Below are 56,325 nucleotides of genomic sequence, written 5' to 3'. Positions count from 1 at the left end.
TATCCAAGTAGAACGAAGGCAACTCTGGGAATCGCGGATTGACGCTTTTCGGGCGAGCGGCCAGAAAGCAGCGGAATGGTGTGCCGAGAATCAAATCAATCGACGCCAACTATATAATTGGATGCGGAGGTTGGACAGCAAGCGGCCTACAAAGAACTCTCCGTCATGGGTGAGGGTCAAGGTTGATCAACAACCGCAAGAAGCTTCGCCGTCCGTGCTAATCAAAATCGGTTCCGCTACGATCGAAGTCAAATCAGGGTACGACGCCTCCCTGTTAGCCGATGTCGTCCGGACGCTACAGACCATATGCTAAATGATGTCAGCGTGGATCGGGTGTATCTAGCTTGCGGCAGTACCGACTTGCGTAAATCGATCGACGGTCTAGCCATCCTTGTTAAGGAGGGCTTCGATCAAGACCCGTTTTCGCCGGCCCTCTTTGTCTTTTGCAATCGCGAGCGAGATAAAGTAAAGATTCTTTATTGGGACCATAACGGATTCTGGCTCTACTATCGCCGATTGGAACGCGGACGGTTTCAATGGCCGACGGAGACGACGGCATCCACAATGACCGTTACCCGTCGCGAATTGCGATGGTTGCTCGACGGCCTCTCCCTCGAACAACGCAAAGCGCACCCGGCGGTTGCAGCTCGGACCGTTATTTGAAACGTTCAGGATATCGCCATCGTATGTTCGGGCACCCCGCAGGAATCGAGGGGCTCTTTGTTGAAATCTACAGTTATGGAAACACAAGCGGCAAATACCCAACTCACAATAGAAGAGCTGCAAAAACAAAATGCAAAGCTAGAGCAGCAGAACGCGGAACTGACCGCAAAGCTTAACTGGCTGGAACAGCAGTTCCGCCTGAGTCAGCAAAAGCGGTTCGGATCGTCCAGCGAACAAACCCACCCGGATCAGCTCCAGTTGTTTAACGAGACGGAAGCTGCGGCTGATCCCTCTAAAGCTGAGCCAACGGTAGAGACGATCGCATACAAGCGCAAGAAGCAAAGCGGTCAGCGGGAAGCCTTGCTTGAAAACTTGCCGACCGAGATCATCGAATACCATCTGCCCAAGGAAGAGCAAGTTTGTTCGTGCGGACACGAATTGCATGCGATGAGTACGGAAGTCCGCCGGGAACTGAAAATCATCCCTGCGCAAGTGAAAGTGGTTGAGCACAAACGCTTCGTGTATAGCTGTCGGCGCTGTGAGCAAGAGGAAATCCGTACGCCCATCGTAACGGCACCGATGCCACAGCCGGTGCAGCCGGGAAGCCTTGCCTCCCCTTCGATTCTCGGATACATCATGAGCCAAAAATATGTGGAGAGCATGCCGCTGTATCGCCAGGAGCAGCAGTTTGCGCGCCTTGGGGTTCTACTTTCTCGGCAGACAATGGCGAACTGGATGCTTCAAGGCGCTCATACGTGGCTTGAACTGCTGTATCGCCGGATGCATGAGCATCTGTTGCAACAGCCGATTTTGCATGCCGATGAGACGTCGTTTCAGGTGCTGCAGGAACCGGGTCGCAAAGCGGACGCCAAATCGTACCTGTGGTTGTACCGCACCGGAGCGAGCGGTCCGCCGATCATTCTCTATGAATACCAACCGTCCCGTGCAGGTGAACACCCGAAGGTGTTCCTCGCCGGATTCAACGGTTATCTGCAAGTAGACGGATACTCCGGATACCATAAGGTAACCGATGTGACCTTGGTCGGATGCTGGGCTCACGCTCGGCGAAAGTTCGACGAGGCGCTCAAGGCGCTTCCCGATTCGAAGCGGTCGGCTGCGGTCGCTGCCCGAGAAGGGTTGGAGTTTTGCAACCGTCTCTTCGCGGTAGAGCGCGAACTGAAAGAAGCGTCACCTGATGAACGTCACAAGGTCCGTACGGAGCAAAGTCGCCCCATTCTGGATGCTTTTTTGGCATGGCTGCAAACGCAGCAATCCCGCGCCCTGCCCAAGAGCGTCCTTGGCGAAGCGGTGAAGTATTGCCTCAATCAGTGGGATAAATTAAGTGCGTTTCTCCAAGACGGGCGGCTGGAGCTCGACAACAACCGCGGGGAACGGTCGATCAAACCGTTCGTCATCGGTCGAAAGAATTGGTTGTTTGCCAACACGCCTCGTGGCGCGCAGGCAAGTGCGATCATATACAGCATCTTGGAGACAGCCAAGGAAAACCAACTGCATCCCGCGAATTACCTGACATATCTGTTCGAGAGGCTGCCTAACCTTGCAGACCCTAAGGATTCAGAGGCTTTGGACAAGCTGTTGCCCTGGTCTCCGGCAATTCCACTGACTTGCCGCGTGTTCAACAAGAAATCTACCTAATTCTAAATTAGCCCTCATCTTATTAAAAGGTGGGGGCTATTTGACGCTTACATTTCTCCTATTTGAATGGCTATCAATTTATAATTCAATCCCTATCCTCCAGTTATATGCGCCGGGGCGCATATTTCATTGTTTTTGTTTTCACTTACCAGTTCTGACGCGTATCATGAATTCTGACCTAAACATCCTTACTTTATTTAAGCGTTTCTGTATCAAGTGGAATAAAGCCATATCTACCTACGCTAGGATCTTTAGTAAAATGTATATAATTTATTTTTGATTGAACATTTCTATTGGGTTCAACGTTTTCTAAAATGATGATTTGATAATCACCTTTTATTGTAGATAAATTATTGAAGAACGCTTGTTTCATGTCCAAAGGAATGTCATCGCTTTCTTCCAGAAAAATGTTTTCTCTGCTTTTTCTTTATAAGTAGTCAATGGTGAGTCCAGAATTACCATGCCCGGGTGTTTCAGTCCCAGTTTTCTAGTATATTTCATCAATCCAATTGTAAATGCTGCATTCAATATTGCCCGATAGCCCTTACCGTGATTTTTTCTCTTTTTTCCAGAAACAACTAGATCATGCGTTTCATGATCAAAAGATACACTTGTTAAATCGGGATAATTCCAATTCTCTAACAAGGTTTTAATCTCATTAGAAAAGTCCTTGTAGATTTCTTCACTTATTTCGTTAACATACTGAATTTTTACATTTTTCTTGCTCAACTCGTGCATAATATCCCGCTGAGTTATCTGATATTCAAGTATTCGTTTTTCATTTATCTCAATTTCATGAAAAAGCTTTTTTGTATTAAGCAAAAACTTTAGATGTTCCATCGCAATAACAGAAATAGGTTTTAGTTCTTTTTGAATGAATTGATCGATCTGAGCTATTTTCTGATTTAGTTCTCTAGCTGATGCCCTCTTTTCTTCCAGCTCACTTTTCAATGTACTAACCGTATCATTTAGATCAAGCAATTGACTTCTCAATTTGTCGCTCTCTTCTTCACACGCTATTTGAAGATTTTCTACTTGTATAGCATGGTTGTGTTCAAGAAAATTAAATGCTTCTTGATTAATCGTATTGTTACATATAGGACAGTTTGAATCATAAAGTTGTGATATAAAATGATCGCCTTCAATAATAAATTGTAGTCGATCCAAATCAGATAAATAGCTTTTCTTTAGCAAATCAAATCTTCCTACCAATTCTTCAAGCATTAATATTCGAGATTTGATTTCTTGCTCTTCTTCCCAAATTCTCTTCCTTTCCTCCATGTTTTCGTTTATTATTTTACTATTATCAGCAATTCGTTCAGACACTTGCTCAATTTGTAAATCTAGATTGTTTGAGTCAAGATCAATTACTAGTTCTTTCTTCTCTTCTATTTCTTTTCTTAACTTTTGAATTAAATTATTTATAATCTCTAATTTAGCTTCTAGTCGTGTCTTATATATTTTCGGGTCTTCTAATTCTGGACCTCCACTGTCGTCAACACCTGTAAGCACCGCTTTAAATGCTGATAGTTCAGCTGTTTTATTAGTGGGGATTCCTGATAATATTGGAGAAATTTCCGAAATTATTTTCTCTTCATTTATCATGATCATTCTTACGAAATTTCTGAAGGAAAAAGCAACCTTTTCTCCACGTTGGTTCTTTCGCAACTTCATGGATTCAATATTGTTAAATGAAAGCAAAAAGGTTGAAATGTTGTTATCGTCTTTTGGATCATGTGATCCCTTCAAATCAATAAAATCTTGCAATGGAGTGATTTCATCAATTTTGCAGTCATAAACTTGTATTTTAGGCTCGCCAATATCTCGCTTAAGCGTTTTTGTTTCTCCTAAATAGCTCTCGATCTCAAGATAAATTGTAGAGTATCCCATACTCTCATCAATTTCTTTTGGCTCATCGGAACTGCCGAACACATAATTAATACACTGAAAAATATATGATTTGCCAGTGTCGGATGCACCTGAAATTACATTGAGCCCTTTTCTAAAAATAACACTTGCATTTATTTTATTTCTGCCTGTAAGCCTTAACTCAGTTATATAAAAACCCTCTGCAGCCATTATTTATCTCCCCTAACTAATGACTCTCTAGTAAACTCTCCACCCCAACGATCAATATGATCCATCATAAATTCTTTCAATTCTTCATCAGAATAACTAGAAAATCTCTCCAATAAAACTTTACTCATTGCTCTCAGTTGAGACATATATTTTGATTCAAAGTGATTAAGAAATACCTCGCAGTACGGAGGGGTTTTGTACAGGATTCCATTGTGTCCATATTCAACTTCAACCAATTTTTTTCTTAGCATTAAAAGCAAACCTTGATTCACTAAATCTCTTTTTATCAGTATCTCACCTGATCTATAGGGTGTTGCAGGATGCAAACTTTCATAATTAGAGTCAATATCACCGTAATGAACCAGAAGATAGTCTAGATATATAATTCTTTGTAAATCAATTGCTTTACCTTCCAATTCATTCAATATTACCAAGCATCGAAGTCCAACTTCTAATGGAGTATTGAATAAATAGGTCTCTCTACTAAGAATAGAATTATTCATTTTTTCACCCATATAAGCTTATCTTTATTTGCCAATTGATGACAAATCCCACTTCTGTCACTGCCATCAACATACTTTATTAATACATTGCTTGTAATCGCTAGTCTTCTTGCTTCTTTAATTGTTTCTTTCACACAAACAAATCCATCAGGATGATCATCTTCAACTACATCAATAACACCTCTGTAAATTTCTTCCTGAAGTTTTTCAAATGGCTCATCATAGGGAAGTTCGTCTCTAGCAAACCTTCTTAAAGACTCGGCTTTGTAAAAGTCCTCTCTCTGTCTATTAAAATGTTGGAACAATTTAGGTTCAAAACCGAAATCAGTGCTTGACGAATTGATCGAAGGCTAAATATGGAAAAACATCTGCTAATCCTGTATTGTTGTAAGTCCTACCCAACAACAAAGAGGAATAAACAGATGCAAACTCAGTATATCAATGAAATGCTCGACTTACCAGAGCTGAAAATTAAACAAATTCTGTCCATCGATGCCGATGAACTTCACATAGAAGCTCTACCCGTGGACGCCAAGCAATGCTGTCCATGCTGTAAGTCCATTGAACATGTCGTCCGCAAGGGAAGAAATGAACCGCGGATCGTCCGGCATCTTTCCGTATTCGAAAAGCAAACCTACCTGCACGTGCCGTCGATTCGGATGTATTGTACGCGCTGTGAAGCCGGATTTGTGTGGGCGTACGAATTTGTCGGTCCCAAGCAGCGCTACAGCCGACTCTTTCGCTCCCAGACGGTCGAACAAGCGCTGGGGTCCACGGCCGCGCATAGCGCCCGGATGCAGCAAACACCGGCCAGTACCGTACAGCGCATGCATAACGAGGCGGTGCCAGTGGAGTGCGAGCGGATCTACGAACGTGTCTGGGAAGAAGCGCAAGAAACGTCCGGATTGGTTCTGGGGATCGACGACTTTGCCATCAAGAAAGGCCATACGTATAACACCGGCATTCACAACCTCAAAGGCGAGACGATGCTGGACTTGCTGCCCGGTCGAAAGCTGGAGGAACTGCGGGCGTATTCGCAAGAGCATCCTGGCTTCCTGCTGTTGAACCCGAAGGCGGTGGTCATGGATTTAGCTCAGGCGTATCACACGTGGATTCGCGAGTGTTTTCCAAAAGCGATTCGCATTGCCGATCGTTTTCATGTTCACGGTTACGTCATCGAAAGCGTGCAGGCGGTTCGGAAAACCGTGCAGAACACCCTGTCGCCACGGGCGAAGGCTTATCTGAAAGCGAACCATCGGTTGCTCAATCCGCCAGCGGAGTCGCTTGATGAAAAAAGCCGCGAACGTTTGGAAACGCTGCTCCATTACTCCCCTCTACTGCGCGGCGTGTGGGAATGGAAAGAAGCATTTACGACGTGGTACAACTGCTCGCCGAATCTTGCCATTGCCCAATTGGGATTTGAGCGTTGGTGTGAGCAGGGCGATCGGATTGATCACCCCGCCGTCCAAAGCACCCTGAAGACCATGCGCAACTGGAAAGAGGAGATCGTTAACTACCATCAATGCCGCTGGACAAATGCGACTGTAGAAGGCCGCCACAATCGCATCAAAGCCTTTCAGCGCCGCCACTACTTTACACGAAATCGCAGTCGCTATAAGGCTGGCATTCTGATCGAATGCAACCGACATCGGATGTTCGGCTAATTGTCAAGCACTGATTTTGAGATTGAGCCACAATTTATCATATTGTTTTAATTTTTCGATATCATGTATACTTTCGCCTATATGATCTGAATAAGCTTCATACAATTGGGATACATATCTAACTTCGTCAGGTTGAATGCTATTCTTTGGTTTTTCTGGTTGAGGTCTTTGTTTGTTCAATCCTCCACCAAATCTGTATTTATAAAAATGTGTCGTACTATACTGATCAATAAGCTTTTGCGGAGGACAATGAGTTATTATTGAAAAATCGAATTGTTCTACATAACTCAGTAATTCTCCTGTTAATTCTATTTCAGAAACCCCTGTTATCTTCTTTTTACATTTATCGTTCCATGCTAAGATTAATCCTTCCTTTAAACGAATAGGATTTTCGATTAACTCAGCTAGAGAATTTCCTATGCCGCATGAAGATATAAAGTAATACTTCCTCGGAACTGAATATGCGTTAATGAATGTGTAATAACATAGCTTTCCTAATTCCAACCAAATATCGCCTGGATATAAAGGATGATCGTAATGTTTACATTGATAATTATCCCATTCACCATTTTTGTCATCTTGCAATAAAGCAACAATATCTCTGCCTTTGTCACCTGCTGACCCACAACGATAAACTAATGCGTACTGTGCATTTAAATATCCATCTACCCATTCACATATCATATCTTCAAATTGATCCGCAGAAAAAGTTCGCAATCGATCTATAGGAGGAATAGGCACACCAAATAAAATATCGTAATTATCAGGAATTTTTGGCTTTCTTATTTCTATCAAATCTTCTACCAAATGGCCCATGGTGTCACCTGCTTATAATAAAAGATTCTGATTTAATGCTTCTACATTTTCCTTGAATTTCCTCCTATTTACGATATGTCATGAGTAAATATACCTATTTTCAATGAGGAATAATGATCAGGGGCTGGCATGAATGAGTTTATTCGCGTGAAATAAGAACCACCTCCTACTAGCCCCTGCACTAAATAAATTGTTTGTTAAACTAGCCGATCCCGATACAAATGCCGCATCGGCGATGATTTTGTGTGCTTCTCTCTCATTTCCGGCCTCCACAGGTTCACGTATTTTTTAACCATGTCCTGGGACGTGTGACCAAGGATGTCCTGCAGGCTGTACGGATCTCCGTCATGCATGATGTACATTTTGGCGAAGGTGTGCCGCAAGGTATGCGGACTGACCCGCACGTTGGTGATACCGGCGTCTTTCCCATACTGGCGCAGAGCTTCCTGGAACGACCGGACGCCGAGCGGTCGGCCATCAAGTGTAACAAAAAAGTGTTGCGATTTCACATCGCCCCTTGCCTTGATGTATCGGATCAAAATTTTGCGCACCTCATCGCAAAACGGAATGTCGCGCGGCTTTTTGCTTTTTCCGATTACGCCGAGTATCTGGCTTTCCTTCACGTCGACCTGGCTCATTTTCAGCTTAGTCATTTCCCCGATACGCAGGCCCGTATCGAGAATCAAGGACAGCATGGTATAATCCCGGAAACCTGTGAACGTATTCTGGTCCGGCTGTTTTAGCAAAGCGACGACCTGCTCCTCTGTAAAAGATGGAATAGTCGGGTGATGGCCTTTCCTTGTTTTCAGGTGTGCCGCCGGGTTGTCCGGGATCCATCCTTCCTCATGAAGAAATAAAAAGAAGCGCTTGATCGCCTTGATTCGATTGTTGATGGTGTTGAGCTTGTAGCCTTTTTTCTCAACCATGGTCATAATAAACTTGTTACGCAGGAAATCTGTCGTAACGTCATAAACACCTGCCTCAATCTCCTGTTCCTGCAAGATTCGGCGGTAGCATTCCAGGCTGTTTTGTTCGAACTTCACTGTATGATCGCTTGATGTTTCCGCTCGGCGGGCCTGGATAAACAATTTTACGGCTTCTTCCCAAGTCAACCGGTAACCGGCCCCGGAAAACGCGCCGGAATCGTACAGTTCATTGCTGCGCCGTTTGTGTGCAGTGTCGTTTTGCCGAAACATCCGTATTACATTTCCGCCCATGGCTCATCCCTCCGTCCGTTTTGGTTATTTTCCTGATTGATTTGCTTATCGCACATTTCGTAAAAAGAAGCTGGAATTTTTGTGTTTGAAACAGTCCATGAATACCTTCCATTCTTCTTCATGGTTCATGTGAATTTCAACGATGCCGGACCGTTGCTTGTGGTTCCATCTTTTTTCAACAATCCGACCACCGCTGTTTGCCACTTCCCATACATACGTATCCAAATCCCCTTCATGGTTGCATTCGACGAAAACAAGGGTCTTCACCATCGATATCGCCTCCCCGATTGGACAATGGAAAGCATTAAGCGTATGCCTCATCTTTGTTAATGAAGGATCTTTTCAGTAATCTCGAAAACAACGAATTCTGCCGGCGCTTTTTCGATGCCATATGCCTGCTTCATTCGTTCCGATGCCCGTTGCCGCGCCAGTGCTTCTACTTTCGATCGGTCTGACGTGAAAACCGTAATCCGAATCCGGTAACCGTCCGCTACTAACCCACATTCAAACTGCCGGTCCACCTGATCATCCCTTTCCATCCGATTTGTTCCTGCAAGAAAGACACAAGTCCTGTCCTTTGTATACCTGATCAAAAATCCCCGGTTCGACTCTAATCGTTTTCCCGCAACGACTGCATGTGAAAGAATAACGGTTCAACACAACTCGCCTCCTGTGCCGTGAAACAATAAAACCGCCCCAGCGGGACGGCTTTCGTTTACACGTTTGAACATATTTGTTTTTGAACAATTATCGATTCAGTGAAAGTATAGTTTGGCCGATTTCCGATGTCACAAGCTACCCATCATCATCGTGCCACTGCTTATATTGTGCCACGACTTCCTTGATCTTTGATTGGGTGTAAACCAAATCGACGTGCAGCAGGAAGCGCTGTTTCCAAATAATGTTCCGCTTCCTTCTTCGCTTGCGCGACCGTTAAGTGATTAAAACTGGCATGCTTTCATCCCTCAAAAGAACTTCAGACCCTTGTTAACGAATTCGCAGAGGTGAAGATATTCCGGAGTCTGAACTCGATCGGGCTTTCCACCAACAACACCAGTCGAAGATTGCCCTTAGCTTCCATCCAAAACACCGGCTCTTTCAAATAATACTGCGGACGATAAACCCATGCCGGGCACTCCAAATTGTAATCGTTGCACAGCTTTTCTGCCATACCCGCCAAAAAAGGCAGGATATGGAGAGCCAGGTTCGGATAAAAGGCAGGTTCCTGTTCCACCATTTGTTTTCTTTTCTCATTGTCGCTGCGATAAAATTCATCCAAAAAATTACCGGTATGAATTTCGAAGCTTCCTGCATTCTGACTGGTCAGATGCGCGATATCACGCAACTCCATAATTACCCCATCCTTTTATAATCCGTTGCCGAAAAGTTCTTCCAGCACATACTGCGATCTCGGCGGCATCCGATTTTGCGGATAAAATTTCTCAAGTACTGCCAGCGCCTCGTTCATCGTCCGGATGCCCAAGTACCTCGCCAAAAATTGAATGTCCTCCCGATCCTTGCTTTCAAACCCTCGCGCGGCCAAACATTTCATGGCAAACATATACTCCGCTGTAGCCGCGTAGATCGCCAGATTGGACATACGCTTAAACAACCGGACGTCATGATTGCGGGAGACGTATCCCTTGACTGCGGGATTCAACCAATCCGGCTCCAGATTGTATTCGTCCGCAATATTTTTGATAATGGTATACATTTCACTTGTCGGCGCAAATACGGCGTCTATATCTTTGGTGACTTCCCGGCTATGGAATACAAGGCACATGACCGCGCCTCCGAACAGGCACAGTTCCCCATGCAACCCTTTCTGTTTCAGTCTCTCGTTTACCACTTCCAAATAATTCATGATCGCCGACCTACTTAACAAAATGATCTTCTCCTTTCATTATAAGTCGATTGCACTTATTTCAAAAGCGAGAAACGGTTCCCGACATTTGCCGCACGTCGCGGCCAACGTTGCCCCTGTACGCGGCGCAGGTATTCATGTCGGGAAAAGATGCTGACCATGCAAAATGCCCGCCAATTGGCGGGCATTTTGCAAGAACAATTTGTATGTTTCCATTTGTTCAACCTCAGACATCTTACCTTAATCCTTTGAGGCCAGTTGAGATAACAATTCCAACCACCTGCCGAAGTCCGCTGTTTTGGACCAGATCGAAAAATATCCGCTTCGATCGCTGGCTGTGTTCCGTATCGCCTTGCTGTAAGGCTTTCTGCCAGCCAATCAGTTTTCGCCTCACTTCCAATGTCAGTTGTTCGGTCCGTTTTTGAAGCTTTGTCAACACCCTGAATCCCCACTTTTTAAGTGCAAAACCCATATGAGGTAAATCCCGATCATTGGGGTGGATCCGCATTACCGAACCTTTCATCGACAGGAATCTGGCGGATCAATTCATCTATACTGGCATACATGTGAAACCCGTCCAGAAACCCGCGTACGTACATCTCCTCTTTTTCTATGGACTCTTGAAAACTAAAACGGTCCTCCCATTCCACAAACTGGCGCTGCTGTTCTTCGGAGAACGTTTCCTTGAGCTGTTCAAACAACTCGGACACTTCTTTCCATGCCGTACTATGTCTTGGATGCATACGCATGCGCTGGCCGAGTACATCAATTCGTTTCCGGAAAGCCGCGATCAACCATGGAGGTACACCATCCACACCCATTTCTCCTTTCCTCGGAAGGTGTGTCGATCTTACCTCTGCTGCGCCCGGTGTAGCAAGTCGTTTTTCCCGATTACCGACTTCTTTTATCGCCGTGTTTCGAACGACCAGTCGACGCTCTTACCGTCAAAATGGCGTACCGTTTTCTCCACCACCGCGCGGATTCGGATGTTGTTCGGCGGGCCGCCGTCCCATCCCCGGTCGTAGTTGGCCAGATTACGGTTGAATCCGGCAGACCGATCCGGGTACACAGTCAGGCGGCTGATTCGCCCTTCGGCAATCCCGTATTTGGACGGTTCTGAAAATACTTGGGCCTGAACAAAATATCCGTCCACTTCACCTTCGAACAACCGGCCCATGAACCATGGACCCTTCTCTTGAAATGACATGTTCATCCCTCCCCAAATGAAAAGGACACGACCGTTTGTATCGATCCTGTCCCTCTTAATCGTAAGGCTGGTTTTCTTTGATGGTGCCGCACTTGTCGCACTTTACCGTGCACGAACGAGGATAATTCAGCCGTTCCATTCCGCTCAAATGCTTCGGATACTCCTCCACTTTGATGACCATAAAAATCCCGCCGCAGGTACATTTGAACACACCACTCACCTCCTCCTTTCTGTTTCAAGCTTCTCTGTCATTCCATCCGGAAATCTTGGCCATTCAACACCCCGCGCAATGCCCGTTCCAATTGCCTGTCCATGGCATCCATGATGGATTGCGGATTGTATCCTTTGTCCCTCGCAAAAGCTGCAAGATCCCGACGGAAATTTACATCTGAAACACAATGAGACACGACCAGCACGGTGATCCAATCCTTCGGCAAAGAAATTGGGTTCTTCATCGCCCGCCCCCATTTCTGGTCAATGTTTATTGGTAAAACTTCAAAGCCTGCATTTCTTTCATGGCTTTATTGCAGAGAAAAAATCCGCCAATAATTTCGGATTTCATCCAGTTCCCCGCTATGCCATAGACTTTTTCCGGCACGCGTTTCAAATTGCCATTGCCACTGGTTAAATCGATCACGGCGCACATAAACGGTAACCGGGTTGCCGTATTTATCTTTGGTATGCAATTGAACGACATTCTGACTGATTGGCATCGTTTCGATGAAGAATAGAAATTGGGACTGGCTCATCGAGTCACCTCCCCGTTCCCTTAAAAACACAATGGAGAAATCCGAATTAGATCCTTCTCAAGCTCACTCTACCCGATATGGAGTGAATCTTTCCGTCTTATCATTTTGCAAACAACGCTTCGGTAGCTACCAAACTCATTGACTACCCGGCGATCTTGTTTTTTTGGCTCGTTATTCGATTCCGATCGCCCGGCCAATGGGAACGCCGTTCATCATACCGTAAATGGCATCGCTGTCGGCGTTCGTGTAAAGGATCAAATGCCCTTCCACCTTCGCCATGTGCTGGGCGCCATTGGAGGAAAACGAGAGGGCAGCGTCCGGATACGCTTTTTGCACTTTTCGTTTGAAATGGTCATAGCTCATGCAACTGCTCCTTTCCGGGGTTTATCATTTCTTCTTGGGATACAGGAACGAGACACCTTCCTTGAGCTCCAAAACGCCTTTCTTTTTCATAAACGCCTCCAGGTCTCCTTCGTAGACCTGGATTGTCACGCCGTTTTGATCCCGGATGTAGTAAAACGTATCGCCAAAACCGTTCTTCTCTTTGGATATGACCTCCAGTGACGGCATCCATTCCCCCTCCTCCGTCAAGCCCGTTCCATAGCAAACAGGCGGCTGGACCGGACAAAAGCATCCGCCGCCGGACGGGATGTCGTACATGCGCATTCCTCCATAGACACGAAAAGAACCCCTGCGTACAGGAGTCCTTTTCGTGTAAAGTGATTAAGAGAAAAATAAACCCGAACTAATGCGTTCCACCCGTACCGAAGTCATCATACGAGGACAGGTTGGCATGGTAAAAAACGATATCGCCGTCCTTCAACTGGAACGTCACGCCGTACGGATCGGTGAAGCTGCGCTGGAATCCTTCCATCTGCCACTGGTTGTTCAGCGGTCCATGGATGTACTGCAAATGCGGGTTGTTCAAGTCCCGGTTGCGGATCGTCTCGATGTTAAAGTTGACGATGATAAACCCGTCGCGCATGAAAATGGGCGATTTGTCATCCAGCCGGTTCGTGCGCCCGTACTCAGCAAGGTTGAATCCTTTCGGCACGACATACGGCGCGGCGGGCAAGCTGTATTCTCCGTACCACTTCTGCACCGAAGCGTTGGCGCGCGCCGCATCGACGCCGGACGGCACATTCATGCTGCCTAAGAACGTCCGGAGCTGGGGCGGCAGCAGCATAATGTCATATCCTCCGACGTAGGTCGGTTTTTTGACGCCTTTCAGGTACTGGTCGATATACGCCTGCTTCGTGCCGGAACCGCCGTTCAAACTCCACAACGAGCTTGCCGTGTTGATCAGTTCCTGCTGCGGCACGTTTCTCAGCCGTGTATCCAGCGTAATATTGCGCCGCTCCACATCGTCGCTCGACCCGATCCGGATAAACTTCTCGTTCCCGGAGTGGTAGTAGAGATCAACTTCCTGCCGGTTCTTGCCTTTACTGTCCACAAAATAGAAGGTCGGAGTAATACGAATGCCGTCGCTCGAGCCGAACATATTCCCTTTCGTTTTGACGTCAAACTTGAAATGATACCCCGTTTTCACAGCCAAGTTTTTCTTTCCGTCTTCCGGGTGGCTGCCCTGCCGAACCGGCAGCACAAAGGGAGGCTGGTTGCCCCGCGCCGCGCCGTCAATTCCTTTCGTACCGACCCAATAGGCCTTTCCGGTAGGCGTGGCGCTGCCCTTTTGCGTCCGGAACACCGTTTCCCAATTGTAATCTGCGATGTCGGTGATGCGGAAATCATAGAGACGGCCAATGACCTCCACCGGAACAACCTGCGTGGCGACGTGATTGGCCACCTCCATATTGGCGTTCATCTGTGTGCCAAAAGAAGACGGCGGGCTGTTTTCCGCAAAGGTGCGGAACAGCACGTCATAGTTGCCTTCGTCGACCCATACCGGCAGGAAGAACGTCATTTGAGCCTGTCCGACCGGAATGGACGTCCACGTTTCTTTCGGAATGAACGTCGATTTGTCGGCGTTGTACACGTCAAACGGGAACCAGACCTGCTTGTCTTTCGTGTACTTCGCATAGTCCCGGTTGCCGTAACCTGGAATGTCCCGGTGCTGGCCGCTGGTCGGAACGGTAACGGTAAACGGCCGGTCCAAAATGAACGCCGACCGACCGGTAGCCGGTTGCGTCTTCTGATTGTGCGCCTTGTCGTCCGAAACGGAGGCATAGTTGACGACCGGCGTATGCACGGTAACGGTGTTGATCCCGTTGATCGGAAACGTTTGATTCGCCCCGCCGTTAATGCCTTTGACGAGCGAATAGAATATCGTACCCGAACTTGGCTGGTTGGCTTTGTTTACCTTGCCGGAATCGATCACGTAGCCTTTTTCGTACAGCACATCCTGTCCGATCATCGGCGGGGCCGGAATCGCTCCCGGCGCCGGAGCCTGTTCCTCTACCGTCCGGTTATCCATCACCGTCGTTCCATTGAAGACGAGCGAATCGTTTATCACCTTGATCTTGCCAATCGCCTTCTCGGCCTCGCTTTTCCAATCCTCGTTCGGAACGGATGGACGGCTGGAACCTCCGGAAATGGTCTGACCCGGAAGCGTCACATTCGAGTAGATCGGATGGGTAATATGCGCATCCAGCGAAGCATCGTGGGCCGCAGATACATTCGGCGGGGTGTAACCGTTCGGCTGAACGGTGACCGTTCCCGATGGCAGCGCATAGTTGGCAAATGTCGCTTTTTGAATGCCGTATACTTCAAGGCGGTTGATGACCCAATAGCTGTATTTGCGTTCGATCGTATAGCTTTTGGTCACCGTCTGCGTGTCCGAGCGGGGCACGGTTATCGTAGTCGGATTGCCATCCGCATCCGGAGGACCGGAACGTGTTTCCGTCCAGGTCAGCGTGTACGTTTTGCTCACTTGAATCGGATACTGCTGCGTGCCGGATATTTCGACAAACTCATTCCGGTACAAATACGCTTTCGACAAGGCATTCACATACAGGCTTTCGGAGGTCGGGATTCCTTTCAGCACATCGAATTTCTCTGCGCCGCGCTGATCCGCCCTGATGACGCCTGTTGCGCCCGGATCCATGACTTCTGCCTGCCTGGAATCGCCTGGAGTCGTATCCCCGCCATCCGATTTGCGTAACGTATGGTCCGTTGTGGAGTCGCCGGTATTCCCGTCCACATCTTTGACGACGACAGTCATTTGCACCGTCACACTGGAACCGGAAGAAAACGGGATTTTGATGGGGATCGTTTTGCTGGCGGATGTGCCGGTGAGCGATCCGGTCTTGTCACTGTCTTGCGCAAGCGCAGCATTTCGGATATCCGTGATTTCGTACGATTTCAGATTTTTGAGCGCTTCGGCTTCAAAAATAAAATCCCCGTCCACTTCGGCAACCGTTTTGTCCACCGTATCCGGCGCTTCAATCCGGGAGGTGACAATCACCGAGGAGGGGATTTTATAGATGCCGACAAAGTTGGAGCCGCCTGCCGCTACGGTGATCGATCGCTCCCGAAGCTTCGGGTCTCCTTTTTCCTGAATAAATTGCTTCATGTCCGGTTTATCGTTGTTGATAATATACGACCGGATAATTTCGTAGGTTTGGCCGTTATCGGTGATTTGCTGTTCAAAGGTATGGGTGGCCTCCGCCCCGGTCGCGTACTTACCCTTGTCCGTTTCCTTCAGCTTAGTGCCGTCTTCTTTCTGGTAAATGGCTTTGACCGGATTGTCCTGTTCCTTGTATTCGGCGATGATGTCGGCTCCGCTTAAATACACACTGATGTGCCGGTCGAGCAGATTTTCCTGTCCCTTTTCCCGAACGAACTTTTTATTCCCCGGATTGTTTTTGGATACAAAATACGACCTGACGATTTCATACGACTTTCCGCCTGACTCGAATGTTTCCTCGAACGTATGCTCGATCTCTTCCCCGGCTTTATAGTCGCCTTTATGGAATGTGCACGCCGGATCCGGAATAACGGCGCCCGTTTCGGTTTTACAGACGATATCGACCGGAAAATCCGGACTGTCATACGTCACCGGAACGCCATAATAATCGTCCAGATCGTCAGGATGCGCCCATGGCTGCGCCTTTTTGATTTCATCTAAGGTATAGTACGGCCCGCCGATTTTGTTCCCGTTTTGCGTAACGATCATGATGGCATATAGATAAAGTTGATCATTCTGCTTGATGCCTTCCATTCCGCTGTCTGTCAAAGCCTTCGTTACTCTCGTCTCCGGTACTTCGAAAAAGGTGGTGACCGGTGTTCCTGGTGCCGGATTTTGGGGATATTGATCCACTTGTTCCAGGCCCTCGATTGATGCTGAGCCTGTTCCTGTCGGATCGCAGTGTTTGCCTTTGGAATCATACGTACATATGGACGCATCTTCCCTGCGCACCGTCCAACCGACCGTTTTGTATCGAATCCCTGACGAAGCGGCCGTACTTGTGATGTTAAATGTTATTTTCCCGCCAGTAATTCGAACTTTAGGAACTTCCGCGTAAATTCTATAGGAAAAAAAGGACAACAAAAAGTGCATGCTAGCAGCATGCACAATCCCAATTTGATTCTTTTATTCATTTTTAATCAACCTTTCGGATGATACTATTAAAAAACAGGCTCGCTCCCGGACTCACTTTTAAGGTTTTTCCCCAAGTTCCTCCGACGTTCGTATCCATTACAATATCCGAATATCCCTCGTACCAAACTCCCTTTTCAAATGGAGTGTCGTTAGGAACCCATGTATCATTCTCCAATTTCATGTCACCGGGAAACCAGGTATCATAAACAAGTGTTTTGTGCTGTTTGAAATGATTAAACTTTATCCTGAACTTTGACCGAACGTTATACCCTCCGAATCCATCCTGATATATCATGGACGGTTCCGGATCGAGGTATCCCTCAATCACAATTTGATTATCCTTTACCCAATCGACATATTCCCGAGCTGCTTTCAGTTTCCCAACATTGCCGTCCGACTGCACCTCAGCCACCTTCTCAGCCCATGTGTCATCAATCGTCCTGTAGTCGACATTGAGCCATAATGCTCCGAATGCTTTTAACCGATCCATCCAGATGTCAATGTTTTCTTTCTTGAATTCGGGCCAACTGGCGTACATCTCCGCCGATACGGACCTTTCCTTGACATCGGGATGGGAAAACGGGTACTTCATCTCGTACATTTCATTCGGAACATCAGCCAAAATGTACGGATAGTCCTTCGCATTTTTCGGAAGGTTGGTGGTGCGAATCAGGCGTCCCCACTGATCGTACTTTCCCTCGGCATCTTCCTTTGTTTTGATGTGCACGGTTGCGGTAGCTTCGTCCCACTTGACTTCCGCGCCCAGCACTTCGCTCACAAACCGCAGCGGGACGAACGTTCTGCCCCCGCTTATAATCGCCTTTGTGTCAAAAGCGACTTCTTTATCGTTGACGAGTGCTTTGTTTTCGCCGATAGTAAGCCGAATGCGCTGATCGCCCCGTTCGATTGGAACCGACATCGTATCCGGCTCCCAGCCTACTTTGGCATTCATTTTTTCAGCCACAAAGCGCACCGGCACGAGCGTCCGGTTGTTTTCATCGATGAAAGCCTGCGCATCGGGAAACCAGATTTTTTGTCCGTCCATGACGACGCTCACAAACGCCGGGGCTTTCGCTGCCGCGTTGGATATCCCGGTCATAAGACCAAACGCCATCATTACGGCCAAGCTTGTGCTAACCCATTTTTTCACGCTCGATTCACTCCTTTTTTCGAGAATAATTGAGAATATCAGGAAAAAATCGACGTTGTGCCTCCATCATATAATCCCTGTGCCGACCTGTCCACCCCGTATCGCTTGAATTCCGATTTGAGCCGATCGCTCATGGATGGTTGCTGCATGACAGCGGCATATACCCTTTTTGCGCGGCCGCTTTTTCGCTGGCAAACGTTTCTTCCACCGGGTACGGGAACGCACAGGTATTGCGGTAATACACCTTTCTGCCGTCTTTAACCGCCCCCAGAATAATCGGCTTTTTCAACACCCGGCTCCCGCCAAGCGCGTAGTTGTTATACGTTTTCCGCCCCATCGGAATGCCCTGAACAAAAGCCATGACGCCGATATCGTTCACCGTATTGTTCCATTCCTCTTCGCTGATCGTCGGAAGCGTAAACGTATAGGAAATGCCGTTGCGTGAAGCATACTGGTTATGCCGGTTGATCCGGTACGCCAGCTCGTTTTGAACCGCATTTACAATCCTGCTGCGCCGCACTTGCTCGAACAACTCCGCATTGTGCAGCAACGGAATCGAGGATTGGATTTCCGAGCGAAAGCCCTCCTGCCATGTCCGGCTCCCGGCTTCGTATGCAATTACGTAATCGTCCAGCGTGAAGGATAAGCTGTTTCCCTGCGCATCGGCATATGCGTATGGCTTCTTTGATCCCCATACGGGACGCATTTCCGTTTCACCGGCTGCGTTCGTAAACTCTTCTTCGGCGTACACCCAAAAACCGTCATAGCCAATGACGATCACAGCCGGAATGTAGCGGTTCAGAACCCCCTGTGCGATTGGGTCTTCTGCAACACCAAAGTTCATGTACAGCGTCCGGTAAAACGTATCGATCGCTTCCTCCTTATTCACCCGCATCCGTTTAGCCGATTCATACCGGGCTTCCTGCTGTTCGTTGACGTTGATCAGCAGCGCCCGCGCCGCATCGTCCACCGCCGTATCCAGCGCGGCATCATATCGCAGCTCCGTAATCATCATCCGGCGCTGCGTTTCGGTATCGGCTCGATTGATCACATAGAAAGGAAGCAGAATCAATACCCCGACGATCGCCCAATTAATAATCTTCATTTCGCACCGCCCCGCCGTAGGGAATGAAGATTTTTTCATGTGGGCTGCTGGCGTTGTTCAGAAAATCGTGCAGGATCGTGCCATTCGTCCGGTTCGTGTTCTTTACCACCACATAAAACATATCCCCGACATGCAGCTTGTAGCGGCGCGACGGATCGTCCTTGCCCGCCGCGCTGTCCGGAAACAGCACATGGAGAATTTGCGCGTTGTAGAACCGGTCAAAGTGAACCTCGTATTCGTTCCGGAACGTCTCCGGACGCGCCGGATCGTCGTAAACCGGAATGTATCGCTTTTGCCCGTGCTCCATCTGCACATCGAATGTGTTTCCCGTTGCATGTATCGCTTGCAAGAAATCGTTATACATGGACGGGGAGATGAATCCTTTGTCCCTGACCGCATCGACAAACGAAGTTGTGGCCCGCAGGACAACCAGCTCCGACACGTCGTCTTGCTGGTCAAACGCGGCCGAGATCGGAAAAATATATAATAGAAGAATCGCGATGATCACCGCGAACACTTTCAAAATACTGTTCATCACACACCCCTTTCACCGCGACACGAATACGATTTGCTTAAGCTGTCCATCTGGCCCGCGCTCATAGGAAGGAGTATATCGGCCATTCAGACGAATGGCTGAAACAGCGATATCTTCCCGCTCCAGCGATGGGGCATACCGGGTACCGTCTACCACGACCTCCATTCCGATTTCTCCGATTTGGGCGATCGTTTGCAGCACTTCCGCACCGGACACGCTGCCGTCTCCGGTAATCGGGGAGAGCGTCGGCATTACGTTGCGATCCTGCGCTTTTCCTGATACATAAGCCGTATCCAGCGCAGCAGCGCCGCTTTGGAACAGCAGCAGTCCGGCAGTGGCCGCCATGACAAAGATGAGACAAGCGAAGCTCATGTCGATCATCGTGCGCACGGAATGACTCATCGGCGCACCCTCCTTTCTAAACAGCCAACCCGCCGAGCTTCAAGATGAGACCGGCGGATTGGCGCCGTCTCTTTATTGCTGCCGGAACACGATGCCGCGAATGACGTTGCTGCTGTCTTTGACAAGCTGGGCCCGAAACTTGCCGCTCGGGTTCACGTAGTTGCTGTCCGCCTCGTCTACCGTATGATCGAGCCGGCCGGGAGCAGGACCCACCACGGAACCGTACGTAATGCTGTCCATCGGAACGCCCGTATTGAGCACCTTGCCGTACCATTGGCCGGCCGGGTTTTTCCCCGTTACGATCTGAATGCCGAATTGATCCTGGTCGCTAAACTTGCGCAGCGCGTTCACAACCTGGCTTCCGGAAACGAGCGTATTGTCATAGACGGTAAACGCCGTCTGCGACAGCTCCGTCTGGATGTTGCTGAAATTGCTTTGCGCCGCTTTGGTCGATTCCTGCGCGGAAATAAACAGAACGACAGCCAGCGTAATAAGGGCAATGGCGAGGAAAATGCCTGCCGCCATCACAAGCGCTTTTTGCGCATTACTCATTGTGCATCAAACTCCTTTGCTTATTGGATTTTTTGAATCTGCTCATAATACACCGACATTTGACTGAGGCTGACATAGACGAGCGGGAATACCAGATAACCGAAAATGAGGGACATCATCGGCGCGAAGCCGATCATTTTCCCCCATCCCGCTTTCGTTTCAATCAACCGCTCGTAATCCTGCTTGCGCTGCTCCTGGGCGAAGGCTTGCTCGGATTCCAAATCATCGAATGCCTGCCGGATCGGAATCTTTTCCACCGCCAGTTGCAGCTTTTCCACCGTGCGGACAAACGGAAGAAACGGCGCTTGTTCCTTTAGCTCCTCAAGCGCCTGTTCCGGGCCATGCTCATAATGCAACAGGCAGTGCTGAATCGGTTCCTTGAAAATAAAGGAAAACCGCTCCATCCACTCCAGCAGGTGCTCCACCGACATCCGGTCCATTTCCGACAGCATGGCGATCACCGAATGGAACTGATCGACCTCGTGCTTCATCTCCATATGCCGCATCTGCCGCTGAAACAACAAGATGCCAACCGGAGCAAAGTAGCCGCCCCAGCCGGTCATCAGGGCGAGCATCACCTCCCACCACTTCAGGTACTCGCTGTTTAAAGCCTCCATTTTGTTCAGGATGCGCTGCGCGGCGGCGCGAAGCTGCGCCTCCTCCTGCGCAAGCTGCGGGTCTTTGCGCAGCTCGTCGAAAATCGCTTCCGAGAGCTTGGTTTTCACCCCCTTCACATCTGCCATGATCCGGCGATCAAGCGCCGCTGTCTGCCTGGCTTTCGCCTCTTCCTCCGGCGAAAGGCGGCCGAACATCGTTTCCGGCTTCACGGACGCATAAAGCAGCTGGTGTTTCGTCACCGCATGCAGCGTTACAAACAAACCGAGCACAAGCAGAAAAGAGAAAACGCTTATCGTCACGCGCTGCACAAAAAACCACTCCAAGCGGAGCGGCGAGTTCGTTTCCTTGAGCAGTATGGCATAGCGGGTGGCTTCCCGCGTGCCGGGTTCGGGAGAAATCCGGTCGATGACCCGGCGTACCCACGGAAGATCGTAAGCACGCTGTTCCCACGGCTTGCGCCGCCTTGCTTTGTGTTCACCATCCAATTCCCGCATGTTGCGAAGCAGCACATACGAGCAGAGAATGATGAGCAAGATGACCATTTTCGTGATCCAGCCGAGCTTGCCGGCGTAAAAATCGTCCATCGGAGGGAAGTAATTTCGCGCCCAACTTTCGACCGGCTTGGTGAACAAAATCGGGATGAGCGCGATCGCCGTCAGTCCTTGCAGCAAGTAACTGAGCTTCTCCCGTCGCAAAATGTCCAGATTCAGTTCGGTCGTCAGCTTCCCGAGCGCTTTCAAGTACAACGATCCGTTTTGCAGCGTTTTGTCCCCGTATTCCTTGACCAGATGCGATATGCCGGCCAGTCCCTTCAGAAAGCGGTTCGGAGCGACTTCATAGTACTGCTCCAATTTTTGTTCCGGATGGCTGGCGGTCAGCACCGCATACACTTCTTGCCCGTGCAAAGCCATTTCGTACGGAGAGGCTTCCGCTGCGTCGTAGATCGCTTCCTCCACCATGCCGTGTCGATGATAGTGATGCCGGACATCGGCCATAAAGTGGCGCAGCTGGCGGAGCAGCCGGTTTTCCAAACGGTGAACAAACACATCAGCAATCATGCCGTGAAGCGCCCAGAGACCGGTAAAGATCATGAGCAGCGTTATCGGGTCCCGCACAAATAGGATCAACGGCACGGCGGTTCCAAATAGGAGGCCCCATGCCGCAAGAGCAATCTTGATCGTCTCCAGCCGCAGCTTCCATTCGTCGTACGGTTGAAGCGCCGACAGCCGTTTGCGGATCGTCGTCAGATAGGTGCGAAAGAGCGGAACCCGTTCGCATGCTACATAAATGCGCTGCAACAAGCTGTGCACGTCATGCTTGCGGGTCGATTTGCCGGGAAGCCGCAGTTCCTCATATTCCCGGATCGAACCCGCGCCCGTATTTTTACGGGACAGCCATTGGAACAGCAGGACAGCGGCAAGAAAAAACACGACCGCCCCGCCAAGCACGAGGGATAGCAGCGATTTAAGCTCCATTACGCTCACCCCAATTCGCCTCCAGGAACGCTGCGAATGCCGCGCGATCCGGTTCCGGCATGTGCTCCCGCATCTCTTTCACGTTCTGGTCCGATATCGGATGCACCGCTACATACTTCCCATCCCGGAATTCGATCACATTCCGTGCTTCGTACAGCTTTCGGTCGGTGGAACGATGGAAATATTCGACAGCCGTATCCATAAACGCGGCCATCTTGTCTTCGAGCTTGTCCATCTGCCGGTATGGAACGGGATAATCCGTCTCCTGGTCTAGCGGGACGCATTCGGTAATCCGCTCAATGTAGCGGTGCCCGTTCACATCGCGTTTCAGATGAATGTCGAAATTGATGACGCTGATCACCTGCTGCTCGGCGACCTTTTCGTTCGTAAACACGCCGGTCTTCAGCAGCGAGTTCCTAAGCGAATAGACGAGGTCGCGGAATGTTTTGGCATGGTGGGTAAAAAGCGTGAACAGCGAGGCGACCTGCGCCATCTGGATCATCCACGCCGCGACCGGATCTGTCGCCACCTCGCCGAGAATGTTCACGGTGCCGTCCGTCTTTTTCTGGATGTCCAGCCCGTCCTGCCCAGAAATGGTTTCCGTCTCGCGGAAACTGAGGATATTGCGGTCCTTGTAGATTTTCCGCAAGTGAAGCTCGAAGCTCATTTCCTGCACCCGAATCGTAAAGGTCGCGGAAATGAACTTGACCATTGCCATCAGCAGCGTCGTTTTCCCGCTCCCCTGTGCACCAGTAATAGCAGTAATCCGTGCACCTTTAACCAGAAAGGCAATCAGCCCAACAGGGAGTTGGGCATTGTCGTTCCGGATGAGCTGCTCCAGCGTGGCGCTCTGCACATCGAATTTGCGAACAAAAAACGCCCACGATTCCGAAAATCGGGGGCGCAGCACAACGACGCGGGAGCCGTCGGCCATCTCATTCACTTTGAAGCCGTTCGCTTCCGACAATTGTCCTGGATAATTGTGCTTGTAGATGTTCTGGCAGACGCGCTTTAGTTCTTGCTCCGAGCCGAAGGAGAGGAAGCTGAGATGAATGGATTTCCCTTTGTAAAAAATCCAGACGCTGTCGTGGGACTTCGGTACTTCACGCAGCAGCGCATCTGCCTGAAACTCCCATTCCCCCTCCCATACGGAAGGCGGCAAACCGGACACACCGGCCGACACGCCGTCGATTTTCATATCCCGGATTTCATCCACGACGCTGAAGCCTTTGTATTGCTGGTAAATACGCTGCACCACGATTCGCAGCTTGTCCTCGAAATGCAGCCGCCTGGCTTCCTTTTTATAAATGTCGTGGATTTCCTCGGCAGTGATCCGGTACGATTCGGTTTGCCCGTCCTCTATCCCGAGCTTGGGCCGGTCCAGCCCGTATTTGCGAATGAGTTCGCCGAGCGCATCGAAACGGTACCGTTTCTTGTACTGATGCAGCAGTATCTCGAACTGGTCCTGCGGCGTAAGCTCGTACGGATCGTCGAACGGGATGATCCGGTTGATGTTCCCCTCGTCCAGTTGATACGTCTGCAAAAGAAGATCGTATAAAAACTGCTTTACATACGCCTTGTCCCGCAAATCCCCGGATGTGCAGCCGCGCAGCGCCTTCTTCAGTTCGGCCCTTTTGTTTTTCCGGCGCCGGAATTCCTCTTCGGACAAACCGAGATCATACAGGTTGCTGCTCGTCAGGTCATGCAGCGCCTGTTTCACGTACGCAGTCATCGCGTCAACGGAGTAGACCCGTTCCTCCGGCAGCTTCTCCAGCTTGCGTCCGCTCATGCGGAAGTACAGCAGCGCGGCCGAGAGCAGGAGAAGCATGAGGATGAGCAATCCGTTCAATAGCCCAAGCATCTGCTACTCCCCCTTCCCGCCGAAAAACGGCTTGTTGAATCCGGCTCGTTCGATGACCGCCTGCGCCAGCATCCGGACACACTGCATGAAAAAATGATTCTCATGGTCACCCGGCACGCTGCGGTTTCGAAACATGAAGTCAATTGCACGGCCATCCTGCGATGCATCCATGAACCCAGCATGATGCGGAACCGGATAGAGCGGGACGCTTGCCTTATGCTTCCTGGCGGTATTTTTGGCTGTGTGTTGGGAGTACCGATCGTACTGCCCCACAACAAGAACCAGCTTTTTTCCAAGCAAAAATTCCTCTTGCTGCTGAAAATACCGCTCCAACACGAAGTGGTTCTGGTTCAGGCTGACCACCACCAGATCGGCGTTTTCCAGCAGCGCCTGCGTCCATCCGGATCCCAAGCCGCTGCCGCCGTCGATTAGCGTCAGGTCGTAGTAGCGCCTCGCCGTATCCAGCAGCGGCAGAAGCACTTCTTTCATGCCGGGAATAAACGTTTTGTCGGCCTTGTTCGAACCCGGTAGCAGGTCGAGACGGTCCTTCAGCAGCGGCAATGTGTAGTCCCGAATCATCTCCGATGTCATCTTGCGGTTTTGAGCCAGCCGCGCTAAGGCATCAATGCCGGAGTCCGCAGTAAAAGCGGGTTCGCCCCCCGCCTGTGATCGCCACTTCAGAAACGCCTGTTCGATGACAGCGCGCCGGCTTTGCAAATGGCCGAGCAAAAGCATTCGGGCGGAATATTCGAGACCAAGCAGCGCGGCGACGGCGATCAGGTTCGTAGTGTTGCCCGTTTGTCCCGGCACCGGACTCCAGAAGACGACGCTAACTCCCACGGCGATTCCTCCTTACCCGTTTCCAAGCCGTTTTGACAGTTCGCCCGTTCATTTCGAACAGCGTCTTCGATAGGGACAGCACCGTCCGGACATACGCTCTGGACAGCTTTCTCACATCGATCCGGGCGTGATGCTGATTATCGATTTTGGCCGAAACATCCCTGTCATCGAGCGGAATGCGGAATACCGGATCCTGCCACAGGACAAGATCAGCATCGTAGTGCGAATGAATATACGCCTCGGTTATCGTGGACTGCACGTATGGGTAAATCAGCTTGAAAAGCTTCAGCGGCTGCGTGGCGGATTTCGCCAGACACAGCCGCTGCATCAATTCTGCGTTTTTCTTGAGCGACAATTTTTCGAAGCTGCTGCACCAGACGCGATGAGCAAACGCCTGCAACTCCAGCCCTTTGACAAATTCGGCATGATCCGTATCAAGCAGCATCACGTCGTAATGCGGCCACTTGCCTTCTGTTTGCTTCAAATAGCGATCCAGCTGGCCGTACGTAATAAACCCTCCAGCGACGTCCAGTCCTTCATACTCGGTCACAAAAGCGCCCGGACGCTCATCCGACGGCGGGAGATACCCTTGTACCGACTGCGCGACCGTCGAATCGACAAGCAGCACCCGCTGCCCGGCAGCTGCCAGCAGCTTGCCCAGCACAAGCAGCAAATGGCTTTTATCCGGCGCACCGAAAAAAACAACTTGTTTCATGTCGGCCTCCTTCCTTTATGAGCCGCCGGTCTTAGGCTGATCAAACACATCTTCGAGCCGATCCGTCTTGGGCGAATTGTTGACATGGTCCGGTGTCTGGGTCGATGCCGGCGTTTCCTTTGCTGGTTCGGACGAAGGCAGCACACTTGACGGTGTTGCAGGCTCCTTTGGATTCGATGTTGTTTGTTCCGCTTGATTATTTTGTCTGCCGGTTGATGCTGGAACCTGCTGCTGAATGCTCTGCCGGAATTCATTGTTTTGCTGCGTCGTAATGCGCTCATTTTGCAGTTGCTGCTGAACAGTGACGCTGCCGCTGATCACCCTCATTTTGTCCGTATCGCTCATTGCTTTCAGGTTGTTATCAAGCTTCGTGCGAAGTTGGCGAGCGAGCGCGGTTTTCGCTTCTTCCAAAATGTTCGGATCGCGTTCCATCAGGTCGAGCACCTTCGGGTTGGACGGGTAGTTGGCAACTGCCGCTTCCTGCATGCCCGGATCGACATAGGTGAGCGCGTACAGCTTGGCCCCTTGCAGATAGGCGTCGATGATGGCGCTGGAAACCATCAGGATTTCAGTTTCGTTCATTTCGTACCAAACGATCGTGCCGGACAGTTCCCGGACTTTCTTTTTGCTGAGGACGATAAAATCCTCGCCGGTCGGGAAGTTGATCCGCACATCGACAAACTGCCCTTTTTGCAGATTCGTCGGCAACTGGATGACATTAAATTCTTGCACCCTTAAATCCCTCGGAATCGGCTTGTCTTCAAACAGCATCGAAACGACGAGCTGCGTGTTCGGCTGCAAATCGATCTTGGTGATTTTGCCGACAGCCTCGCTTGGCTCCTTGAGGCTCCCGGTTGCCGCCTGAACGGCGGGCACCTCCACCGCTTTGACATCTCCCGCTTGTAGAGTGGTTCCAGCCGGAATGCTGCGGCTGGCCGCCAACACCCTTGTTATCGCCGCCTGTTCCCTCGACTCCCATTCCTTGATCTTCGTATCGTATTCGGACTGAAGCTGCTCCTCAAAGCTGGCTTGTTTCGCCTGAAAATAGAACACAAGGGCCAGCGCAAAAAGGAGCAGCACCAATCCTCCTGCGATGGATGCAATGATGACTCGTTTTTGTTGTCGGCTGTTCATGGCTTGTCATTCTCCTTTCTTTTTTTCGAAACGCGGGGTTATCGCTTTTCGTGAAACCAGTACGCGCGCGTGTACAGATCGACGCCTTCCCGTGTCGGGATGCCGGTGGTCGCTTGACCGTCACCCTTCCATCCAAGACGGTTCGCGGTCTCCACGGCCAGACGATCCGACGCCCCCTTATAAACTTCCGCTTGCGTTCCTTCGATCAGAACATACAGGCCGCCTCTGGCATTGATGGGATGGACTACTTCCGCTTCGAGCACTTTCATGTCTCTTTCACCGCCTCTCACGTTGTTTTCATATAGTTCCGGTTGGACAGCAAACGCCTGAGCAGGTTCCGCTTGTCCCCTGGACGCTCCGGCTCCACCCCCAGCCAACGGTCCGCAAGCTGTTTCACCCGCAGACGATACGGACTGCAAGGCGAACTTGCGATCCACTGACCGATTCGAACCGCCTTGCTGACCGTAGGATCTTCCGGCAATTCTAACATCACCGGCCACGGCAGGTTCTCGCGCCACTGCTCCTTGGGTGCCTGTTCCATAAGCCGGTTCCATATCATGTAAAGCTCTGGCGTCGGACGAAGGTTGTTGAGCAGCGGCTTCATTCGTGCAAGGCTTTTCATACTGGCCGGCTCATCGGTTGCCACTAGGAATAGCTGCTCGGCCTGCTCCAAAGCCAACTTGATCAGGCTGTCGAAATGGACAGGCGTATCGATCAGCACGATATCCGTTTCCTCATTCAAGAACCGAAGGACTGCTAATAGCTGTTCACGCTGCATCCGAAACGTACATGGCTGCGAAGGCGCGGCGACAATGGAAAAGCCCATCTTCGTTTGGAGAAGACAGGCTCTGCACGCTTTCGGATCATCGATCCGACGAACCAGATCGACGATCGTTTTATTCGGTTGTATTTGCAACATCGAAGCTACCGTACCGTGCATCAGATCCAGATCGAGGACGCAAACCCGTCGTCCTTCTTTTGCCAAAATCGCAGCCAGATGTAAAAGAAACGTCGTTTTGCCCACGCCCCCTTTGGACGCATAGACCGCCGCGATCGAAGGGAGATCCCGGCTTTTCGCAGAGGGAGGAAGAAGCGGCGTCTGAGCCGCGACCTGCGCAAACGGGTCATCCGGCCAAGTCTGTATTTTCTCGTCCGTTATCGTTGTTGGTCCCTTCGCCGGACTGGAGGGCGGCTCTTGTTCTTCGTCTTCCGTTAGAGGCGGCTTTAAGTCCCGCATAAGCACTTCATCCGAAGCCAAGGCAGGAGCTTGACCAATAGCAGGAATGGTCTTCGTGGAAGGATGTTCCGCCGATCTCTGCCGAGCCGCTTTTCGCTGTGACAGCGTACTGCTTGTGACCATATTCCTCTGGATCGCCTGTTCGGTTTCCGATTCGGCAACCGTTGATTCCAACTCACTGTCCTCATCCTGGATCGAATCGGCCTGTTCCGATTCCTGCGCACCAGACTCTTCAGCCATCAGTTTTAACCCTCTTACGTACTGCGGAAACGAAGCTTGCGCTTCTGTTTCTGTCCGATCCGTCGGATGATTTTCATTCAAGCGAAGGAACTTGGCAAGGACCCGGTCTGTTGCCTCTTCCTGCGTCACTGTTCCGGCTGCGCCGAGCGATGCGAGTTCCTCCTCCGTCAACTGCAAATCGCCGTCTGTCAACAATACAATGGGCAGCCCTTGCTTTTGCATCAGCCGGACATATTCCTTCCATCTTCCGACCGCCGTATCAATGACGACAAGCTTCGTCTCCCCGGATATCCGCTCCGGATCATGAACGAATTTGATGTCATAGCCCGATCTTCGCAGCCGCTCGGCCCACGCTTGCCGACGACGCTGGTGAGGACGAAACAACACCACCTGCAAATCAAACACCTCCTCTCCAACCGGCCGGTGATTTCAAAGTTGTTTTTTATGATTCTGCCTCGAATCCGGTAAACACGCCTTCCGAATACTTTTTCGGATTTTCCCGGATCCACTGGGCCGTTTCGGGATACCCAAGCTTGTCAGCCCAATGAATGACTCCCGGACGATCGAGCATGTTGACCGCCCCAAGCCTGCGCACCGCCTCCAGTCCTTCCAGCACCTTTTTCGGGACTGTCACCATGGTCAACCCTTCCTTTCATCCAATTTTAGTCCCCGGTAATAGACATCCAGTTTGACGCGGCTCGCCACATAAAACGCATACTTTTCCGCTTCCTGGTACGTATCCCGCACATCCATTTCCTGCGTTGATCCATCATGCTCCAGCACAACGGCAAACTTTCCGCCTTTCGGCTCGATGCGAACCTGATTATTCATCCCTTGTCCTTCCTTTCTTTAACCCCCGGCTTATGATCGATCGGCATCTCTGCAGCGGGCGGATAATTGGAAATGAGCAGTTCCTTTGCCGGCTGCCGCCCTTTCAGTTGTTTGGCGATGGTGTAGCGCGTTTCCACTTCCTCAATCACGTATGGCGCGTACCATTCCCGGATGAGCGGGTGGTCGTTGATGCTGAGTAAAAACTTGCCCTTGATGCCGCCGAGCAACTCGCGCAATTTCCGGTGATGCGTTTCATCGAACTTGTACAGGTAACCGGAAAGTCCGAGATACGGCGGATCGCAATAAAAAAAGCTATCCGGCGAATCGTATCGCGGGATAACTTCTTCGAACGACCGGTTTTCGATGTACACGCCGATCAGCCGCTCATGCGCCAGTTTGAACTTTTCCTTGACCTTGCTCAGGTCGTAAGCCGGTTTGGTGCGGGTGTACCCCCAATCGTCACAGTCGTTGTATTTTCCGCCGAAATGGGAATAAACCCGGTAATAGAAATCGTAGGCGCGGGTAACGGGATCGCGCTCCTCGTCCCGCCGGTTCAGGATGCGCACAAACTCATCGCGGGCATACAGCGCCCACTCGAACCTTTTGGCGAGCGCCTCCCAATCTTCCTGAATGACTCTGAAAAAATTGACAAGCTCCGCGTTGATGTCTGAATACACTTCCACCTTCGACCGTTCTTTTCCGAACAGCACCCAGCCCCCGCCGCCGAACACTTCAGCATACAGCACATGCGGCGGGAAACGGCGGATAATGTCCTCGCGCAACCGCGACTTGCCGCCTTGCCAGCGAATCGGACTTTTCAGCAATGGCGATCCTCTCCTTCGTTTTTTGTGTCGGGCTCTATCGATCCGGCTCCGAGCGCCGCAAGCTGCGGAATCGAATGCCCGCAATAGTAAACCTCATCCTCGGGCACGCCGAGCAAGCGGGCGTATCCCAACGCATGGCGCACCGCTTCCCGCGCGTTCTCCCGGCTGCCCAATGCGTACACGTCCTTCCCCGGCTCGACGCCAATGACCTGATACGCCCCCCGGATCTCTTTGACATACAATTGCAACTGCCGCACGTTCACCCACCTCTTCACGGATTGCAAATTCGTTTTAATACAAATCGTTTTACACAATGGATAAAGCGTTGGCGATTTGCCGCGCCAGCGCATGAGCCAGCTTGGGCGGCACGGCGTTGCCGACCTGGCGGTACTGTGCGCTCAAGCTGCCGTAAAACACGAATGTGTCCGGGAAAGATTGTATCCGGGCGCACTCGCGCACCGTAAAACGCCGGGGACGGGTCAGCTCCGGATGATAATGCGCCCCGGCATAAAAACCGGCATTCGCCGTAATGGTCGGATTCGGTTTTTGCCACGAACCGACTTTTTGGCGTCCTTTGAGCCCCCGGATCCTTGTCGGCATGGCCGCTTCCAGCGCCTCCAGCGGGATAACCCCGTCCGCATCCGCCAGCGAAACCAGATGCAGAATGTGCGCCGGATCCGCCGGCACCGGCCCGTGATTCGGATGCAGCCCCGCCGAACGGCTGTGCGCGGTAATCGTAAAGGAAGGATCGTCCCATCCCGCCCTGCGGTTCGTCTGATCATAGCGGCTCTCTTCCCGCACATTGGGAAAAAGATGACCGGCATGGTTCGGCAGCATCCCCGGATGGGCGAGATCGACATCCTTCGACAAATGCGCGGTTACCGTTTTGCACGGCTTCTCCCAGTCCTGCACCTTGCAGTCGAACATCGCCACGCCTTTCCCGGCATTGCGAAGCCGGTTCTCCATCGATACCGGACGGGGATTGGACAGCGTATGATTCATCAGCGCCGTTTCGTCCTCCGCCGGATCCGGCAAGTCGCCGATAGCATCGCGAAGCACCGGACGCGAAGGATCGGGCGGAGGCCATTCAAAAGCGACCTCCAGATCCGACCGGAACCCGACGATAAACACCCGCTCCCGCGTCTGCGCCACGCCGTAATCCCACGCGTTGAGCAGTTTCCATTCCAGCCTGTAGCCCGCCGCCGAAAATAGGTCGCGTATGGCGTCAAAATGAATGTGCTGCTTTTTGCTCAGCAGCCCTTTCACGTTTTCCATCAGAAAAAATGCGGGCTGCGCTTCCTTGAGCAGCCGGGCGTATTCATACGGCAGCAGGTTGCGGACATCGTCCGGATCGTGGTTTCCGGCCAGCGAAAACCCCTGGCAGGGAGGTCCGCCGATCATGCCCAGCACCGTCTCGCTTCCCGCCAGCTCGCGGAGCTTGTCTCCCGTCAAACGGGCGACGTCTTCCTTGATGGCCAGCGCCTGCGGATGGTTGCGCTCAAACGTAAGCAGCGCGGACGCATCCACATCAATGCCGACACGGATATCGAACCCCGCTTGCGCAAAGCCGCAGGATAACCCTCCCGCGCCGCAAAACAAATCGATGCACGGTCCCCAAAGCTGCATTACAGTCACCTCCCGAGTGCGTAAACGGGCGCAAAAAAACGTCTGCGCCGCGAACGGGACAGCCGTTATCTGAACTTGTATGCTTCAATACTCCCGGGGCAGCAGCGCCGTAATGACCCAATGATTGCCGTAATCATCCGACTTCACCCAAACTTTCTCCGGCAGCTTCATTTGCAGCTCGTCAAGCTTCTTGCCATTTCCGTCGCTGACAACAACGCGGTCTCCTTGAGGTTCAAAAACGAGAAAATCATGCTTGGGCAAAAACGACTCCGCTTTCCGGAAGAACAAATTCATGACGATCGGCGGCAAATTCAAATGTTGCACCCCGCGCGTCATTACTTTTTCAGTTGGTTTTCCCATGCTCTGCACAACTCCTTTGGTTGTTTTTTGAAACGAAAAATAGCCCTCCTATTCGAGAGCCATGGAAATGATCTGATTGTTACTGCTGCTTAGGAACAGAAGGGCGCCGAATCCGTTTGTTTAAACCTCTCCCAGAACGCTTCACGATCTGCCTCACTTGAGAACGTTACGGTCAAATACCCCTTTTCAGCGGCAGCATCCAGTTCCCGTCCGATAATATTTCCGCCGCAGCGGGACACGTCGCGGGCATAGGCGTCCAAATCGCCCCGATGCTCGCATTCGCGAAAGCGGAGCAGTTGCTCCAACATCTGCGTTCACTCTCCTTCGGTTTAATCATTCCAATAGTTTTGCGGGTCCTCCGATTGTCCATTTTGCGACATGCCAAAATGAAGATGCGGTCCCGTCGATTTCCCCGTGCTTCCCACCCAGCCGATCACCTCGCCGCGCAGCACCTGCTGACTGCGGCGGACGCCGATGACCGACAAATGGGCGTATAAGCTTTGAACGCCTCCGTCATGCTGCAAACGGACGAGATTACCGTACCCGGAGTTGCTCTTGACCACCTGAATGACAATCCCGTTTTGGGTCGCAACGACCGGCGTGCCGCGCGGCGCGGGGATGTCGATCCCGTCATGAAACGCGCCGGGTTCGCCCGACACCGGGTCGGTCCGTATGCCGTACGGACTGGAAATAGCTTTATAGCCAATGACCGGCCACAGCCAGTTTCGCGGCATGACCAGCATGGCGGCGTACTCCGCTTCCTTTGCCCGAACGAGCGCCGCATCGTTGGGGTTTAAAAACCACGCTTCCAGCGCCGCATCCGGATCAAGGGTGGACAACCGCAAATAGTCGGCGAGCGAAAAGATCGCGTCAAACGGATTGTCCGGATCGATCTTGCCGTCACCGTCGCCGTCCGTCTTGTACGCTTCCCACAAGAGCCGGGGAAAGCCCAAAACGCCGGTCGTATCGATTCGTTTCGCTTGTTCGGCTCCGAAATCGGTCGTGATCTTGTGAATCGCCGCCAGGCGCGCCCAGGAAGCCTGTTCGTTTTCGGCCCGGAGATATATCGGCAGCAGCGGAGCGGGAATATCGAAGGTCTGATTTTCCGGCACCGGAATCCCTTCCATGGAAGAAGAATCCGACGAACTGACCAGCACGCCGAGCAGCGCAAAAACGAGCAGCATCGCTAAAAGCGCGATCGCAATGCCGGCAGCCCCCAGGCTTCCGACTACCCACCAAAACACCTTTTTCTTGACCAGGCCGCTAACGTCCATGAGGATCCCTTGCCTGCGGCGAGTCCTTTTCCCGCGCCTCTTTCAGCGCGGCCTCCGCTTTGGTCAAAAGCGGCCGGCACGATTCGTCGCCGTTTTGTATTCGCCGCCTCAAGTCGGACACGAGCGCTTCCCAATCCTTTACAACATCCATCGTCATTCCCTCACCGGCAGGCTTGCCGCCCGATTATGCCTTCTCGTATTTGTCTTCCATGACCGAATCCTCCAGCACATAGCTGTTAAAAACGATTTCCAGCGCCTTCTTTCTCGAATGGGATTTCGAAACGAGATCGTCGACCGCAAACCGGAGGAACGCATCGCGTCGAACAAGACGTTCCATCTTGTTCGGATCAAATGAAATCGAACGCATGTCTCTGCCCTCCTACCTTGCCGAATGATTTGCCGTTTCCGGCATGACGTCTGCCGGCACGTAAACGCCTGTCGGTTTCCATTCCCGGCAACCCGCTTCCCTCACCCATACATGCCGCGACGCGGATACGAGAAACTCGACGTCCTTGAACCGGTTCCTTCCCCGGAAAAACAACCCGCGCTCCCGAATCTCCGCAAAGATGACGGTCTGCGCCAGAAATTCATTTTGCAGCCATTCCGCGATCCGAACCATGTCCTCTCCTCCCGTTTTTTACTTCAACTTGGAAATGATCTTCTTCGCGGCGTCCTTCGCTTTCTTCGATCGCTCCTTCGCGTTGTGCCACGACTGCTTCGCTTCGCCCACGTGATACACAACCTCTTTTTTGGATGTTTCGTACATCTCGTGCGGCGACGGAGCTTGAAAGATGCCGAGCAACTGCTTCAAAATCTTTTTGCGGAACAAAAACGCGCAGAAGAACAGCAGCGCCACAAAAATTTGCTGCAGCATCAGGATGCCGGAGCCGCGCGCCACGATGTCGGCGACGAGCAGCGTAAAGCCCAGGTAAAAGCCGTAAATGACCTTCGTGCCGAGCACGCCGATCAGCCAGCCGACCCAGCGGCGCACAAATACGAAACCTCGCTCCGGAAACAAGCCGAGCAGCAGTACGACCGGCGCGAGGATAATGATCGCCAGCGCCATCTCCTGCGCCAGAATCAAAATAAGCGATATCGTCCCGACGTAGAGCAACAGCGTCAACGTGGCGATCAGCGACAGCAGCGCCACCAGACAGCGGATGCCCGCCGAACCGCCGGCGAACAAGTACGGGACGTCCGCATGATCGCCGTGGCCGATTTTCGCATCGCCCAGCACCTTGCGCAAAATATCCCGCTGCGTCATGCCGGGCGCATACTGCCGCATCCAGTGCGACCACGCATCCCCGGCCTGAACGCCGATGGTTACCTCCTCGTCCTCCGCCCGGTCCAGAATCGCTTCGACTTCCTCCGCCGTCATGCGCACCGCGCCTGCGTCCTGACGGTTGAACTGGCCAATCAGCCACGGCCGGTCGACAAACAGCTTCCACAGCCGGTTGGACGTCGCCATAAGCTGCTGATCCGCCGCATTCGCCAGTCCCTCCCCCCATTGTTCGCCCGTCACGCGCTGGTACGGCGCGGCCAGGGAACCCATCGTTATTTGCGTCAGCTTGTCCATCGCCTGCGACACCGCGCGGATGCTCTGCCCCGAATGCGCGAAAAACCAATAGCTGCCGACGAGCACGACAATCGAGCCGATCACGCCGGACATCAGCCGCGTCGTCTGGTTGTTCCAGTACCCGACCTTGACCATCCATGCGGCGAGCAGCACCAGCGCCCACGGCAAAAACTTGGTGAAGATGCTCGTTCGCAGCCCGTCCATAATGGGGAGAATGAGCGACAGTTGTTCGTTGACCAGATCGGTGTGAAAGCCGAGCTGCATCAGAAAAATGCAAAGGCGGGTGATGAAGGCGCTGAGCATAAACACGACGTTGGCGACCCAGTTCAGAATGATCGGAAACGGGTTGTTCAGCTTCGGCTTCCATCCGGACCACTCCACAAGGTCGTAGCCCAAATCCCAGGTGTAGTGATCCGTCGGATACTGGCGGTAATCGAGCGTCCGGTCGCCGGGCTCGATGCCCATCTCGCTTTCGCCCGGCAGCAGCTGGTCGAGCATATCTTTGGGCGCTTCCGCAAAAACGGCATCCGGATTTGCCAAAGCCATGAAGCATGCGATAAACACCATCAGCAAAAGCCCGCAGCGGCATCGTCGTCTCAAATCGTTTCCCTCCTTTCCGCCGTCATGCGATCCGGCGTCGTATTGAACACGGAGAGCAGATCGTCCGGCGTCGGCTCGATATGCACCCGCCCGATCCGGCCGGTAATGTCTTTCATGTAGCAGTCCCCCGCTTTCAGCTCACGGAACGCCTGGATCATGTCCTCATCGTCGGGATCGAGTCCGAGCAGCGTCAGGTTGTCCGCAATCGCCCGAGGGTCTTCCGTCCGGAAACAAAAAATGGAGCCGAGATTGTTTCTCGTCTCCTCGTCAGCCACATCCCCCGGATTTTGGGTCGCCAGCAGCGGGACGACCTGAAAGGAACGGCCCATCCGGATAATCTCATCAATGAGCAGCGCGCCCTCGGGAAAAGCTTTCAGCATCCAGCTTTCATCGATGCCGAACATTTTGAGCTGATCGTGCGGGCTGTAAAACATGTACTCCCGTCCGAGCGCGGCGACCAGATACATGATGCCGAGACCGAACCGCTCGTTCGGCGTCAGCGCCGTATGCAGCCGTTCGCTTCGCTTCTTCGGCAGCGGCAACCCCGCCAGCGTAATGACGATAAACCGCGCGCCGCTCAAGTTCGCGTTTTCTTCCCCGTCTCGGGCGAAAATAAACTTTCCGAACGGGCTGCGCGAGTACGACTGCAGCCGGTTCATGCAGCGGCGGGCTTCCACCCGGATCGCTTCCACCGGCGAATCCGCCGAAACCCGCTCCAGCTCCTGCATAAAGGTGTACAGATCGCGCTGTTTCTGCTCGAACGTCCGCTCGACGGCTTCCATGATCGCGTCAGCCCGCTCGTCATTGCGGGTCCCCTCCAGCAGCAAGCTGAGGAAATCCAGCACAATGCCGTGCGCTCGGTCCTCGCTTTCGGACATCCGGAACGGATTGAACTTCGTCGCCGAATCCGCCGAAAAGTTCAGACGCACCATGTTTTGACGGATGTCCGGGATGAGCGCAAAGCAGCTGTCCTCATCCTTGGGATCGATCGAGAACACGATGCCGCCCTGGTTGTAGCCATGGTAGAACAGCGTCTTTTTCAGCACAGACTTCCCCGATCCGAGCGTACCGACGATGACGATCGCCCCGGAACGGTTCAGTTCCTTGGACATCGGCCGCTTCAAATCGAGCAGCACCGGGATGCGGTGCAGCGTCCGCCCGATGTAATCCCCGTCCGGATCGCCGATTTCTCTTGAACCGTGCAGCATGGCTGCAGCCAGAAACTTCGGATCCATCGGGATCCGGTTTTGCTTGTCCATCGGGGAACCGGGCAAAAAAAGCCGGAATGCCAGCACCTGATCCGCCGGGGAGCGAACGGCGCGGATTTGCTTGGTCGCATACAATTGCAACAGCTGCGCCGCACGTTCCTCCAGCTCCTTGCGGGAAGAGGCGGATACGTTGAGCCACGTCGACGCCCACACAAGCGGCATTCCTTTTTGCAGCTTGTTCTCCAGCACCCTTCCGCGCTTGCCAGCCCATTCCAGCGTGATCGGCGTTTCCTCGGACGCTTCCTTGTATTCGCGGCGCTGGTCTTTCAACACTTTGCGGTTGCGCTGCAAGCCGCCCGCCGCTTCATGCGGCGTCTGCACCTGAAAGTGAATGCTGACCTCGGCGGGAAAAGGCAGGTCTTCGAGCGCATACAGCCACTCGTCCCCGATGGTTGAAATCTCCTCCGGCACATCGACGACCGAGAAAAACGCTTGAAAGCTTTTCCGGCTGTCTTCCTCCCCATCGTCATGATGCACGATCCACGTCTTCATTTTTTCTTCGCCGACAAGGTCGGCGGCAAGCAGTACCGGCAATGATTTTTTCGGGCGCAGCAGCACCTTCTCGCCCTTCACCCGCACCTCGCGCATCGTCTCCGGCGTCAGCGTCAGCTCCGGCTCCACGGCCAATCCACGAAAGAAGCCGCGCCTGATCAGCCACTCGATTTCCTGCGGTCCGCACCGCTCGCCGCCCAAATGATGGTTTACCTGATTGAACTGCAAGCTTTCTGCAGACTTCGCGATGTTCAGTCGCTCGATCTCCAGTTCCCCGCGCTGGCGGTACCAGAACTGTTCCTGGATGTTGCGGCCGAACGCGCCGGCCCATTCGCGCAGTGTTTCGCCCGTCTTGCGCAAACCCGACAAATCCACTTCCGGAAACTGCTTGTGCACGGCGGATAGCTGCAAAATCAAATAAAGCGATCGCTGCCACGGCCGCCGCTCGGCAAACCGCTGCATGACCGCTTTCACATACCGTTCGTATTCCGCGCCCTGCCCCATTCGCCGCTGTTGCCACACGCCAGCGTCCATCATCCGGGTGACGGATAACAATTGGCCGCTGCCATGGTAGCTGTGCAAAAACTGCTGCATCTGGCTCACGGCGCCGCGCTTTTTCTCCGGCGACTGGTACGCATACGGTTTCAGCGGTATGCGGTACACCGCCCACGGTTTCAGCAGCGTGTCAAACAGGAGGTTTTGTTCCCAATACAAAACCGGAAACTTCAATGCGTCTCACCCCCCTTCAAAAACTGTTTTCATCGGATCCGGATGTGGCGGCGGCATATCAATGAATGTCGCTCCGTTTTCGAACCTTCCATATCTCCAAATGTTTATCTCTATTCTCTCTTTCAACTTGCACCGGAGCGGATGTCATCCATGACATCGACCGCCGCGATTTTCCTTCCAGCACCACTGGCGGAACGACCGCCCGTTTGGACGGCCGTATCAGCGGCGTGACATGAAGTTTTCCGCTTCGCCCGCGCCAGCGGATGCGCACGTTTGCGGGAAGGCAAAGCGTCTGCAATCCCTCGACCGTCCCGTGTAGTTGTCCGCTGCTGCCGCTCCATGCCTCGCCGCCTTTTGGCAACGAGATCCGTTCATACGGCCGGCACCGGCCAACAAACCGGATCCTGTGTTTCCCTCCGGGTTGACGGATCGCCTGCCAGCGGACAAACCATTTCGGCCGCACCAAGAAATGCAGGATGTCCCGAACATAGCGCGGCACCGTTTTCCCCGCCGGATCCAGTTTGACCGTGTAGTATGCGGCGGCAATCGGCCCGACAACCATCGTGATCGTGCGATCGATGGGAAGCAGCCATGAGAGCACCGGAAACACGTAGCAAAAGATAAAAAACACGCCGATATACACAAACCAGAGCACGACGCCATCCTGCCGGATCGGCATCCACAATCGAATGTCGCCGATATGGTAAATGAGCGGGCGAACCCGATACAACGCGCGATACGATTCCGTTTTATCCTCGTCCATCCGGCTTCACCCTCCGGTTGTGTCCGTAAGCCCTTCCACGGAAATGCCGAGCGTCTTCAGCACATAAAGCGCCAGGTACTTGGCAATGCCGGGAGCAAAGACGAAAATGCCCAGAATGACCGACAGCATAATGTGCGACCAGAGCCGGTTCGTTTCGCCGCTGGCATACATTTTCACGCCCCGGTAAATCGCAATCGTGAGAAAAATGGCTTGCAGCAGCCGTTTGATGACGAGCAGACCGGTATTGACGAAATCCCCTTCCACATTTCCCACCCCCTCAATGAACTGGATAAGTCGTTTTACTCTATGCTCCCTACAAAAAACTTCCGGTTCTCCTCCGTCACCGCCAGCTTCCACACCTGCGTCACACGAAAACCTGTTGCAGCATCCTGCGCGGAAAACGTAACCGTGACCTTGTAGGGTCCGGTTCCGGCAGCCTCCAGCCGCTCCAGCGCGATAAAGCGAATCCGGCCTTCGAGCGGCTTCAAGTTTGCGCCGGTCGTGACGTAGTTGAACAGGCTGTCCGCGTCCTTGCCTTCGCACATCGCTTTCAGAAAGCTTTCGATCGCCGGACGCATCCGCTGCTTTACATCCGCAGATGCCGCCGGTTCTCCGCTTCCCATTTCCGGAACGGCGGGCGGCTCCTGCGGCGGGCGGAAGAGCGGCGGCGCAGCCACCGCAGCGCCTTTGCCCACCTGCGCCCATACGGGCACATCGACTTCCCACACGACCCGTTCGGGATTCGCCGCGATGACCCTCACGCGAACCGAATAATTTGATACCCCACTAGAGGACGAGGACACGAACTCCGCCGCGATCACTTCCTGCCGTTTCGTTTTATGTTCCGCCTGAAGAGCCGCAACGCGTGCGAGAGCATCCAGATTGACATACGGCTTGAGCCGCTGCATACGCGCTTCCGGCAGTTCCTCGCCGTCCCAGCGCATCCACTCGCGGGCAAAGCTGAGCGCCGTATGGACCGCCATTTGCTGCTCCATTGTCTTCTTGAGGATGGCCGGCGTCGGGTCGGGTTCCGTTCTCAAGAGCGTGGAAACCGCGCCCAGACAGGAAACGATCAGCATCGCCCACAGCAGCAGCTTGGGCAGCAAACGAACATCCAACCGCCTCACCTCCTGTTGATGATGGGGGGTAGCTCTCTGGGCTGTTTTCCGAGCAGCAGACAGGCAAGATCGGTCTGGATAGGCAAAAGCGGCATCTCCCTCAAGCTCCGGCATTGTCCGCCGCAGCCCAGCCACTTCGCCGCCCCCGGTCCGTTTTGTTTCCACTCGCTTTCACTGATGGTCCATACGTTCGGCAAACGGTCATGGCTGAACGTTCCCTTTCGCAGCGAATCCCATATATCGATCAGCGTTTTCGGGCGGCTCTCGATTTTGGTCACGAACAGCACGTGCACCACTTCCACCTTCGGCCATATTTTCGGGAGCAGCGTTCCGTAGTGAACCATTTTGTCTTTTAAGCGCCACAGCGTTTCGGTGCCCGTATCGTACTCCAGATGAAAGGCCAGCCTTCCATGGTCCGGAAAGCGGTACATGCCGAACCCGTCCGGTTTGACCGGAGCGGCAGCTTTTCCCGTCGGTTTTGTCTGCACATACCGTTCGGCAGCCGACCTCGGGTCCAGCCATTCGATCATCCCTTCTTCCGCTCGGGAAAGGCTATGGCGGATCAAATCCGTGAAAAAAGCGTTCGTTCCATAAAAATGCTCAATCTGTACCGGTCCGGCTTCCCACGCTTTCGCCCGATACACCGTTTCATCCCCGACCAGACCGGCCGCCCCTCTTGCCCCCTTGGCCGTTAAGGTATATCCGACATGGTTTCGTTTCAGAAAAGGAAGGCGGATGGGCCGAATCACTCCGGTCTCTTTCATTTCACAGACGATATTGTAGATCGTCTTCGGTTTGTAGTTCAGGCTGAGCGCTAATTGCTCCGCCGTCAGCAACGTGTGCCGGTACAGCATCACCTGCGTTTCTTTTTTTGCTTCGTAGTACAAATGCGGAGTCTCCTTTCCATCGGGGCATGTGGTGAGTTAGTCGGGATCAGGGTTTCGCCCGGCTTGTGCGCCGCACCGCGCGATTTCGCCTTTTGCAGAAGCGGCAGTTTTCCCTCGAACTTTCCCTCCTTGCTTCCCTCAAACTTTCTCTCCAAGACGCTCTCCAACATTCCAGGCGCGATGTCAACCAAAAATTGGCAAATCGGCCGCCTCCGGCATACCGGAGAGACCCGAGCGCTTCATTTCCTGCTCGACCGCTTCCACAGCACGTCCGTCCTGCTCGTCCGAATGCGCCCACGCCTCCTTGATCCAGGCTTCATTCCGGATCGGGACGACATCGTTTTTGACCGTGAACAGCTCGAGCCGTCCTTCGCGGCCTTTCGTGCGCACGATGGCGTGAAGCTCGGCCAGATTCATCAAATCGGCGTTCGTGACTTGCGGCTTGAGCCAGCGCGACAGCTTGTCCGCGTCCGGCCCGCCGAGCTGCAGCAGCATGAGCGTGCCGACGTTGCCGAGAATCGCCTCCAGAATGCGATCGGACAGTTGAGACAAATACTGCGTGGCCAGAAACAGCGACAAGCCGAACTTGCGGTCCTCGGCCAGTATTTTGGTCAAAATGTCCGTCGCGAACAAGTGCATTTCATCGGCAAAAAAGAAATGTGCCCTCGATTGATGCTGCGGCCGCTTGCGGCAGGTAAAGTGGTAGTCGATGAAAAACAGGCTAGCCAATATCTTCAGCAAATCCGGCACGCAGCCGGATCCGTCGATCAGCACGATCCTGCCTTCGTCCATCACTCGCCGTGTGTTGATGCTGCTGTGAAGCTGTCCGAGCATCCGCCGCGATGTCGGGTACGTCGTCAAGGCACCAAGCTTGTTCAGAATCGGACCGAGATGCTCGCCCACGTTTTTGATTTGCGCAAATTCCTCCAGCCAAAAATGCCGCAAATGCACGTCCAGATCCGGCAGTATTTTTTTACGGTATGTCTCGTTAAAAAAGATGTCGATTATGCCGAGCACCGTTTGCGGCGGCACGGATAACAAGCTGAGCACGGCGTTGCGGAGATAATGCTCCGCCCGCGGCCGGGAGCCGGGAAAAAGCTGCTGCAGCGTCGTGACAAATTCCCCGGTCAGGCTTTCCCGCATATCCGCATGCGCCTCTTGAAACAAGTTGAAGCCGCGCGGCCGGTCGGTGTGTCCCAGCGGAACAATGTGCAGTTTCGGGTACAAACTTTTCGGAATATAGCTCAGCAATGTTTCGATCGCCCCTCCGTGCGGATCGAGAAACGTAAAGCCCGGTGCTCGGTCCGGCGAACGCTCCAAGTCTTCCACCATATTCGTCATAATGGAGAGCAGTGTCGACGTTTTCCCCGATCCGGTCGTTCCGGCAAGGAAAGCGTGCTTCAGCATCTGGTTCACCGGCATGCGGATCTCTTGATCCGCGCCTGGCACGTTGCTTTTTCCAATAAATAGCCCGTGGTTTAAGCCTACAGGCGCAGGTACGATTTTGGCATGCATCTTCTCCATATGCGCGGCAGCCGGATCGCCAAAGGCGGGTATGCGAAGCCAGCAGCCGAGCTCCTCCGAGGTAAACAGCAGCTTCTTCGACGGCACGCCAGGCGCAAGCATCGCTTTTTTTCCCCGAACGGGACGCAACACAATGCCGTTACCGCTTCTCATCGACTGCAGCATGTCGTTCATCGTGTGCAGCCTCGCTTTGGCCGCATGCGATCGAATGAGCACGCGAAATCCCGTCCACAGCCCGATTTCGTCCTCGTCCTGCTTGCTCTGAAGCGAACGCATGACGTTCTGCTGATGGGCGGTCAGTTCTCGCGGCCCTCGTTTCTCCTTCTGGTTCGTGTTCATTTCCCGCCAGATCGCTTTCAGCGACACCGGCTCGTTCGCCGGGGAGCGCAGCCACGCTTCCGCTTTGCGGACACGGCGTTGCAGGAGGCGCTTGCCAGCCGGCGCAAACGCCAGCTCCAGCCATACCTCCTCGCCCGCTTTGAGCTCTCCCGCTCCCATCGCCGCGATCATCTCGTTAACCGGGTCTTTGCCCGCCGGATGAATGGCAGCGACTGACAGCGCTCCCTTGTACGCCGGACGTCCTTCGGCAACGATCACGTTTTTGCCCGAATCAGCGGCAAACACAGGCGCTTCCACCGGGAGCAAATAGATCCCGGACACCTGCGTATGAAAGCCCGTACGAAACCCCATCCAGCGAATGTCGGGGACAGAAAAGTAGATTCGTACTCGTCCAGCAGGTCCTGCACACTGGATCAAGAAACGAAAATAGATCTGTCCGTACCGAAGACGCTTGAATCGGGGATGGCCGAGCTGGCTGATATGCCTGGCAAAACGCACCGCCTTGGCGAAGTCGATCGGCGCGGCGTCGAAGGAGGGCATCGCTTCGAACCATAGGGTCAGCTTGTGCTTGCCGCGCCCCGGCTCACACCAGCGCGAAAACAAAAAAGAGAGCATCGCTACCCCCTCCCTCCGTAAACGTATTCGATTTTCCTTATGCAAATCAAAAGTGTTCGATCAACTCCCTTCCTCAAAGCAGAAAAAGGAACAACGACCGTTTCCGGCTTGTCCCTTTTCTCCCGATGATAGCATCATACCAGAAAAATCCTGAATTGTGGTGCCGCTGCAGTGCCTTTGTTTTGCCAATGTTATGCCTATTTTTTTGCAGTCTGCTTTCGTTGTGCTCCTCTATTGCTGAAAAAATTGCGCCAATTTACGATCAATTACGGCCCTGGACTCTATTGGGGGCGAGGGGCCCATAACATTACAGAAACCCCTGCAATGCATATGACTGCTCCGATCCAGTCATAGAGATCTGGCGTTTTCCTATCGATTAACCATCCCCACAAAACCGCAAGCACCACGAAAACACCGCCGTACGCAGCATACACGCGTCCGAAATTCGGGAAACTTTGAAATGTTGGTATAATCCCGTATAAGATCAGCACGATGCTTCCCGCTATGCCGTACCCTATCGGTTTGGATTCTCTTAACCAAAGCCAGACAAGATATCCGCCGCCAATTTCAGCTAATCCGGCCAAAACAAACAGAAGTATAGCCGCTGCCATGTCTCATCTCCTTCCATTTCCGTCCAAGTCAACATTTACAAAGCACTCATCCCAAGATAAACAAAAACATTTCAACCCATTTTCCAATACTTGTTGCATCATCTTGATTTGCCTCTCCTTCTCTTCCAATTCAAGTCTTTTCTTCTGAGCCATGGATCGCCAGCGTTCCGACGGGGGAACATTCGAATCGAAGCCCTCAAGCAACACGAAAATTTCCTGCACATGAAACCCTGCTTGTTGTGCCGTCTTAATGACACGGATGCGTTGCAGGATATCTGATGAATATCTTCTTTGCCCGCTTCTGCGACTTACTTTGGGAATCAATCCTACATTTTCATAATAACGCAAAGTCGAAGCCGGAACATCACTCAACCTGGCGATTTCGCCAATAGACAGCATAAAATCCAACCCCTTTACTTAAAGTTAACTTTAAGTTTTATGATACTCAATATATACGACAAGGAGGTGATCCAGCAATGAAAAGATGGATTGAAGACGCTGGGTAAGATGACAAACTCATACACAAAAAGATGCTTGCATTACTTATGGGAACTTCAATTGTAAAAAAAGAAATCGGAGGGTGTTGAATATGTCTGATCAGTGCGATATTGCATGTCACAGGCTATCTTTTTCAGAAGAGGAAATGTCGGAGTATGAACAATTGAGGGAAAGCATCTTTAAACATTTAATCAAAATTGATGAGCAAGCGGATGGATATTCCTTTATATTCCCCAATGCAGAAGGTCAGCTCCTGCAGTATCTGGGGAAATGGATTCCCTTCGAATTGAAATGTTGCCCCTTTTTAAAGATCGCGATTGCGGTTAATCATGACGATAATGTGAGGTTAGAATTATCAGGACCTATGGGAATCAAGGACTTTCTATTGCATGAACTTCAATTACATCAAAACAATTTTTGATGAATTCAGGGTCTTATTCTTTTCTCAACATTTCGGTCGAAAAGGTCAACAAAAATAGGCCTTTCGGCCTGTATTCAGTCATTATTTTTTCTGTATATAGCTTCTCCGCTAACAACTAATCCGCCGTGGACTGATCATCCATTCCCTACTGAGCAGACCGCCTTAGCGGCCGCTTGTACCATTTGCCTCTCTTTAGCTCAGCTTTTGCTACCGTCTTTGACTTGCAACAATCGTAAACTGTTAAGTGTAACAATTAAGGTTGCTCCCATATCGGCGAAAATCGCCATCCACAGCGTAAGCCATCCAGGAACTATTAATAGCATTGCCAAAACTTTAATTCCAAGCGAGAACGAAATGTTTTGCTTGATGACCGAAAGTGTTTTTCTACTGAGGCTCATGGTGTACGGCAGTTTGCTTAAATCATCACCCATCAGGACAATATCCGCTGTTTCCAAAGCTGTATCCGTACCGGCGCCTCCCATCGCAATACCGACAGTGGAAGCGGCAAGGGCAGGAGCATCGTTTACTCCATCACCAACCATGGCGACATTGCCGTACTGGGTGCGAAGCGTTTTAATATACTCTAGTTTATCCTGCGGCAACAGTTCCGCTTTGACTTCTGCAATGCCCAATCGCTTGCCGATGGCATCGGCGGTTGCTTTGTTATCGCCGGTGAGCATGATGGTTTTCTTGATGCCAAGATCATGCAACTTTTGAAGAACATTTTTGCTGGAATCCCGCACTTCATCGGCGACCGCGATAAGAGCCTGAATTGTTTCTTCTGTACCCAGCACCATGACCGTTTTCCCTTGGTTTTGCAGCTCATCGATTTGTTTTAGAGCTTCTTTATCCATTGATGAGTGCAGCTCAGTGAAAAGTTTTGGGCTGCCGATGTAATAAAGCTGTCCGCCAACCTTCCCTTTTACCCCTTTACCAGTGATGGAGATGAATTCTTCAGCATCCGAGCTGAAATCAACATTTGCTTGTTCTGCTTTTCTTAAAATCGCAGAAGCAAGCGGATGCTGCGAGCCTTTTTCAAGAATGGCAGCGATTTTCAAAATATCATGGTCATTCTCTCCAAACGTGATTATTTCCGTCACTTGCGGCACGCCTTTTGTCAGCGTTCCGGTTTTATCGAAGGCAACAGCGGATATTCGTCCCGCTTCCTCCAGATGTATGCCGCCTTTAATGAGCACGCCTCGTTTCGCCGCATTGCCGATCGCCGTCACGATCGACACCGGCGTGGAGATCACAAGAGCACAAGGACAGCCTACAACAAGAAGCGCCAATCCTCTATAAATCCATTCTCCCCAGCTGCCGCCAACGATCAGAGGCGGAATGACGGCAACCAGCACTGCCGCAATCATAATCGCCGGCGTGTAATATTTCGCGAACCGGTCAACGAATGCTTGTGATGAAGCCCGCTCGGCTTGCGCTTCTTCCACCAGGTGAATGATTTTGGAAATGGTCGTATCTTCGACCGTTCTGGTTACTTTGACTTCCAGCAGCCCTTCTTCATTAAGCGTGCCTGCAAACACTTCATCATCAACGCTTTTTGCGACAGGAATCGATTCGCCGGTAATGGCTGCCTGATTGACGGCAGACGATCCTTTGATGACGACTCCATCCATCGCAAGCTTTTGACCGGGCTTCACGATCATAATGTCTCCGACACGGATATCCTCGACGTTTACCGTGAGCTCGGCGCTGCCGCGGCGAATCAACGCTTCTTTCGGCGCAATATCCATCAGCGAGCGAATCGATTGCCGGGCTTTTTCCATTGAATACCGCTCTAATACTTCGCTTATGGCAAACAAAATAACGACCGTCGCTCCTTCGCCCCATTCGCCGATGGCAACAGCCCCTAAAATAGCTACGGTCATTAACGTGTTCATATCAAACTGAATGCGGAAAAGGTTCTTGATGCCTTTTTTAAACAATTCATAACCACCGATCAGAATGGATGCGCCATAGGTTAAAGATGAAAGCAGACTTTCTTCCCAATACCGCTCACCAAAAAAATACCCGGCGGTCAGAAGCAAAGCAGAAACGAGTACGTGCCAGTTTTCTTTCCAAAATGGCTCTTTCTTTTCCATGACTCGCTCTTTTTCAGGTGTTACCTTTAGGTTCTCGAACGCTCCTGCCTTTTCCAATTCCTCTGCCGTCGTGTTACCATAAACGGTTATTTTGGATGCTCCGAAGTTTACTTGCGCATCCTGAACGCCAGGGAGATTTTTTACGTTCTTTTCAAAAATGGCTGCGCAATTGGTACAAGTAAAACCGTGAACCCGGTACACATTTTTATTTTCATTATGGTTTGGCGTATTCATTTTCAACGGTCATCATCTCCTCACGATGTGCAGAAGCGAGCTTGATGAGCTGACGCACATGGTCATCTTCCAGAGAATAAAACGCCAGCTTTCCTTCTTTGCGGTATTTGACAAGGTTCAATTTTTTTAACGTTCGCAGATGATGCGAAGCCGTCGCGAGCGAAGAACCAATGATATTGGCCACATCGCAGACACAGAGCTCATCTTCTTGGCACAGAGCAAATGCCACTTTCATTCTCGTTTCATCGGCGAGCGCTTTAAACATATTCGCCATGCCTGAAATATCATGCTCCATTAGCGTGTTCTGAACGCGTTGCACCTTAACTTCATCAAAACAATACAGTTCACATGTATCTTTTTGAGTCATTCAAGGACCCCCATCAATCAAACAACCATTTGAGTATATGATCATCATACTCCCATTTTTTTATTCAGTCAAATGTTAATTTGAGTGTCTTAGAAAATAATAACAGCATGCAAATTAGACGATTCAATCGCATGCCGATATCTCCACTAATGAACTTATAAAGGCCACTTAGCCTCGTTCTTATTTTTCTGTTTAAGCTTTGTCATCTAACATTAATCCGCCGCGGACTCATCCTCCACTCCCTCAAACCAGTAGTGAGCATCTTCACGTCCCAACGAATCATATATTTTATTGAGCACTTCAATTCGCCTGCGATAAAACGTCCGGGGCGACCAGCTGAGTTCCGCCATGATCGAAGGGTTCAAAACTTCCTCAAAATATTTGAGCCTGACGAACTCCTTCTCCTCGGCACGCAACCCGGAATAGGCAATATCGATAAGCTTAACCCGCAACTCCAATCGCGGAAGCTCCTTTTCCCTGATCTGAAACCGGCGTATGATCTCGTTCGGTATGCTTTCATTGGGCTGTCCTTTTCCGTAAATCGGCACAAGGTCCAATCGCTGCGCCAATCCCGGTATATGCTCCAGCTGAGCCTTCAACGTTTCGATTCGCGTTTTCCAGGACGGATATTTCGTCAACCATCTTTCCACTTTTCCGTATGGCGTCCGCTTTTTCTTCCTATCATCCATTTTTCCGTTTTGGCAATCTTTCACCTGTCATCCATCCTTTATTTTCATTTTGACAACAGGCTCACCGGTGAGTGCCTTTGCAATTTCATTGTACTTCCGGCGCCATGGTGGGATAAGTTGGAACTTTTAGTAGAACCTTTTTCCGCGAAGGTTCTATTTCATATAGAACTTTTTTAAATCCAATAAAAAAGGCCCAACTCTCCATAACAGGAAAGTCGAGCGCTTTTTCATTATTTACTTTCGACCAGATTCTCTTAACCCTCATGGAGTAAATCGTTGATGCCATGTTTTTTCATCAAACGATTCCTTCTGGCTATCGCCCCATCCAAAACGGAATCGAGAATTCGTTCATTGTGACATGAATCCAGATACAAAAGGAGGGATCTCATCCCCCCCTGTAACCATTAAAGACTCTGGTTGTTTTGGACCTCTGTCAATAGATTGGACACATGGAATCGAGAAAATTACGCAACACAATCGTACATTTGTTCGCATTGAGTGGGTGTGAGATACCCGATCGCCGAATGGACTCGTTTGCGATTGTAGAAAAACTCGATATATTCAAAAATCTTACTTTGCGCTTCCTTGCGGGTCTTGAACTTTTCCAGATAAACGAGTTCTTTTTTGAGTACGCTGTGGAACGATTCGATGCAGGCGTTGTCGTAGCAGTTGCCCTTGCGGCTCATGCTGCCCTTCATCCCGTATTTTAGCAGCCGTTGTTGGTACTCATGGGAAGCGTATTGGCTGCCCCGATCGGAATGATGAAGAACCTTACCTTTGGGCCGCTGACGGCTGTAAGCCTGGTCCAGAGCTTGCAAGACCAGTTCCTTGGTCATCCGCTCATCAGCGTACCAGCCTACGATTTTGCGTGTGTACAAGTCCATGATGCTCGCGACATAGAGCCATCCTTCGTCTGTCGGAACGTACGTGATGTCCGCCATCCAGACTTGGTTGGGAGCTTGCGCTGTGAACTGCTGGTTCAGCACATTGTCATGCACCGGCAGGTTGTGCCTCGAGTTCGTCGTCGCCTTGTATTTTCGGACGGTGCGCGACTTAAGCCCCAACTCCTGCATGATGCGGGCGACGGTTTTCTCGGAAACTCGCTCGCCTTGCTGGCGCAAGACTTGAGCGATCTTCGGACTGCCATACAGACGGCGCGATTCCAGGAAGATGCGGCTAATTTGCTGTTTCAACTGTGCGCGGCGTTTTTTCCGTTCACTTTCCTTGCGCCGGGTCCATTGATAATAACCGCTCCGGGATACATTCAAAATCCTGCACATCTCCGACACCGGATACATGGAGCGGTGCTTGTGAATAAACGAAAAGATCAGTTCCGGTCTTTTGCGAAGATGTGCATCGCTTTTTTTAGAATCTCATTCTCCATCTCAAGTTGGCGAATTCGTTTCTGCATGTCGAGGAAGGTCTTTTCCTCCATTTTCAGATTGCCGCTGCCGCGAAAAGCGTTGACCGGATCCTGTTTGAATTCGCTGATCCAACGGTACAAGGTATTGTCGGATACACCCAGTTCCCGAGCGACTTGCGCCACCGGTTTTCCCTGTTCCTGGATCATCCTCACGGTTTGGATTTTGAAGTCTTTGTCATACTTTTGACTCATCTTCGGACACCTCGATTTTGCTGAATTTATTGTCGCATTCTCGATTCTCGGTGTCCACTATTCAGTCTAGCATCAGTTTTTGAGTTCGTTCAATTGACGACTCAGTTCCGCATTCTGTTTTCTTAGTGCGTCCATCTCAGCGTTTCCATGCTCACTCCGGTTTCCTTTGTTCCCGTGCATTCCCTTCATCATGATCAGCATCATGAGGGGACAAGCGAGTGCCAGCAACCAAGCCCAGTCCATTTGACCACCTCCTCCCGGACGAATTGTTTTGAAGCAGTCTCCTTTCTTCTTCGCGCGATTTCTCAGGTCCGATCGGGTCAGAAGCAACATTTCGCGTATCAGAAGGTAATATCCCTGCGGCATCATTCTGCTTCTCCTCCCTTTCCTCTTTTTTCACTTGCGTCGCTTGTCGGCTTTCCTTTCTTAAGAAGACGGATAATCCAACTCCCAACAACATCATCAAAAGATATACGGTTTGTTCCCCTGAGAAACTGAAAATAAACTCTGTTTTTGTATCAAAGAACGTCACCACCATCAATCCCATACCGTAATACGTCAGTGTGTTTAACAGCCACTTTCCCGTGCCCATGAGAAGAGCATTCCGCCATAACCATAGCAACATTGGCAAGGTGATGATCAAGCGATATATATTGACGGGATGGTACTTAAACTCAGGATTTTCAATCGAAATCCCCCATGGAAGCGAAGTGGGCATTCCATACTGCCAGCTGAGCAGGTTGTGTACCAAAACCGCGACAACACCCCCAACTGATAACATATCCCCAACCAACCGCCATGGCACGCCGATTTTCCTCCAACTTCGGTACAAATACAATGCAGCAACGGCAAGCCCAAACCACCATCCGATATCGGTTCCGGGTACCGTCAGCCATAATAACGGGTGCTCCCGTAAGAGAGACGGTGAAAGTAAGATCGGACTCATTTTCCAAACGAAAAATATGATAAGCAGAGCGTTCACCAAAGGTTCGAGAAAGGGTCGATCATGTATATCGGACCGCTTCCATTTCCATTGCATGGCGGCATATCCTGCGAATCCGGAAACCGCCAGCACGACCCAATCCATCCTGATCATAAAAGGACCCAACTGCAAGATGTCCGGCAACGTATCTCCCTCCACACTTTTTTTGTCGATGAGTTCGGTAAGCAAACCTTATGGCAACAGTTTTTTGAATTTAGCTTCCATCGACTGTGGGTCAACAAGTCCGATCACTTGATCGACAATCACACCATCCCCACCCACAAAAAACGTCGTCGGGATCGGCTGAATGCCGTATTTTTGCGAAACTTCTCCTTTATCGTCCAGCAGGACGGGAAACGAAAAACCGTATTCATCTGCGAAAGCCCTGGCTCCTTCAACCGAATCGCTGGCAGTCACATTAATCGCATAAATTTCGATCTTTCCTCTATATTTTTCATAAAGCCGTACCAATTCCGGAGCTTCGATCCGGCACGGCCCGCACCAGGATGCCCAGAAATTCAGAACGACAGGCTTGCCGTCCAATTTTTTCAGCGTATACGTTTGACCATCCAGAGCCGGCAATGCAAACTGCGGCGCTCTATACCCTTTTTTAGGCAGCTCCTCGCGATTGGCAGGCGAAGTTTGAAAGAGGGCAACAATTGCAAGAACGATAATGGCTGCAAGCACCAACCATTGCTTTTTCATGACCCTCCCTCCATTCTTCAGAATGTCCAATACGTCCATGTGTCGCTTACGCCTAAAATGACAAACAATACACCGGCTATTTTTTGAATCCGAATCCCCCAACGTTTGGCCCGTTTCACCATGATACGATCAAAGCCGAAACCTACGGTGAGCGCGGCAAGTAGCAGGAACGGCATGGCTGTCCCTATCGCAAAAACGGGGGGTAAAATACCGCCATATGAAGTTTGCATAGCGAGAGGCATGAGTGAACCGAAGAACAAGACGAACATGGTCGGACAAAAGCCGACCGAAAATGCAATCCCCATCAAAAATGCACCGCCTTTACCCCCTACCCGATCGGCAATGTTTCGCATAAACGAGGAAAAACGAGCACCCAACTGAAAAGGAAGTCGCACCCGCCCAAGCAAAAATAAGCCGATGACGACCAGCAATGGTCCTAACAGTTTCCTCGCAGATGCGAATAGCGGAATAAAGTCGCGGGAAATTTGCTGTCCGAAAAACCAGAACAATACGCCAAATAAGCTGAATAGCACGATTTTCCCTAAAAGATACATAACCGTTTCCGACCAGGAAAGCTTGGCTTGTGCCTGACGGTTGCCAAAATACACGATCGCGGCGACATTCGCCGAGATCTGGCAGGGCGCCACTGAACCGACAAATCCAAGAAACAGCGCGGCCAAAAAAGCAATATTCGAATGTGCTGCACCTAAGAACGGTTCGCTTAAGAAGGAACTGATTTTGCTGAAAAACGAATACATTCTCATTCCCCCTTAGAATCCGGTAAATCCACCGTAAAGCTTGATCAGATAGATCGTAATTTGCGTCATTTTATCCGTATACAGCAAAATCCCCGTCAATATCATCAAAGCTCCGCCGGCTTTCATGAATCCGTTCGAATATTTCAATATCCAACGCAGCTTTCCGATAAAAAAGGCCATAGCAAAAAATGGAAGAGAGAATCCGACGGTATAGGCAAAAGTATATACCACCGCCTGGCCGGGATTGCTTACTCCTAACGCCAGAACGGCAGCCAAAATGGGTCCGACACATGGCGTCCATCCAGCCGCATAAGTGACGCCCACCAAGATGGAACCCAAATATCCAAACGGTTTCCGTTTCCATTCAAACCGCGCATTTTTGAGCAATAATTTAGGTTTAAACACACCGAGCATGATCAGTCCCATGACAACGACCATAATGGCCCCCAATTGCCGGATCACATCCCGATTGCCGGAAAACAAATTCCCTACGAAGCTGGCCGATAGTCCCAAGGCGAAAAAGATGATCGAAAATCCGATGATAAAGAACAAGGTGTGCAAAAATGCCTGCTTTTGAAGCAGCCCTTTGCCCTCCTGCAAATCTTTAACCGAAACCCCCGTGATATATGATAAATACGAAGGGTAAAGGGGAAGACAACAAGGTGAAATGAATGATAAAAAGCCTGCACCGAACGCGATCCATACCGTTAAATCAGCAGCATTCATAGCAACCCTCTCATTTATACTACGAATTGTAGTGTTTTTGTTTAAGAAAAAGGCGGGCTTATGAACACCCGCCAAACAGTAGACTGCTCATCAAAAATAACGTCAAAGAAGATAAAAACAATGGTCGGTATAGTGTCAGCGGGACTTCAACTGTTTTTTGCGGTTCCAATAGCTGCTGAATCCGATAATTGATCGCGGTATTCGCAAAATAGACACCCGCCGCGCGGTATTGAACCATTTTTGTGTGATTCGCCAATGTCAACAGTACGTTACCGAGGTCAATCTCGGTTCCCATTTGTTTCACCGCGAAACGGTCAGCCAGCAGTTCTTTCCATGTCTGATAATATTGGGCGGTCGATTTCACGATGGGTAAGTACCCAAATGCATCGACCATTAACGTCGAAAGGAAGAACTTCAGATTGTCGCGGTTACGGCAATGGTACCACTCGTGCAGCAGAATGGCCCGAACTTCGCGTTCATCAAACAAGTCGAACAGCGCCGAGGATACAATGATTTTCGGTTTCCACACTCCCAGAGCGAGAGCGAGAAAAGCATGATCCTCAATAACGATAAACTCGGTATTCCAATGACGATATTTCTTATTCAACCGCTTTGTTAATTTTTGATGTTGTGCCTCGCGAAATCTGCACAGCCATTTACGGGTTAAAACCCACTGCTTTCCGATGCGCCAAGCTATTTTGCCCACAGTGTAGACGATAACCAAGTTGAATACCAGCTTCACCCAAACATGTCCTGACGATTTTTCGCCGATTGCGGTTACGCAGTATTGAATAATATTCCATCGAAGCGGTATGTTCCAGATTTGATGGGCTACATACATCCCCATTTGCAATAGCATAAGGAACCCGAACAGAAGCATCACGGCGTAAACCCACTTGACTTTCGTTTCGGGTTTCATGACTGTTTCCTGCTTTTCATTTCGTTTATTTTCCGTTCAAGCTTGGAAATCAGTTCCGGATCGACATCGTCCAAGGCATCGATCATATGATTGACAACAAGTCCTCCGAATTCCTCAATAAGTCCGTGAGTGACGGCTTTTGTTTGTTCCGCGAGAAATTGTTCTTTGGACAGTACAGCTTCAAAAGATGTAACCCGATTTCTTCCTTTGCCGGTCGTTGTTCTCTTCAGAAGCCCCTTTTCCTGCAAGCGGCTCATGACGGTCATTACAGCATTGAAAGAGATGGGATTTTCCTGGTTTAAAATGGATTGCATTTCCTTGATCGTAATACTTTCAGAAGCCCAAACGATCTCCATAATACGCGCTTCAAGCGGTCCGAAAAAATGATTCAACCCGGATTCATGCATATTGAATTTTTTAATTTTCATTTTCTTCACACCCTTACACTACAAATTGTAGTATACAAAAATTGTCGCTGTCAACATAACGAAACTTTCTTGTCCGTGCTCACAAGTTCTACACATTTTGCTTTATGATCGAAATGAAGAGACCACAGTACAAAATAAAAAAAGAATGGGGGATAACCATGAAAACCGGTTGGAAATTGAAAAGCGCAGCTGTTGTTGGCGCCATTGCCGTTTTATTGACGGGATGCTTCAACTCCAGCGGTGGTTCGATGGGCGGCATGGATCATTCAAAAATGAACATGGATGATAAATCGGCGGCCCAACAACCAACGAATACGAATACTAGCACCACAGTGAAAGTCGCAACGTTAACCGGTAAAGAGTTTACACTTACAGCAAAAACGAGCAATCAAGAACTTGCACCGGGAATAACGCTGCCGGTCTGGACGTTCAACAATTCCGTTCCTGGTCCGGAGCTTCGTGTAAAACAAGGGGAAACCGTGAAAATCAACCTTAAAAATGAATTGCCTGAACCGGTGACTATTCATTGGCACGGGGTTCCGGTTCCGAATGCGATGGACGGTATTCCGGGCGTTACACAAAACGCGGTTCAACCCGGACAATCGTTCACTTATACATTTAAAGCGGACGTACCTGGAACATACTGGTATCATTCCCACCAAGACAGCGTAAACCAGCTAGACCGAGGATTGTACGGTTCGTTTATCGTGGAACCGAAAGATGGAACCAAAGTAGACCGCGACTATACGCTCGTCCTGGATGAATGGATGAGTACCGGCATGAGCATGTCTGATATGAATATGTCCGGCGGCAACATGTCTAAAATGGATATGTCCAACATGGACCACAGCAAAATGAATATGGGGAATTCGAATAACAAAGGCAGCAATTCGATGGATCATAGTCAAATGAATATGGGACATGATATGAGCATGTACGATTTGTTCACGGTTAACGGCAAATCCGGATCGCTCGTGGACAAACTGCCCGTAAAACAAGGGGAAAAAGTACGAATACGGCTCATTAATGCCGGTTACCTGTCTCATCAAATCCACCTTCACGGACATGAGTTTAAAATTACTGCATCGGATGGCCAGCCGATTCACAATCCGGGTATACTCAAAGATAGTGTCGTCACGATTGCACCAGGGGAACGTTACGATATTGAATTTGAAGCCAACAATCCCGGTCAGTGGCTGATTGAAGATCATGGCGAAAACAAGGCCGTTGCAGGGATGAAAGCCGTAATCGCTTATGAAGGGGTTGCCGCAGGTTCGGATAAACCGAACGACAAAGAAAAACTACCGGTTGTCGATCTAACCCGTTATGGTCAAGCCGGAAAAATGAACTTTACCCTTGATCAGAAGTACACGATGGAATACACGATGAATCTGAATACGGAAATGAAAAATGGCGATATGGTTTATACCATCAACGGAAAAACATTCCCGGAAACCGAACCGATTAAAGTCAAAAAAGGTGATACAGTCAAAGTTCGTCTCGTGAACAACTCCAAGACCGACGACCATCCGATGCACCTGCACGGCCACTTCTTCCAGGTGCTAAGCAAAAACGGCAAACCTTTGGAGGGTTCGCCAGTCATTAAAGAT

66 protein-coding genes (2 of these 66 running past the window's edge) are annotated in these 56,325 nt (G+C 51.0%); 6 read left to right on the top strand and 60 right to left on the bottom strand.

Annotated features, from left to right (window positions below; genetic code table 11):
* The 3 genes from tnpA to tnpC all read left to right on the top strand — a co-directional run.
* Positions 1-313: the 3' portion of an IS66 family insertion sequence element accessory protein TnpA gene (gene tnpA / locus EXW96_RS25840; RefSeq protein ID WP_174351721.1), read on the top strand. The gene continues 5 nt to the left of window position 1, outside the view; 313 of the gene's 318 nt are visible here — the last part of the coding sequence; its start codon lies off the left edge, out of view; the stop codon is at positions 311-313.
* Positions 307-663, top strand: coding sequence for an IS66 family insertion sequence element accessory protein TnpB (gene tnpB, locus EXW96_RS25835; protein WP_174351722.1), 357 nt, complete (start codon positions 307-309; stop codon positions 661-663). The genes tnpA and tnpB overlap by 7 nt, the downstream gene beginning before the upstream one ends.
* 75 nt (positions 664-738) lie before the next feature.
* Positions 739-2,319 (top strand): IS66 family transposase, encoded by a 1,581-nt coding sequence (gene tnpC / locus EXW96_RS25830; protein WP_174351745.1) that lies wholly within the window; start codon positions 739-741, stop codon positions 2,317-2,319.
* A gap of 369 nt (positions 2,320-2,688) precedes the next feature.
* Here the strand turns inward: tnpC and EXW96_RS25825 are convergent, their stop codons facing one another.
* The 3 genes from EXW96_RS25825 to EXW96_RS25815 are packed head-to-tail and all read right to left on the bottom strand — an operon-like array spanning position 2,689 to position 5,206.
* Positions 2,689-4,398, bottom strand: coding sequence for an AAA family ATPase (locus EXW96_RS25825; RefSeq protein ID WP_174351736.1), 1,710 nt, complete (start codon positions 4,396-4,398; stop codon positions 2,689-2,691).
* The gene (locus EXW96_RS25820) at positions 4,398-4,913 is read right to left on the bottom strand and encodes an ABC-three component system middle component 2 (protein ID WP_144938252.1); all 516 of its coding nucleotides are present in this window, start codon (positions 4,911-4,913) and stop codon (positions 4,398-4,400) included. Before EXW96_RS25820 ends, EXW96_RS25825 begins: the two co-directional genes overlap by 1 nt.
* On the bottom strand, positions 4,898-5,206 hold the full coding sequence (locus EXW96_RS25815; RefSeq protein WP_174351735.1) for an ABC-three component system protein: 309 nt from the start codon (positions 5,204-5,206) through the stop codon (positions 4,898-4,900). The genes EXW96_RS25820 and EXW96_RS25815 overlap by 16 nt, the downstream gene beginning before the upstream one ends.
* A gap of 117 nt (positions 5,207-5,323) precedes the next feature.
* Between EXW96_RS25815 and EXW96_RS25810 the strand changes: the two genes are divergently transcribed.
* The gene (locus EXW96_RS25810; RefSeq protein ID WP_174349589.1) at positions 5,324-6,565 is read left to right on the top strand and encodes an ISL3 family transposase; all 1,242 of its coding nucleotides are present in this window, start codon (positions 5,324-5,326) and stop codon (positions 6,563-6,565) included.
* A 3-nt stretch (positions 6,566-6,568) separates the two neighbouring features.
* On the opposite strand, the gene EXW96_RS25805 is transcribed toward EXW96_RS25810, so the two are convergent.
* The 46 genes from EXW96_RS25805 to EXW96_RS25580 all read right to left on the bottom strand — a co-directional run bounded on the left by EXW96_RS25805 (position 6,569) and on the right by EXW96_RS25580 (position 44,676).
* A complete protein-coding gene (locus tag EXW96_RS25805) occupies positions 6,569-7,381 on the bottom strand; it encodes a hypothetical protein (protein ID WP_174351734.1) in 813 nt (270 codons plus the stop codon).
* A gap of 197 nt (positions 7,382-7,578) precedes the next feature.
* Positions 7,579-8,598, bottom strand: coding sequence for a tyrosine-type recombinase/integrase (locus tag EXW96_RS25800; protein ID WP_144938246.1), 1,020 nt, complete (start codon positions 8,596-8,598; stop codon positions 7,579-7,581).
* Between the two features lie 326 nt (positions 8,599-8,924).
* Entirely contained in the window at positions 8,925-9,137 is a 213-nt protein-coding gene (locus tag EXW96_RS25795) for a hypothetical protein (protein ID WP_144938243.1), read from the bottom strand.
* A 437-nt stretch (positions 9,138-9,574) separates the two neighbouring features.
* Complete coding sequence (locus EXW96_RS25790) at positions 9,575-9,949, bottom strand: hypothetical protein (protein ID WP_174351733.1); 375 nt, start codon at positions 9,947-9,949, stop codon at positions 9,575-9,577.
* Between the two features lie 15 nt (positions 9,950-9,964).
* Entirely contained in the window at positions 9,965-10,483 is a 519-nt protein-coding gene (locus tag EXW96_RS25785) for a DUF6036 family nucleotidyltransferase (protein WP_225312648.1), read from the bottom strand.
* Between the two features lie 214 nt (positions 10,484-10,697).
* Positions 10,698-10,898, bottom strand: a complete 201-nt coding sequence (locus tag EXW96_RS25780) for a hypothetical protein (RefSeq protein ID WP_144938240.1) — start codon at positions 10,896-10,898, stop codon at positions 10,698-10,700.
* Positions 10,899-10,950: 52 nt separating this feature from the next.
* Positions 10,951-11,277, bottom strand: coding sequence for a DUF6809 family protein (locus EXW96_RS25775; protein WP_174351732.1), 327 nt, complete (start codon positions 11,275-11,277; stop codon positions 10,951-10,953).
* Positions 11,278-11,366: 89 nt separating this feature from the next.
* Positions 11,367-11,669, bottom strand: a complete 303-nt coding sequence (locus tag EXW96_RS25770; protein WP_062493983.1) for a DUF7678 domain-containing protein — start codon at positions 11,667-11,669, stop codon at positions 11,367-11,369.
* 55 nt (positions 11,670-11,724) lie between these two features.
* A complete protein-coding gene (locus EXW96_RS25765; RefSeq protein ID WP_174351731.1) occupies positions 11,725-11,880 on the bottom strand; it encodes a hypothetical protein in 156 nt (51 codons plus the stop codon).
* 37 nt (positions 11,881-11,917) lie between these two features.
* A complete protein-coding gene (locus EXW96_RS25760; protein WP_174351730.1) occupies positions 11,918-12,124 on the bottom strand; it encodes a hypothetical protein in 207 nt (68 codons plus the stop codon).
* 66 nt (positions 12,125-12,190) lie between these two features.
* Complete coding sequence (locus tag EXW96_RS25755; protein ID WP_062493985.1) at positions 12,191-12,418, bottom strand: hypothetical protein; 228 nt, start codon at positions 12,416-12,418, stop codon at positions 12,191-12,193.
* A 171-nt stretch (positions 12,419-12,589) separates the two neighbouring features.
* Entirely contained in the window at positions 12,590-12,781 is a 192-nt protein-coding gene (locus EXW96_RS25750) for a hypothetical protein (RefSeq protein ID WP_144938230.1), read from the bottom strand.
* 24 nt (positions 12,782-12,805) lie between these two features.
* Positions 12,806-13,078: a hypothetical protein gene (locus EXW96_RS25745; protein ID WP_144938228.1), complete on the bottom strand. Its 273-nt coding sequence runs from the start codon at positions 13,076-13,078 to the stop codon at positions 12,806-12,808.
* 85 nt (positions 13,079-13,163) lie between these two features.
* Entirely contained in the window at positions 13,164-16,934 is a 3,771-nt protein-coding gene (locus EXW96_RS25740) for a DUF5704 domain-containing protein (protein ID WP_254611575.1), read from the bottom strand.
* A 43-nt stretch (positions 16,935-16,977) separates the two neighbouring features.
* Entirely contained in the window at positions 16,978-18,126 is a 1,149-nt protein-coding gene (locus EXW96_RS25735; RefSeq protein ID WP_174351729.1) for a copper amine oxidase N-terminal domain-containing protein, read from the bottom strand.
* 130 nt (positions 18,127-18,256) lie between these two features.
* Positions 18,257-19,231: a hypothetical protein gene (locus tag EXW96_RS25730; RefSeq protein WP_019007344.1), complete on the bottom strand. Its 975-nt coding sequence runs from the start codon at positions 19,229-19,231 to the stop codon at positions 18,257-18,259.
* On the bottom strand, positions 19,218-19,766 hold the full coding sequence (locus tag EXW96_RS25725; protein ID WP_019007343.1) for a hypothetical protein: 549 nt from the start codon (positions 19,764-19,766) through the stop codon (positions 19,218-19,220). Before EXW96_RS25725 ends, EXW96_RS25730 begins: the two co-directional genes overlap by 14 nt.
* A gap of 12 nt (positions 19,767-19,778) precedes the next feature.
* Positions 19,779-20,168 carry a hypothetical protein gene (locus EXW96_RS25720; protein ID WP_019007342.1) on the bottom strand — a complete coding sequence of 130 codons (390 nt, stop codon included), beginning with the start codon at positions 20,166-20,168 and terminating at the stop codon, positions 19,779-19,781.
* Between the two features lie 72 nt (positions 20,169-20,240).
* On the bottom strand, positions 20,241-20,720 hold the full coding sequence (locus tag EXW96_RS25715) for a hypothetical protein (protein ID WP_019007341.1): 480 nt from the start codon (positions 20,718-20,720) through the stop codon (positions 20,241-20,243).
* Between the two features lie 20 nt (positions 20,721-20,740).
* On the bottom strand, positions 20,741-22,813 hold the full coding sequence (locus EXW96_RS25710; protein ID WP_174351747.1) for a hypothetical protein: 2,073 nt from the start codon (positions 22,811-22,813) through the stop codon (positions 20,741-20,743).
* On the bottom strand, positions 22,803-24,674 hold the full coding sequence (locus EXW96_RS25705; protein WP_174351728.1) for an ATPase, T2SS/T4P/T4SS family: 1,872 nt from the start codon (positions 24,672-24,674) through the stop codon (positions 22,803-22,805). Before EXW96_RS25705 ends, EXW96_RS25710 begins: the two co-directional genes overlap by 11 nt.
* A 3-nt stretch (positions 24,675-24,677) precedes the next feature.
* The gene (locus EXW96_RS25700; RefSeq protein ID WP_174351727.1) at positions 24,678-25,514 is read right to left on the bottom strand and encodes a CpaE/TadZ family protein; all 837 of its coding nucleotides are present in this window, start codon (positions 25,512-25,514) and stop codon (positions 24,678-24,680) included.
* On the bottom strand, positions 25,504-26,229 hold the full coding sequence (locus tag EXW96_RS25695) for a hypothetical protein (protein WP_062494007.1): 726 nt from the start codon (positions 26,227-26,229) through the stop codon (positions 25,504-25,506). The genes EXW96_RS25700 and EXW96_RS25695 overlap by 11 nt, the downstream gene beginning before the upstream one ends.
* Before the next feature lie 15 nt (positions 26,230-26,244).
* Complete coding sequence (locus EXW96_RS25690) at positions 26,245-27,363, bottom strand: SAF domain-containing protein (RefSeq protein WP_062494009.1); 1,119 nt, start codon at positions 27,361-27,363, stop codon at positions 26,245-26,247.
* 38 nt (positions 27,364-27,401) lie between these two features.
* Complete coding sequence (locus EXW96_RS25685) at positions 27,402-27,632, bottom strand: hypothetical protein (protein WP_019007335.1); 231 nt, start codon at positions 27,630-27,632, stop codon at positions 27,402-27,404.
* A gap of 17 nt (positions 27,633-27,649) precedes the next feature.
* Positions 27,650-29,230: a CpaE/TadZ family protein gene (locus EXW96_RS25680; RefSeq protein WP_225312655.1), complete on the bottom strand. Its 1,581-nt coding sequence runs from the start codon at positions 29,228-29,230 to the stop codon at positions 27,650-27,652.
* Between the two features lie 52 nt (positions 29,231-29,282).
* The gene (locus EXW96_RS25675; protein ID WP_062494015.1) at positions 29,283-29,477 is read right to left on the bottom strand and encodes a DUF5049 domain-containing protein; all 195 of its coding nucleotides are present in this window, start codon (positions 29,475-29,477) and stop codon (positions 29,283-29,285) included.
* A gap of 2 nt (positions 29,478-29,479) precedes the next feature.
* Positions 29,480-29,671 carry a hypothetical protein gene (locus EXW96_RS25670; protein ID WP_062494017.1) on the bottom strand — a complete coding sequence of 64 codons (192 nt, stop codon included), beginning with the start codon at positions 29,669-29,671 and terminating at the stop codon, positions 29,480-29,482.
* Entirely contained in the window at positions 29,668-30,495 is an 828-nt protein-coding gene (locus tag EXW96_RS25665; RefSeq protein WP_062494019.1) for a DNA adenine methylase, read from the bottom strand. The genes EXW96_RS25670 and EXW96_RS25665 overlap by 4 nt, the downstream gene beginning before the upstream one ends.
* Entirely contained in the window at positions 30,489-30,752 is a 264-nt protein-coding gene (locus tag EXW96_RS25660) for a hypothetical protein (RefSeq protein WP_019007330.1), read from the bottom strand. Before EXW96_RS25660 ends, EXW96_RS25665 begins: the two co-directional genes overlap by 7 nt.
* Positions 30,753-30,801: 49 nt before the next feature.
* Positions 30,802-32,121: a DNA cytosine methyltransferase gene (locus tag EXW96_RS25655; protein ID WP_174351726.1), complete on the bottom strand. Its 1,320-nt coding sequence runs from the start codon at positions 32,119-32,121 to the stop codon at positions 30,802-30,804.
* A gap of 84 nt (positions 32,122-32,205) precedes the next feature.
* The gene (locus tag EXW96_RS25650; RefSeq protein ID WP_144938217.1) at positions 32,206-32,481 is read right to left on the bottom strand and encodes a hypothetical protein; all 276 of its coding nucleotides are present in this window, start codon (positions 32,479-32,481) and stop codon (positions 32,206-32,208) included.
* An 89-nt stretch (positions 32,482-32,570) separates the two neighbouring features.
* On the bottom strand, positions 32,571-32,789 hold the full coding sequence (locus tag EXW96_RS25645; RefSeq protein ID WP_019007327.1) for a hypothetical protein: 219 nt from the start codon (positions 32,787-32,789) through the stop codon (positions 32,571-32,573).
* 21 nt (positions 32,790-32,810) lie between these two features.
* Positions 32,811-33,755 (bottom strand): M23 family metallopeptidase, encoded by a 945-nt coding sequence (locus EXW96_RS25640; RefSeq protein ID WP_144938214.1) that lies wholly within the window; start codon positions 33,753-33,755, stop codon positions 32,811-32,813.
* Complete coding sequence (locus tag EXW96_RS25635) at positions 33,745-33,906, bottom strand: hypothetical protein (protein WP_174351725.1); 162 nt, start codon at positions 33,904-33,906, stop codon at positions 33,745-33,747. The genes EXW96_RS25640 and EXW96_RS25635 overlap by 11 nt, the downstream gene beginning before the upstream one ends.
* Before the next feature lie 33 nt (positions 33,907-33,939).
* A complete protein-coding gene (locus EXW96_RS25630) occupies positions 33,940-34,122 on the bottom strand; it encodes a hypothetical protein (protein WP_144938211.1) in 183 nt (60 codons plus the stop codon).
* Positions 34,123-34,134: 12 nt separating this feature from the next.
* Positions 34,135-34,374, bottom strand: a complete 240-nt coding sequence (locus EXW96_RS25625) for a hypothetical protein (protein WP_144938206.1) — start codon at positions 34,372-34,374, stop codon at positions 34,135-34,137.
* An 18-nt stretch (positions 34,375-34,392) separates the two neighbouring features.
* Positions 34,393-35,931, bottom strand: coding sequence for a hypothetical protein (locus EXW96_RS25620; protein WP_144938203.1), 1,539 nt, complete (start codon positions 35,929-35,931; stop codon positions 34,393-34,395).
* A complete protein-coding gene (locus tag EXW96_RS25615) occupies positions 35,928-38,420 on the bottom strand; it encodes an ATP-binding protein (protein WP_144938200.1) in 2,493 nt (830 codons plus the stop codon). Before EXW96_RS25615 ends, EXW96_RS25620 begins: the two co-directional genes overlap by 4 nt.
* A gap of 58 nt (positions 38,421-38,478) precedes the next feature.
* On the bottom strand, positions 38,479-39,183 hold the full coding sequence (locus tag EXW96_RS25610; RefSeq protein ID WP_150959786.1) for a TcpE family conjugal transfer membrane protein: 705 nt from the start codon (positions 39,181-39,183) through the stop codon (positions 38,479-38,481).
* Positions 39,184-39,189: 6 nt separating this feature from the next.
* Entirely contained in the window at positions 39,190-39,447 is a 258-nt protein-coding gene (locus EXW96_RS25605) for a hypothetical protein (RefSeq protein WP_144938195.1), read from the bottom strand.
* Between the two features lie 35 nt (positions 39,448-39,482).
* Positions 39,483-40,310 (bottom strand): conjugal transfer protein, encoded by an 828-nt coding sequence (locus EXW96_RS25600; RefSeq protein WP_309225224.1) that lies wholly within the window; start codon positions 40,308-40,310, stop codon positions 39,483-39,485.
* Positions 40,307-41,188, bottom strand: coding sequence for a replication-relaxation family protein (locus tag EXW96_RS25595; protein ID WP_174351724.1), 882 nt, complete (start codon positions 41,186-41,188; stop codon positions 40,307-40,309). The genes EXW96_RS25600 and EXW96_RS25595 overlap by 4 nt, the downstream gene beginning before the upstream one ends.
* A gap of 183 nt (positions 41,189-41,371) precedes the next feature.
* On the bottom strand, positions 41,372-43,666 hold the full coding sequence (locus EXW96_RS25590) for a type IV secretory system conjugative DNA transfer family protein (protein WP_062494039.1): 2,295 nt from the start codon (positions 43,664-43,666) through the stop codon (positions 41,372-41,374).
* Between the two features lie 281 nt (positions 43,667-43,947).
* Positions 43,948-44,277 (bottom strand): YnfA family protein, encoded by a 330-nt coding sequence (locus EXW96_RS25585; protein ID WP_062494041.1) that lies wholly within the window; start codon positions 44,275-44,277, stop codon positions 43,948-43,950.
* A 3-nt stretch (positions 44,278-44,280) separates the two neighbouring features.
* Entirely contained in the window at positions 44,281-44,676 is a 396-nt protein-coding gene (locus EXW96_RS25580) for a MerR family transcriptional regulator (protein ID WP_062494043.1), read from the bottom strand.
* A gap of 190 nt (positions 44,677-44,866) precedes the next feature.
* Here EXW96_RS25580 and EXW96_RS25575 point away from each other — a divergent pair, with 190 nt between their 5' ends.
* Entirely contained in the window at positions 44,867-45,196 is a 330-nt protein-coding gene (locus tag EXW96_RS25575) for a hypothetical protein (RefSeq protein ID WP_062494045.1), read from the top strand.
* 197 nt (positions 45,197-45,393) lie between these two features.
* On the opposite strand, the gene EXW96_RS25570 is transcribed toward EXW96_RS25575, so the two are convergent.
* The 11 genes from EXW96_RS25570 to EXW96_RS25525 form a co-directional block, all read right to left on the bottom strand.
* The gene (locus EXW96_RS25570; protein WP_062494047.1) at positions 45,394-47,526 is read right to left on the bottom strand and encodes a heavy metal translocating P-type ATPase; all 2,133 of its coding nucleotides are present in this window, start codon (positions 47,524-47,526) and stop codon (positions 45,394-45,396) included.
* Entirely contained in the window at positions 47,507-47,893 is a 387-nt protein-coding gene (locus EXW96_RS25565) for an ArsR/SmtB family transcription factor (protein ID WP_062494049.1), read from the bottom strand. The genes EXW96_RS25570 and EXW96_RS25565 overlap by 20 nt, the downstream gene beginning before the upstream one ends.
* Before the next feature lie 212 nt (positions 47,894-48,105).
* Entirely contained in the window at positions 48,106-48,606 is a 501-nt protein-coding gene (locus EXW96_RS25560; protein WP_062494051.1) for a hypothetical protein, read from the bottom strand.
* 440 nt (positions 48,607-49,046) lie between these two features.
* Positions 49,047-50,197, bottom strand: a protein-coding gene (locus tag EXW96_RS25555; protein WP_217437513.1) for an IS3 family transposase whose coding sequence is annotated in 2 segments (ribosomal slippage) — positions 49,047-49,951 and positions 49,951-50,197 — 1,152 coding nt in all. Because the reading frame shifts where the segments join, the coding sequence is not laid out codon by codon here.
* Positions 50,198-50,269: 72 nt separating this feature from the next.
* Entirely contained in the window at positions 50,270-50,398 is a 129-nt protein-coding gene (locus EXW96_RS25550; protein WP_235593441.1) for a hypothetical protein, read from the bottom strand.
* A complete protein-coding gene (locus tag EXW96_RS27950) occupies positions 50,349-51,002 on the bottom strand; it encodes a hypothetical protein (RefSeq protein WP_309225223.1) in 654 nt (217 codons plus the stop codon). The genes EXW96_RS25550 and EXW96_RS27950 overlap by 50 nt, the downstream gene beginning before the upstream one ends.
* A gap of 369 nt (positions 51,003-51,371) precedes the next feature.
* Entirely contained in the window at positions 51,372-51,884 is a 513-nt protein-coding gene (locus tag EXW96_RS25545; protein ID WP_019007645.1) for a TlpA family protein disulfide reductase, read from the bottom strand.
* A gap of 17 nt (positions 51,885-51,901) precedes the next feature.
* Positions 51,902-52,642, bottom strand: a complete 741-nt coding sequence (locus tag EXW96_RS25540) for an urease accessory protein UreH domain-containing protein (RefSeq protein ID WP_019007644.1) — start codon at positions 52,640-52,642, stop codon at positions 51,902-51,904.
* A gap of 12 nt (positions 52,643-52,654) precedes the next feature.
* A complete protein-coding gene (locus EXW96_RS25535) occupies positions 52,655-53,368 on the bottom strand; it encodes a cytochrome c biogenesis CcdA family protein (protein WP_026298444.1) in 714 nt (237 codons plus the stop codon).
* Positions 53,369-53,426: 58 nt separating this feature from the next.
* The gene (locus EXW96_RS25530) at positions 53,427-54,287 is read right to left on the bottom strand and encodes a M56 family metallopeptidase (protein WP_019007642.1); all 861 of its coding nucleotides are present in this window, start codon (positions 54,285-54,287) and stop codon (positions 53,427-53,429) included.
* Positions 54,284-54,715 (bottom strand): BlaI/MecI/CopY family transcriptional regulator, encoded by a 432-nt coding sequence (locus EXW96_RS25525; RefSeq protein ID WP_019007641.1) that lies wholly within the window; start codon positions 54,713-54,715, stop codon positions 54,284-54,286. Before EXW96_RS25525 ends, EXW96_RS25530 begins: the two co-directional genes overlap by 4 nt.
* Positions 54,716-54,873: 158 nt before the next feature.
* Here EXW96_RS25525 and EXW96_RS25520 point away from each other — a divergent pair, with 158 nt between their 5' ends.
* Positions 54,874-56,325 carry the 5' portion of a multicopper oxidase family protein gene (locus EXW96_RS25520; protein ID WP_062494059.1) on the top strand. The gene runs 183 nt beyond the window's last position, so only the first 1,452 of its 1,635 coding nucleotides appear in the window; the start codon lies at positions 54,874-54,876; its stop codon lies beyond the right edge, outside the window.

The organism is Paenibacillus sp. JMULE4 (genome assembly GCF_013337105.1).
GTDB lineage: Bacteria > Bacillota > Bacilli > Paenibacillales > NBRC-103111 > Paenibacillus_G > Paenibacillus_G naphthalenovorans.
Note: the sequence above shows the minus strand (reverse complement) of the source record. Positions and strands in the feature narration are given on the sequence as shown.

Bases quoted from the DNA above. Each gene is read 5' to 3' on its own strand.
- EXW96_RS25755 (WP_062493985.1), bottom strand. From the start codon at position 12,418: ATGAGCCAGTCCCAATTTCTATTCTTCATCGAAACGATGCCAATCAGT.
- EXW96_RS25690 (WP_062494009.1), bottom strand. From the start codon at position 27,363: ATGAACAGCCGACAACAAAAACGAGTCATCATTGCATCCATCGCAGGA.
- EXW96_RS25625 (WP_144938206.1), bottom strand. From the start codon at position 34,374: ATGGTTCGGATCGCGGAATGGCTGCAAAATGAATTTCTGGCGCAGACC.
- EXW96_RS25715 (WP_019007341.1), bottom strand. From the start codon at position 20,720: ATGAGTAATGCGCAAAAAGCGCTTGTGATGGCGGCAGGCATTTTCCTC.
- EXW96_RS25640 (WP_144938214.1), bottom strand. From the start codon at position 33,755: ATGGACGTTAGCGGCCTGGTCAAGAAAAAGGTGTTTTGGTGGGTAGTC.
- EXW96_RS25585 (WP_062494041.1), bottom strand. From the start codon at position 44,277: ATGGCAGCGGCTATACTTCTGTTTGTTTTGGCCGGATTAGCTGAAATT.
- EXW96_RS25545 (WP_019007645.1), bottom strand. From the start codon at position 51,884: ATGAAAAAGCAATGGTTGGTGCTTGCAGCCATTATCGTTCTTGCAATT.
- EXW96_RS25820 (WP_144938252.1), bottom strand. From the start codon at position 4,913: ATGGGTGAAAAAATGAATAATTCTATTCTTAGTAGAGAGACCTATTTA.
- EXW96_RS25575 (WP_062494045.1), top strand. From the start codon at position 44,867: ATGTCTGATCAGTGCGATATTGCATGTCACAGGCTATCTTTTTCAGAA.
- EXW96_RS25635 (WP_174351725.1), bottom strand. From the start codon at position 33,906: ATGGATGTTGTAAAGGATTGGGAAGCGCTCGTGTCCGACTTGAGGCGG.
- EXW96_RS25565 (WP_062494049.1), bottom strand. From the start codon at position 47,893: ATGACTCAAAAAGATACATGTGAACTGTATTGTTTTGATGAAGTTAAG.
- EXW96_RS25685 (WP_019007335.1), bottom strand. From the start codon at position 27,632: ATGAAAGTGCTCGAAGCGGAAGTAGTCCATCCCATCAATGCCAGAGGC.
- EXW96_RS25675 (WP_062494015.1), bottom strand. From the start codon at position 29,477: ATGGTGACAGTCCCGAAAAAGGTGCTGGAAGGACTGGAGGCGGTGCGC.
- EXW96_RS25525 (WP_019007641.1), bottom strand. From the start codon at position 54,715: ATGAAAATTAAAAAATTCAATATGCATGAATCCGGGTTGAATCATTTT.
- EXW96_RS25770 (WP_062493983.1), bottom strand. From the start codon at position 11,669: ATGTCATTTCAAGAGAAGGGTCCATGGTTCATGGGCCGGTTGTTCGAA.
- EXW96_RS25610 (WP_150959786.1), bottom strand. From the start codon at position 39,183: ATGGACGAGGATAAAACGGAATCGTATCGCGCGTTGTATCGGGTTCGC.
- EXW96_RS25810 (WP_174349589.1), top strand. From the start codon at position 5,324: ATGCAAACTCAGTATATCAATGAAATGCTCGACTTACCAGAGCTGAAA.
- EXW96_RS25740 (WP_254611575.1), bottom strand. From the start codon at position 16,934: ATGCACTTTTTGTTGTCCTTTTTTTCCTATAGAATTTACGCGGAAGTT.
- EXW96_RS25745 (WP_144938228.1), bottom strand. From the start codon at position 13,078: ATGTACGACATCCCGTCCGGCGGCGGATGCTTTTGTCCGGTCCAGCCG.
- EXW96_RS25710 (WP_174351747.1), bottom strand. From the start codon at position 22,813: ATGGAGCTTAAATCGCTGCTATCCCTCGTGCTTGGCGGGGCGGTCGTG.
- EXW96_RS25670 (WP_062494017.1), bottom strand. From the start codon at position 29,671: ATGAATAATCAGGTTCGCATCGAGCCGAAAGGCGGAAAGTTTGCCGTT.
- EXW96_RS25580 (WP_062494043.1), bottom strand. From the start codon at position 44,676: ATGCTGTCTATTGGCGAAATCGCCAGGTTGAGTGATGTTCCGGCTTCG.
- tnpB (WP_174351722.1), top strand. From the start codon at position 307: ATGCTAAATGATGTCAGCGTGGATCGGGTGTATCTAGCTTGCGGCAGT.
- EXW96_RS25705 (WP_174351728.1), bottom strand. From the start codon at position 24,674: ATGCTTGGGCTATTGAACGGATTGCTCATCCTCATGCTTCTCCTGCTC.
- EXW96_RS25540 (WP_019007644.1), bottom strand. From the start codon at position 52,642: ATGTATTCGTTTTTCAGCAAAATCAGTTCCTTCTTAAGCGAACCGTTC.
- EXW96_RS25630 (WP_144938211.1), bottom strand. From the start codon at position 34,122: ATGCGTTCGATTTCATTTGATCCGAACAAGATGGAACGTCTTGTTCGA.
- EXW96_RS25695 (WP_062494007.1), bottom strand. From the start codon at position 26,229: ATGAAACAAGTTGTTTTTTTCGGTGCGCCGGATAAAAGCCATTTGCTG.
- EXW96_RS25730 (WP_019007344.1), bottom strand. From the start codon at position 19,231: ATGAAGATTATTAATTGGGCGATCGTCGGGGTATTGATTCTGCTTCCT.
- EXW96_RS25790 (WP_174351733.1), bottom strand. From the start codon at position 9,949: ATGGAGTTGCGTGATATCGCGCATCTGACCAGTCAGAATGCAGGAAGC.
- EXW96_RS25530 (WP_019007642.1), bottom strand. From the start codon at position 54,287: ATGAAACCCGAAACGAAAGTCAAGTGGGTTTACGCCGTGATGCTTCTG.
- EXW96_RS25795 (WP_144938243.1), bottom strand. From the start codon at position 9,137: ATGGAAAGGGATGATCAGGTGGACCGGCAGTTTGAATGTGGGTTAGTA.
- EXW96_RS25750 (WP_144938230.1), bottom strand. From the start codon at position 12,781: ATGAGCTATGACCATTTCAAACGAAAAGTGCAAAAAGCGTATCCGGAC.
- tnpC (WP_174351745.1), top strand. From the start codon at position 739: ATGGAAACACAAGCGGCAAATACCCAACTCACAATAGAAGAGCTGCAA.
- EXW96_RS25800 (WP_144938246.1), bottom strand. From the start codon at position 8,598: ATGGGCGGAAATGTAATACGGATGTTTCGGCAAAACGACACTGCACAC.
- EXW96_RS25535 (WP_026298444.1), bottom strand. From the start codon at position 53,368: ATGAATGCTGCTGATTTAACGGTATGGATCGCGTTCGGTGCAGGCTTT.
- EXW96_RS25760 (WP_174351730.1), bottom strand. From the start codon at position 12,124: ATGAAGAACCCAATTTCTTTGCCGAAGGATTGGATCACCGTGCTGGTC.
- EXW96_RS25550 (WP_235593441.1), bottom strand. From the start codon at position 50,398: ATGCTGATCATGATGAAGGGAATGCACGGGAACAAAGGAAACCGGAGT.
- EXW96_RS25825 (WP_174351736.1), bottom strand. From the start codon at position 4,398: ATGGCTGCAGAGGGTTTTTATATAACTGAGTTAAGGCTTACAGGCAGA.
- EXW96_RS25725 (WP_019007343.1), bottom strand. From the start codon at position 19,766: ATGAACAGTATTTTGAAAGTGTTCGCGGTGATCATCGCGATTCTTCTA.
- EXW96_RS25645 (WP_019007327.1), bottom strand. From the start codon at position 32,789: ATGTTGGAGCAACTGCTCCGCTTTCGCGAATGCGAGCATCGGGGCGAT.
- EXW96_RS25650 (WP_144938217.1), bottom strand. From the start codon at position 32,481: ATGGGAAAACCAACTGAAAAAGTAATGACGCGCGGGGTGCAACATTTG.
- EXW96_RS25570 (WP_062494047.1), bottom strand. From the start codon at position 47,526: ATGAATACGCCAAACCATAATGAAAATAAAAATGTGTACCGGGTTCAC.
- EXW96_RS25590 (WP_062494039.1), bottom strand. From the start codon at position 43,666: ATGCTCTCTTTTTTGTTTTCGCGCTGGTGTGAGCCGGGGCGCGGCAAG.
- EXW96_RS25655 (WP_174351726.1), bottom strand. From the start codon at position 32,121: ATGCAGCTTTGGGGACCGTGCATCGATTTGTTTTGCGGCGCGGGAGGG.
- EXW96_RS25805 (WP_174351734.1), bottom strand. From the start codon at position 7,381: ATGGGCCATTTGGTAGAAGATTTGATAGAAATAAGAAAGCCAAAAATT.
- EXW96_RS25720 (WP_019007342.1), bottom strand. From the start codon at position 20,168: ATGAGTCATTCCGTGCGCACGATGATCGACATGAGCTTCGCTTGTCTC.